Here is a 42,874-nt window from a genome sequence, read left to right as displayed (position 1 = left end):
TCGCCTCATCCGTAAGACGACCACACGGATATCGCGTAAACCGGATGTCTGGCAATACCGGTACAACGCTTTCGACCAGCTGACCGACGTCTACACGCCTGAGGGGCAGTGGTGGCACTACACCTACGACGCCCTGGGCCGCCGGACAACCAAGCGACAGCTGACAAGCGGTGGCGCTACCGTTCAGCGTATCGAGCTCATCTGGGAGGGAACTCGCCTTGTCGAGAACGCGTCTCTTACATCGATTAGTCGCTGGTCGTATCTCGACAGAACACACATTCCGCTCACGCAACAGACTTCCAGATCTGCAACGGAATCCGAATTCGAACTCTTCGTCACTGATCTGGTCGGAACTCCCGTTGAACTGATTAGTATCAACGCTCAGGTCACCGCTTGTGCAACCACGGACCTGTGGGGAGCAGTCGGTTGGCGCGGGGCATCACACACCCTATTGCGTTTCCCAGGTCAGCAGTACGACCCGGAATCCGGGCTACACTATAATCTGCACCGCGTCTACGATCCAGATTCAGGTCGCTACCTAACCCAGGATCCGATTGGACTGGCTCCCAGCCCCAATCCGAGTACTTATGTGCTCAATCCAATGACCTGGACCGATCCCCTAGGGTTGACGCCCTGCAGAAATGAAGACGGAAGTTACCAGGTCCGAAGCCCCAATCCGGCCTACCCTCCGGATCCCCGCCTTGATGAACTAATGAACAGGTCCTATCATCAGAATACGGATTGTTCGGAAATTGCAGAAATGATGCTCGAACGAGCAGATGGAGAAGGTAGGATAATCCGGTACGAGCCAGCCGATCGATTCGGTGCCGTCGGAACTCCGGAAAATCTCGGTCGCACGATCACTGACTATATCTACCATGAGGTATACACTGATGGTCGATATGTATATGACCCCGCATTTTCGAACACGCCGGTACCGCTCGGGGACTTTCATAGGATAATGAAGTCTCTGAACCCTGGAATCAGGTGGTAAAGATGCCTAACCTCCCGGAGAGGCCTTCGTCCAGAATCTTGAGAACCCTTGCAATATTGGGTCCAATAGAGTGGGCGAAGGTAGACGTTGGCTACGATTCCGGTAGCCGGCGTACACCTCCGTTCGTTGTCTGGCGGTATAGGGTTGAGCCAGGGTGGGTCAGCAAGGCTATCTCCGACGGAGTAGCTTCCTACAGTGGCAGGATAGAGTGGAGCGTCACCAAACCTGGGCGAAATTGGTTATTGGAGCCGCGCGAGATAGAAGCCGTCTACAAGGACAAGTTCGACCTTATCGGTAGAGATTTATTCGACAAGATTGGGGCCTCAGACCCGCACTTTTCGGAACTCGCAATTGAGGATTTCTCGGACCTATTCGAGCATCTCGCCAACGCTTGGCCGAGCTGGGAGTCTCGTCTGGGTTAATGCTCTAGAAATAGACAAGCAAATCGCACGGAGATACGCCGATGAGGACTGAGTTCAGGTGATATCGGTGACGGAAGCAGGCGGGCGCCGGCCGATCGATTTTGGAATTAAGGTCGACGGACTCCTGAAATGTCGAAGTTCCGAGGTTACGACGGACGAGTGGATTCCGTTGACACTCCAGTGGGGTGAACCCCTGAGTAGATGTCCGCTGTATTTCAGGATTTCCGGAACCAACGGCGGCGAGTTGGAGATCAAAGTCGATCCGGTAACAGGACGCCTAGCTGAGTGTGTCGTGATAGATGCCCCTCCAGTCGAGGAGCACCTTGGCGCCGGGACGATGCCTTGCAAACACGATTGTGTCCCCGTGATTGATCGAACACCGTGGGGCGCCGGCGCCACTGATTCGTTGGATGCGCGCCCAGTATTTCGAACTGCCAACCTCGCGATGTCGACATCGGAGACTCGAACGGACCTTGTGCTCGCTCGCGATCCTGAGGTGGAATGTAGCCAGTGCGGTGACATCGCGATCTATACGTCAGAGCAGGGTGAAATTGTGAGGATCGCGGTATTGGGTGCTCTCCCTGATCCCGGTGAGGATTTCTACCCGTCCGGGTATAAGTTGCGAATAAGGAAATCATCTTGAATTTCGTTCTACCGGACCATGACGATACGGGTCTCGTTGAGATCGTTGCACCCGGGGTTGAATGGGCTGTTTGGGCTGGTCTGGTAGACAGGTTGCTAGCGGACGGGTACTCGGTGACCCTGGAACAGGATGGCACGCCCATTGCGCCGACGATCGAAAGAGAGCTATTCGCAACGAGCTTCGATGCCGGGTACTGTCTGACGGTCGGGTTTCGACAGCAGGTGTGGTCGTCGGCGCTGTTCAGTGAGACATGCGTTGAGTTCCAAGGCGATAGTTCGATGATTAGTACCTCAGAAGACATCGATGCGGTGGTCAACTTCATGAGGTTGGTGCGTGATGTCGCTGGCGTGAAGGTGCTGTTGGTGCCTGAGACCATTTCCCTGTCGATTGCCAAGCCGTACTTCGTGGTTGATGTGGAGGACTGACTCATGCGGCCATCCACAACCAGAGTGGTTCGGTCGCAAGATGATTATCCAAGGTTTGGGAAAGCAACCTCGGGTGTAGTCCCAGATGAGTGAAAAGCGGGCGGATGCCAACGGCATGTCTTGGTCCACCGGCGAGGGCTTGCTCGAAGTGAGCGATCCCAAGGTCGTCGACAGAGCATTTGCTTGCGGGGAACCGCACGTCGGGATAGCTGTTGTCGGGCTGTCGCTGAACAATCCGGATCCTGATGAGGTTGCGCCAAGGATCGTTCGGGCAACCCTTTCGGTCGACAGGGAGACGCGTCGATTGGGATTTGTTGCGCTCGGCCATTTTGTGCGTATCAATCGCCGGATTACGCCAGAACTCGCGGGCGCACTTCGTGATTCCGCATCTGACGGTATTTCTGAGACTGCTCTAGACGATACGCTTTCGTATGTCCCTTTCCGGCGACTCCCGCCCTGGCTGAAGGTCAGGTTTGTCGCAGATAGGCTTGAGTGGATCTTCTCGGAGCGATGGAAGGGCTGAGATTCGTGCCGGATGTTCCATGATCCGATCGGCAGAAGGTCATCGGTGCCCAAGGGCCGATCGCGGAGAATGATAGTCGCGACTTCGACTGGCGAGGAGGGACCTGAAACCTGTGTGCAATATGGGAAGCGGTGGCATCGAGGTGACTAGTGGCGCTTGATCATGAAGATCGTGCGATTATCTATGGGTTGATAAACATGCCCGGTCGACCGGCTCGAGTGACGGAATCCGAGGTGCTCCAATACTTCAAAGTTGACGATGGGAAGAAGCTCGGACTCGACCTGGTTCGTGATGCAATCCTGCGGCGGGATTCTGACGACCTGAATGTGTCGATGGTGGTGTGCGCGAGTTTCGGGTACCACCATGAGCTGCTTCCGGTGTTCTTGCAGATTGCGTTGCAAGATTGGCATCGAGATCATGAGAATGTCGCGTTCCAACTTGGCATATTCGGGGATCCTCGGGCGGTCAGCGTCCTGCTGGAACTCGGCAGGTGGGTTCCCGGCTACCTCGAGTGGGATGACAATAGGGCGTTGGCTTCCAAGGCGATACATGCGCTCGCGCGGATTCCAGGGGAGGAGTCGGAAGAGGCGCTTCGCGCCCTACTCGATTCGGATGACGATGTAGTCCGGCGGCATGCTGAACGCCAGCTCGAGAAGCATAAGCGCAGGTGGAAGGATTCGGATGTGAGTTCTTCAAGCAACCCGCGTTGCCTCGATCTTGACCGATACCACGGCTGATGAGCGAGTACACGTGGGTCTTGTTCAGTGGTGAAGAGAAGCGTCGTATCGCGTCGCAAGGAATGGAGAGTCTTGCCAGTGAAAGGCTGTGTCCGCACTGCGGCAACCTCTCTCTGCGGTGGTATTGCCACGAATTGCGGCGGTATAGTGGGCGCGCTGTAATGATCGAGTGGTGTCCGAGATGTCGACGATTTGCGACCATGATGATCGAGACGCTTTCCAGGAAGTATCGACTATCGGACCCTCTCGATGGAACTACCTTGCAAGACATGATCGAAAAGAAGTCGCCGATTTCAACCTTATGGAAGCTCGACGATAAATGGAACCGAGGTCTTCTTCCTCAGAAGCTCAGTCCGAGAACAGATTGAACGATTGCTGTAGCGTCGGATGGTTGGAGGATTCTGATGCTGGCACCTCGCCGACTATCGTCCGCACGTGTCAGCCACCGCGCGACCCCTGATGGCTTGGTATCCGCGTACACGGGGAAGGAAGCGTTCAGTAGCGGTAGGCCGGGTCGGTGTCTTCGCGGTACTCCTCGAGGGTGCGGGTGAGGAGGTGGGTTAGGTGGGTGGTGAGGGCTTGGGGGGTGGTGGGGGTGGATTGGATGGAGGTGGTGGTGCGGATTCGGTAGCGGCCTTCGGGGTAGTCGATGATGTGGAAGTCGCGGGTGGGGGTGGGGCGGTTGTCGAAGGCGGGGCCGGGGTAGATGGCTATGTGGGTGACGGTGGTGCGGGGGCGTTCGAAGAAGCGGGTGATCTGGGCGTGGTGGGAGCGGGGGGAGTCGTCGGTGAAGGCGGTGAAGGGGGTGTGGTCGGGGGATTCGAGGTCGGCGCGGTTGACGTGGAAGGGGGCGGTGGTGCCGGGTGAGGCGGTGGGGAGGGCGGCGATGATGCGCTGGGGGATGGTGCGGGCGGGGAGGAAGTCCATGCGGATGGCGCCGCCGGAGTTGGGTTTGTCGGTGGGTTGCTGGGTGAGCAGGACCGCGGCGTTGCCGGAGACGGCGGCGTGGATGCGGACCATGGAGGTGGGGTCGGCGTCGGCGCGGGGCATGACCGGGGGTGTGGCGCCGGCGAATCCGGCGACTTCGATCCTGGCCTCGGGTTCGACCAGCACGCGCAGCGGGCCGTACATGTCTTCGTCGAAGAGGGATTGGATGCGGGTGGCGGCGGATTTGTAGGCGCGGTCGTAGGCGTCGGCGGTGGGTTCGGTGGGACGGTATTGCAGAGGGTAGGGCAGGATGTCGCGGCCGATGGCGTGCCAGAGCACGGTCAGTTCCAGCCCGGACATGGTCCAGGTGCGTTGGGTCATCGTTTCCATCCCGGGGTCATTCGCCTGATCAATGCCATTGCCTGGTCCCTGTGCTCGTCCGGTTCCGGACTCGCCGTCCCCTGCGCTCAGCGAACTCCGCGTGCCGAACTCCGAACGTGCCCGGCTCTGTGCTCGCCGAACGCTGCGCCCGTCCGGAGCTGAGCTCGGCGCGCACGGTCACGCGACATGCGGGGGCGCGACCGCGAATCGTCATCATCGCGGGCGTTATTCGCCCAGGACCGGCGGCACGGTCTTCGGCCGGTGTGCGGGATCGAGCCCGGTGAGTTCCTCGCCGTGCTCCTTGGTGACCAGCGCTTCGGCGATGGCGGACTTCTCCTTTTCCTTGTCGTCGTCGCCCTTGCCGCGCGCGGCGGGCGGCATCATGGGGCCCATCGCCATCGGACGGTTGCCACGGGCGGCGGCGGACGCGCCGGTTGCGGCGGCGGCCGCTGCGGGGTTGCCGCTGCCGGGTAGTGAGCGGCCGGGTCCACCGGAGACGATGCCGCCCGACCCGGAACCGAAACCGCCGGAGCCGGAACCGCCCGATCCGGAACCCGAGCCACCCGATCCGGCGCCGATACCACCGGTGCCGGAACCGCCTGGGGTGTAGCCGGTTCCGGGAATGCCGCCGGTGCCGAGGCCGGTGGTGGATGCCGGATTGGTGGAGGCGGGTGTGGTGCCGAGTCCTGTGGGGTTCGTGGCGGTTTGGCTCGACGGATCCGCCGAGGTGGTGCCCGGCTCGACGCCGGCGGTTGTGGTGTCTTCGGGTTCGCCGCCGCTGGTTTCGGGGGTTTCTTCCTCGCCGCCGCCGGAGATGTCCGGTGGTTCCACGCCACCGCGGCCGTCCGGTGGCCAGGGGCCGGGTGGGGTGACCGGCGGCACGGGGCCGGGTTGCTGGATGGGGTTGTAGGCCAGGGGGATTCGGGGTTGGCCGGTGTCGCCTTCGCGGATGCCGGGTTGGTAGACCCGTTCGAGGATGTAGTGGGTGGCGAGTTCGGCGGCGTTGGTGCGGTCTTCGTTCATCTTCCAGGTGGGGCCCGGCGTCCAGCTGGCGACCTTGCTGCCCCAGCCGCTGGTGTCCGGGCTCGGCTGGACGTTGGCCTTGGTCACCTCGACCGCCGACTTCACCAGCTCGACCTTGCCCGCCACGATCTTGGTGCCCGACACCAGGCTCTTGGCCTTCTCGACATAGTCGATGATCCCCTGAGCGGCCGCCTTCTTGGACTCGCCCTCCCAGGTGTCTTCCATCGCGGCAAGGATTTTCGGCCCGAAAGCGCTGAGCCCGGTCTCGAGCTTTTCCGCCCGCGCCTGCCAGGCCTGATGCAACGTGGTCATGGCGGCGACATCGACGGCCTGCGCTTTGCGATACAACTCGTCCAGATCCTCGCTGCGCACATTGCCGTACAAGCTGTCGGGAATACGCGGATCATGAAACTCACCGTCGAAATGATTGTCGGCGAGATCCTTGATACGGTTGCGCGCGGCAATGGATTCCGGGCTCTGATCGCCCAACGCGATACTCAAAGCGTTTTCGGCGGAATCCAATTCGTGGCCAGCGGTGACAACCGCGCCCAACGGGCCGGACAAGACGAGCTTACCGACATTGGAGACAATCGTGTCGAACGATGGAAGACCGAGCATCGCGCACCCCCCTGCGGATCAGACGCCGTTATAGCCTTGCGAATTCGTGGAATCCTGCTCTTGCAGGCGGTCGAGAGTTACTTGGATCGTATCACCCATGAGTGCCAATACCTTTAGGTGGTCTCGTAGGGCTGTCGCCAGGTCGCCGTCGCCTGCGGGGTCAAATGCCTTCAACCCGAGTAACCTGCCGAGTTCCTTGCCGCACTCGAAATCGCCGAGCCCGGTGACATTCGCCATCCGCTCTATGCCCGCTAGGCACTCAGTGTAGACGTTGATCTGGTCATCTATCGCCGTTCGGCAGCTTCGCGCCACCGCATCGTCCAAGTACAAGTTCCCTGACTTTGCTTGGTCGGCGAGGTATTGCCATCTCGAGATTTCAGCGTCAAGGCTCATCGGGCTATTCCTACTCTGCTGGAAACACGGGAACTACGAACTCGGATGCAGCCAGTGCGATTTCGCAGGGATCCCGATCGTCCGTGGTCAGTGGAGTTTTGTAGATAGAGACTTCAAATGTTTGCCCGTTGGACGGAAAGGCGATGTAGCACACGGAATTGTAGGCAGCGTCATGCGCTTTCCGGAACTGGATCCCTGAGCGTCCTGCTGCTGTTATGTCCGTAAAATCAGTATTATTCGGATCGGCTTTGATTTCGTCCACAGTGTGGATCGTCGACCAGATGCCCAGCGTGTAGTCCCAGCGGGATGGCTTGTTGTGCCACGAGCAGAGCTTCCACCCCTCCACGTTTTCTACGCCCGAGATTGTGGTGTCCTTAGTGGACGAATCCACCCCAACCTGGGCTAGCACATCCTCGCCGACTTGTGTGCACGGATCCCACAGTGCTTCGGTGGCGACAGCCTTATCTGTGGTCGAGACCGGGGTTGCGGTTCCCTCGTTGGTCGCATTGCACCCGGTCGCGGCCAGCAAGGTTCCCGCCAGCATCGCTACTGCCGCTGTCGTTCGTCGTCCCACCGCTGCTCCCGTCCAGCTGCCGATTTGTCCGCTCGTAGTCTAGGACGCAGCAGCGTGCCGATCGGTTCCACTCGATTCGAGCACAAGGCGGACGAGCCTACGGGCGCTGCGACCGGCACGGCCATCCAGCTGGTCCGACCGCTACCGAGTGGCGCTCGATAGCGGGCGGTTCTCACGCGATTCGCCCCGTTCAGGCCCACTCGCCAGGGACTAACGTGTCGAGCGTGCCGGGACGGGCTAGCGGTTGAAGGTGCCCCCTCTGAGTGCGCGTGCAAATGCATCCCACTCGCTTGCCGTGAACATCAACGCTGGTCCGGCGGGGTTCTTCGAGTCACGAACGCCCACGCCACTCGAGAGCCACGCCACCTCCACGCAATCGCTCTGACTGCCGCTGTAGCTGCTCTTGAACCACGACGCCCCGGATAGATCAGAGTTGGTCACGCTCGAGCTCCTTCGTCACCCGGCGAATCAGCTCCCGGGTTCGTACTTCGTCCAGCGATGCGCTACGGATAGCGGCCGCAAGCTCACTATAGAGGCGCACTTCGTCGGGCTTCTCGAGATAGACGTCCTGGGTCGGCCCTCCTTCGATGAAGACGACAGGTGGTTCGGGCGGCTCACCCTTGGTGGGCTGGTCGAACTCGAGGATGCTGAACGAACCGTGAGGCATTCCCCAGGTCAGCCCCGATCGGAAAGGATGTACTCGCAGGCTGACATTCGGCAATTTCGAGATCTCAGCCAAGTGGCGTAACTGCGCCGCCATCACCTTCGGGCTGCCGACGATCCGGTGGAGCGCCGACTCGTGCAGCAACACTTCCAGCTCGATCGGTCGCGATTTGCGAGTGACGATCACTTGGCGCTTGCGCCGATGCTCAACCCGGCGTTCGATGTCAGCGGGGTCTGTGAAGCCGGGGTAGGCGCCGATCACCGCACGCGCGTAGTCCCCGGTCTGCAACAGGCCAGGTATGTGCTCCTGATAGGTGATGAGGCGTTGGGCGGCAGCCTCGAGCCCGACGTACATGTTGAATGCCTCGGAGTACAAGCCTCCGTATGCGTGGTACCAACTCTGGGTCCTCGCCATTTCCGCAAGATCGACGGCCGCGCGCATCTCGTCAGGGCGTACGTCGTACAGCTCGCACAGCGCGCGCACGTCCTGCTTACGCACCTTCTGTGTCTGTCCGGCTTCGATGCGTTGCAGGGCCGAGGATGACAGGTCTACGAGTTTGGCCGCTTTGGCGATGGTCAGGCCGTTCGCGTCGCGTGAGTCTCGCAGAAATCGGCCGAGTTGGCGTCGGGGCAGAGTCGAGCTCGGTGTGGGTTCGTCGTCGTCGGTGATTGCCATGGTCTTCCCCCTTTGTCGCGTAATCGGATTGGATCGGTAACGCAATCGGGTCTGTTGTACAGCACAATCGGGTCGGGTCGTGGGCTTTCGGGTCAATTTGCTTCGGGTACCCGATTTCTCTGGTTCTTGCTGGTCAACGGTGGTGTCCTAGTCCCCAACGTTCGAGCAACACCGAAAGACCACGCATACGAATCCCCCAGACTCACAACAGCATCGGCGGGAGCGAGCTGATCGGCGAGGCGGTCGCCGATTGATCCCCTGACGTTGATTCGTTGCCGCGGACCGCTCGGACGCCTCAGATCTCGTCCATCGATCATGTTTCGGAGGGGCACATGTCAGATCCGCGCGTCGTGGAGGTCGGGCCGGGTGGCCGCAGACCGGCCGTTATCGGGTTTGTTCGTGAGGAGGTTTCCGGGCCGCATGCTGTCCGGCATGCGGCTGAGATACGCAGGTACGCCATGAAGTCGGGGTGGCGGTATGTGTATACGGTGCGGCCGCCGAGTGGGGATCCCGATCCGGTGGGGTATGCCCTCGGTATTGCCGCTGCGCTGGGTGTCGAGACCATTGTCGTGTTCGATCTCGCCCACACCGATTACACCCCGGCGCGGGTCTGCGACGAAGGGTACGACCTCGAAACCGTCTGCCCCGCAACCACTTGGACCCGAACCTCCACCACCAATGCCCCGCCTTCGGCCGAGGAGGCTGCACGAGTGGTGCATGAGACCGGCGACACGCCGTGCGGTCCGGCTTCATGTGCCACTCGCCGGGGTGCGGCGGCGTATCTGGCGGGGGCGGCGTGATGGCGGGGGAGGAGGTGCTTGCGGCGCCGGTGGTGTGTGGGGTCGCGGATGTGGAGTTGGCGCATCGGGTGATGCGGCGGCATCGGGAGTGCCGGGTCGAGCGGTGTGCGTGGAAGTGGGTCGCGTATTGCACGCTGGTGCATGTCGGGCGGCTCGCGCCGCAGTCGGTGAGTCCACGGGAGCGGGCTTATCGGCGGGGGATCGAGTTCGGGACTGCCGCTGCGGCGTCTGATGTCGGGTCGGGCGCGGGATCGGTCGGGCTGGATGCGGCGGTGGATGAGGGTGCGAGTGTTCGACAGTCGACCGCGATGACCGACCTCGCCACGTTGCGTCAGGTGCTCGATGGGCTCACCCGCTATGCCGGCGAAGGCCGGGAGGGGTGAGGGCGGTGGATTCCTGGCATGTGATGTCGAGTGTGGTTTCGGTGCTCGCGGGATGTGTGATCGCGGTGCTCATCATCGGGTGTTTGTGGCCGGAGGAACCGCCGCGGCGGGCGCACGCGCATCGCCGGGTCGCCCGGTCCGGTGCGCATCGTTCGCACCGCGTTGCACGCAGGCCTGTGGTGTTCGAGCAGGCCGATCAGGCGGGCTGGACGGCGTGGACGTGTGAGCTTCCGTTGGCGCCGTTGACCATCGATGACGCCCATCAAGCCATGCGTCATCACCGCGAACACGATTGCGCGCGCAAGCGTGCGGCGTTCACCGCGCTGGTCGCCGCCGGGCGCATCACACCGGATTCCTCGCGTCGATACCGGCGTCGGGAGGTGGCGTCGTGAACCATGTCGTGGTGATCGGTGGCGCGGGGTTTCTCGGCTCGCATCTGTGCCGGGCGCTGCTCCAGCGGGGCGATCGCGTCACCGCTGTCGATCCGGTCAGCGCCGAGCGGGCCGTAGCTATTCGGGACTTCGGCGCGCACCCGAACTTTGCCTTTCGCTGCGCGGATATCACGGTGCCGGGTGCGCTCGTCGGGCTCGGGGCGATCACTCACGTCGCCCATTTCGGCCATGGTGGCGGAGAATTCGGTGATCCGATCGAGGTGATCCGGGCGGCGTCGGCGGGCGCGATGGCGGCTTTGGATCTGGCTGTCGCGCATGGGGCGCGCATCGTCATCGCTTCCGGCGCGCACGGAGAGACTGATCGCCGGCGGCGTTTCACGAGCCGTCTCGACGCCGAATCCGTTCGCGGAGCCGCGGAACTTATCGCCGAAACGACCGCCCGCCACTACCCCGGAGCGCGGGTGGGCATCGCGCGGCTGTTCGAGGTCTACGGTCCGCACTCGAGGCCGGGCGCCGGTGTCGGCGCAACGCTCTGCGCTGCCGCTATGCGCGATCAGACCGTGTACCTGGACGACGAAGAGCGGTCGTTCGTCTACGTGACCGATGTGGTCGCCGCCCTGATCGCCCTGCTCGACCGCGAAATAGCGGGGCCGGTCGACATCGGCGGCCCGATGGTGACGCTCAGCGAGTTCGCGCGCACAGCCATAGCTCTCGCAGGGCGCGGCTGGGTGGAATGCATGCCTGCCCGCCGCAGCGACAGCGCGACCCGCCCGAGCAGATCCGAGGACCTCGCCTTGCGAATCGCCTCAGCGCCCAGCCCCCGGCGGCGACCAGACCTCGAACGAACCCAACAGCTGCTCAGGTGGGAGCCGACGACCTCCCTGCATGAGGGAGTACACCGAACACTCGACTGGATGCGTTCAGCGCTGCGAATAGAACTGGTCGGTGATCGGGCGCAGTGAACGTCGTTGCGGCTCGATGGTCACTGCCGCCTGTCGGCTTCCATTCGAAGCTAGTCCGCGGCCCATGAGACTGGGACAGAACGCGTTGGCAGGCTCGCGGTGCAGCATGCCTGTCGCCGGTTTGAGCCTAAACACCGCGGAACTCGATGTGCACGATTCGCGTGGTTTCGTCCCGTACGTCGACGGTGACTTCGCGAATCATCACGGTGCCGGACGACGAGGTGAACCATGCTTCCTGCCCATGTTCAATCCGGGGTGACGATTCCAGCGGGGGTCCGGCGATCGTATTGACTGTGAAGGGTGGTTGGCGGTGCCTGAGGACAGCGGGGAACCGAGAGCGCGCCAACATAAGATCGAGATCGGCTGGGGAGGTTTTCACGGCGATCTGGTACTTGCGGTCCCGGATGATTTCGCGTTTGACCAGCAGAACTTCAGCCATCTGCGGAAGTACCCATTCGCCGTATTCTGTAGCCTCACGCAGCAATTCGGGGCTAGTCGACTCTTCGACTTCCGCCACCATCATCCGATCGACGGTGTGATCGACAGCGCGATTACACCCATACAGTCCGGTGGAAACCAGTAGGCAGAGTCCGAGCATCCACGCAGCCCACCCTCTCCATTGCCTTCGTCGGATACTCTGTTCGCCGGATGGACGAATCGTCATCGAGGAGTTCCCGTCCCACTCGGCGCTGGGAGATTCAAATCGCCCACCGGCGGCAAATCTCCTTTGTAGTGTTTGATTGTAGAGGAGCCAATCATATCGAATTCTTTCGCCAGTCCGGCTGTGTGTAGGGCGCCAAGTTCGCGGTCAGTCCAGGTGAATCCAGCGATCTCGGTCTGCTTGTCGCCGTCCCAATTGTATCTGTCATACAGGTGGCATTGATAACGGAGGTCGATGCTGTACGATTCGCCGTCGCTGTTCAGTTTCTCGACTTTGACTGCGCCGCACGCAGTTGTTTCTACCGCGCCGATCGCCAGATACCAGTCCCGGTCTCGAAAGACATACTCTTTCCATGCTAATTGAAAAGACGCCGATATTGACTGGCCGGTGGTTACGCTGCCGATTCGCCTCGCGATATCCCAAACTCCTACAGTTATGAGGTTGTCGAAATGCAGCTTCAAGGCAGGCTCATCATGCATGATCCGATCTGGATCCAGCGTCCAGTCTGTGCCTGTGTTCGCAAGATAGTGTTCTAGATGGTCGGCGGCATTGGTTAATCCAGCGGCATCTGCTGCGGCGGTGGCAAAGATCATTTGGTCGAAGAACTGTAAATCGTCGTAACGAGCCCATAAAGGTTGGGATCCGTGCGCGCCCTGGCCCGGGTCAGGAGGCGGTGTTGGTGGCATCCCTGGAATATCGATCGACATCTACGCCCACATGTTTCGGGAAGAGGTAGTAGAGTAAGTAGCGCAGCTGTCAGAATAATGAGTCAATGCGATCCTCCCACCACATATTGTCTCCATATCCGAATTTTCGGGCGCCTAGGTCGATCGTGATCTTATCCGGAAGGTCGAACTCGGTGGAAATAAAAGTGGGAATCGACCTTCCGGGCACGTAATCCAGGGCGGCTGACAGCTTGTCAACCATCGTCTGAATCTGCCCCTGGCGCAGAGTTATTGATGATTCGAGTGCATTGAGAGCCGCCAGGAGTTCTGACTTATGCGGTTCTCTGATTGGATTATTAATATGTGGCGCCCATGCGCCAAGTGGAAAGGTTGCTCCATAGAGTGTCATTGGATGCAGCACCTTGTCGCAGATATCAGCAACCTGGTTGTATACCATTCGCTCGAGGTAAGCGCCACCGTTCTCGACAATCTTAGATACAGCATCGAAGTCGAGACTTCTTGCGCCGACTGCCTGTCCCAGATTGTTCGATCTTTCCGCGAAATTACGAGCCGCCTCCCCGGACCAGCTGTCCTGTAGCCAATTCGTACCATTGATCAGGTTCTCGGACGTGACGTAATCGTTTATCCCGAGTAATGCAATCCGCTTTCCTATCGGTTGCAGGGATTCCCAATCCGCTACCAACGGTGAGAGCAGGTCGACCGTCGGTCTTATTCCGATTGCTGCATTGAGGCGATCGTCGTAGACAGCGAGCAAGCCGATCGCAGTTTCAACGAGCTGCCGCAATGTGTACGGGTTGTCGGACACCCCAGGAAGGCTGGGAAGCTGCAACGCACTGAAACGACTGACTCCTTGACTCGCGGCGCTGGTGGATTGTGTGCCCGCAGGACTCAAATCAGACCCCGCATTAGATATATTCGCGGAGATCGCTTCGTCGGTCGATTCGAAACTTGCTGCTGTCGTCGTCAAACTAGTACAAAGATTGCCTATGGTGGTGATTTCGGCATCAAGTGCCGCACCGACTTCATTGCCAAATCTCTCTATCGATGCCTCGAGCGCCGCCATCAGCCCTGTGGACCCCGTGGGTAGTGCTACAGCTGGCAACAGGTGTGAGGTGTTCGAGATCGAGCACGATTTCAGTTCCGCAAGATCTGTGGCGAAGCCGGCCAGGACTGCCAGCTCCACCGATAGGTCAGCCAAACCAACTCCATGACAAACGACCTTCGGGACTGGCTGTTGCCCACTGCACCGTCACGCATGCGTTGTGAAGAATGAACACTACCCCCACCACCTTTCGGTGGGAGTCTAGTTCCCGAGTTGACCAAGTCAAGTGCGTGAGAGTGAGCTGCGGGAGACCTGTCCTCGGGTCGGCGAGATGACAGGAAGCTTCGGCTGGACGTGGGCCGACGGGCTTGGACACAGTGGGCCGCCGATCGGAACAGGGTCGGGGATATAGAAGAAGTTGGCCGAGCGTCCATTGGAGCAGGCAGCGGGCGACTGTGCAGCTGCCACCTACCGACGGGCCGCTGCGCCCGGCCATGCTCAAAGACTGACGCCGTCCGATCGGGGTAAGAGTATCCCGATCTCGAGCGCGTTGAGCCTCTAGAAGCGCGTCCGGTCAAGGAGAGTCGGTCCGGGCCACGGCGCGCACCGCATCGAGCACGGCTCGTCCCGCATCCACATCGCCTACCGCGATCCGCGCACTCCCATCCGCGTAGGCCTTGGCGGCGATCCCTGCCCGGCGCAATGCTGTCGCAATTCTCGGACCGGGCAGGTAGAGGAAGTTCGCAAAGCTCGGCGGAACGTTGATTCCTGCACAGCGCAACGCCTCCCGCAGCGATTCTCGCTCCTCGGTGATCCGGGCGACCCGCACCGCGAGTTCTGGTTCGGCCGCGTAGCAGGCGGTGACGGCGGCGGTCGCGAAGGTGGGGACACCGAAGGGGAGTTGGATGCGGCGGACTCGGGCGATCAGGGCGGTGTTGCCGAGGGCGTAGCCGATGCGCAGGCCCGCGAGGCCGTAGGCCTTGGAGAAGGTGCGCAGGATCAGCAGGTTCGGGTGGCGGGACAGGAGGGCGCGTGGGTCGATGCGGTCGGCGGCGGGGAGGAATTCGACGTAGGCCTCGTCGAGGATCACCGGGATGTGAGTGGGGACGGTGCGCAGGAATCGGCGCAGGTCGCGCTCGGGGATGAGGGTGCCGGTCGGGTTGTGCGGGCGGCACAGGATTATCAGGCGGGTGCGGGAAGTGATGGCACGAGACATGGCGCGCAGGTCTTGCTCGCCGGCCTTGTTGAGGGGTACGCCGACGACGTCGACGCCGACCATACCGGCCATGATCGGGTAGCCGTCGAAAGTCGGCATGCCGAGCACCATTTCGGAGCCGGAGCCGGAGCCGGAGCCGGAGCCGGAGCCGGAGCCGAAGCCCGAGCCCGACCCGGAGCCGGAACCGAAGCCCGACCTGGAGCCCTTGCCGGAGCCGATGCCCGAACCGGACCCGGAGCCAGACCCGAAGCCCGACCCGGAGCTGGAGTCGGACCGGGTCCCGAAGCCGGAGCCCCAGCCTGAGCCCGAGCCCGAACCCGAACCCGGCCCGGAGCCCCGCCCTGCGCCAGCGCCTGCCCCGGAGCCCGAGCCGGAGCCGGAGCCCGAGCCGGAGCCGGAGCCGGAGTCGGACCCGGGCCCGAAGCCGGAGCCCCAGCCCGAGCCCGAGCCCGAGCCCGAGCCCGAGCCCGAGCCGGACCCAGGCCCGGCAAGGGTGTGCAGGATCTGCATGGCAACGCCGGTGGCGCCGGAGCCGACCACCACCTGGTCCGGGCTGACGCCCAGCCGGTCGGCGATGACGGCGGGCAGGCGGGTCGGCAGGAACTCGGGATACCGGTTCGCTCGACCCACCTCGCGCTGAATCGCCACGCGTACAGAAGGCAGTGGCGGGAAAGGGTTCTCGCTCAGGGTGAGATCGAAACGAACCGGGGCGGGCGCGACCTGGAATCGCCGCGATGATCGGCTTCGGTCGGCCAGGTGGATGCTCACCGCCGCACCTCGCGCGTGCGGACGGGCGCGAACGGCCCTGTGCGAGCGGATACTGGCTGACACTGTGCACCGGAGGGCACTGCTCCCCAGCGTTCCGTGGCCCCGGCGTTGCCGTGCGGGACCGCGGATTCTCGCAGCGAAACGGTGCCGTCGACGCGGTGAAACTTCATCGCGCCGCACCCCACCGCACTGCCGCCGCGGCCGCGAAGTCGCCCGCATGCGCGAACGCCGACATCAGGACCACCGAACCATTGCGCAAGCGGCCCGCCCGGTTCTCCACATCCAATGTCACCGGAATGCCTGCGGCGAAAAGGTTTCCGCAGGAGTCGAATGTATCCGGATGACGTTCCGCCGGCAGCTCCAGCGCGTCATGCCAGTTACGCAGGAACAACCGGTTCGGCTGATTGGTGACGAAGGTGTCGATATCGCGGCCTTTCACCCCGATCCGATCGCACACCGCCAGCGCCACTTCCGGGACCAGCCGATTGCCGCGCGCGAACACCTTGGTGATCTTCGATTCGGTGAAACTCACACAGCCCTGGCCCTCGCCGGGCTCCCAGTATTTGCGGTCGCCATTGGTGGAGAAGTCCATATCGCCGGCGAATTCGGGGTAGGTGCGGCATTCGATATCCAGGATCGGGGCGCTGTCGTCGCGGACGAGCAGGCCGACGCCGCAGCCGTCGCCGGGGACGGGGGCCTGGGCGAGTTTGCGGATATCGGGCTGAGTGAATACCGGGCCCGCGCAATTCTGGGTGGCGGCGATGAGGGCGGTCCTGGCGTCGGTGGTGCGCAGAATGGTCTGCGCCAGCGACATCATGTGCACGAACGCCGCGCAACCGCCATTGTGCAGGTCGAAGACCCAGCCGGGCTTGGCATTCAGCCGCCGCGCCACCTCGGCACCGCAACCCATGACGGGGTTGTCGGGCAATTGGGTATGGGTGATCAGTACATCGACCCCGGACACGAAATCCGCGCCGTGCCGCTCGATCAGCGGCGCCACCGCCCGCTCGACCATATCGACCGCGGTTTCGTCACGTCCGACGTGATAGCGCGTTTTCGGCGAACGGAACATGACATTCTTCGCCATCCGATCCGACCGGGAGAACTGGGTGAAGTACTCCGTCCCGACCGGCTCACCGGGCAGATAACTCGCCACATCCACCAGGCTGACCTGCGTCGCTTCCGTCATCAGCTCATCCATTCCGGTTTGATCGGCAGGCCGTGGGCGGCCCGGTATTCGCAGATCGCCTTGAGGTTGTCCATCTCCAATTGGTGTCCGGCGGAGAACATCTCCCAGAAATCGCCGACCCACACCGGACGTTTCGGCGGCGCGGTCTCCGGATACGGATTCTCGTCGTAGAACGGATGTTTGCAATTGACCCACAGCACAACCGATCCCGGCTTGTTGAACACCACCTGCGCGTCGACGACCCGCATCAGATACACCATCCACAGGTGCTCGCCCTGATCCCAGGCGCAGTGATAGTCGACCGTCATGGCGTGCGGATCGGTGACGGTGCGGGTGTAGATCTTGGTCGCGTCACCGAGCCGGTCGTAGGCCAGCCACAGGCCGGGCTCATCGGTTTCGGTGAATCCGCGCAGGCTGTAGGTCCATTCCTCGAGCGACCTGGTGTCGGACAGGTATTCGAAGACCTCCCGCGGCGGCGCCGCAATGTAGGCATTGACGGGGCAGAAGTCGCCGTAGATCTGATCGTGCGGATACACCGACCGCAGCATGTCCATGATGATCGGCGTGGTGGCTTCCTTATCGGAATTCTCGATCCGCAGAATTCCGGGAATCACGTCGTCCCCGATATCACTGAGGGCGGGCAGGGCACTGGTGGTCACGGTGTACTCCTCAGGAAGGGCAGGAAGGGCGGGATTTCGTCGGGGTCGCAATCGATGGAGACGAACGAAGGGCCGGGGCCCGCGAGGCATTCGGTGAGCGCGTCAGGCAGCTCAGCCATCGAGTGCACGGCGCACGCGCGCAGCGACGGGAACATGGCCGCGACACCCTCGCCCAAGAAAGCAGGATGGAATCTGTTGAAGCTGTAGCGATCCCGGTACAGCAGCTGTTCACGGGTTACGCACATGGCGTGGGCGTTGTTGTTGAACACGATGAAGGTGACCGGCAGCGCGTACTCGACGGCGGTATGCAATTCCAGCCCGTGCATGTAGAACGAGCCGTCACCGGCGATCACCACGGTGCGGTGGCCGTCGGGGGAACGGGCGAACGCCGAGCCGATGCCCGCGCCGAACGCGTACCCCATGCCGCCCATTCCGAGCGCGACGACGAAGCGTCCGTCGCGCGGCACCCGCAGCTGATGCACCACGGCGGCGCCGGTATTGCCCGCGTCCACGAAGATGTCCGCGCCCTCGGGCAGCGCGGCCTGGATGGCGTCGACGATCTGGCGGTAGTGCAGGCCGGGGCCGTGCGATTCGGGCACCGGCATGGGCGTCAGTGTGCGGGCGGGTGCGGTGCGGGTGACCAGGGTGGTGCGGACCGCGGTCGCGACCGTCGTCGGTGCGGCGGCGCCGGTGGAGTCGGCGGAACCGGCGAGCTCGGTATCGGCGTGCCCGTCATGTCCGCCGCGCAGCCGCTCCAGGGTCATCCGCAACGCGACACCGACATCGGTGCAGGTCGCGTGGATCGCGGGCAGGTGCGGCATGGCCAACCCGATGCTGGCGATGGTGGTGCGGCCGAGCAGCTCATCGAGGCCGGTGCGCGCGGTGACCGGCATGGGGGTGCCGACCAGCAGGCACAGGGTGGCCTCGTCCAGGGCGTCGGCCAGCTCCCGATGGCCCATGGTGCCCGCGACACCGCAGAACGCCGGCGCGAAATTGTCGTAGGTGTCCTTGGCGTCGGGGGCGACGCCGACCATCGCATCGAGTTCGGCCACCACCTCGGCCAGTGCGGTGCGCGCATCGTCGCGGGCGACCTGATCGCCCGCGATCACCACCACCCGGCCCAGCTGACGGGCGGTTTCCACCGCGGTCAGCACCCGCTCGAGTTCGTCCTCGTCGAGCCAAGTGGCGCGGGGATCGGGACAGAACGGGCCGATGCCATCCATCTCGGCCTGCTGGACGTCCTTGGGAATCAACAGCACCGACGGCCCGCCGCGCCGGGCCGCACGCAACGCCCGCGCCAGCCGCTCGGGCAGTTCACCGGGTTGGGCCACGCGGGCGCAGTAGCGGCTGATCGAACTGAACAGCCGGACCGCGTCGATCGCGCCGGCCTGCCCGCTCGAATCCTGGAAGGCGCCGTGGCCCTCCAACATGGTCGGCGGCTGCCCGATCAACGCCAGCACGGGAACTCGCGAGGCATACGATTCGGCAAGTCCGGCAACGAGATTCATCGCGCCGCCGCCGGAGGTCGCGGCCACCACGCCGAGTCCGCCGGTGGAGCGGGCGTACCCGTCGGCCATGGTGGCGGCGGAGAATTCGTGTTTGGCGACCACGCCGGTCACCGCGCCGCCTGCGTCGAAGATGGCGTCGTAGAGGTCTTCGATATTGGCGCCGTCGACGCCGAAGATATGCCGCACATCGAGGTCCGGCATGGCGCGAACCAGATAGTCCACAACTCTGTCGGGCATCGCACCTCCTTCCAGCGCCGAGGGCAGTGCTGCGCGCCGCCTAGAAGGAGATACGGGGGCGCTCGCGTCCGGGTTCAGCCTGATCGGAGCCGGTTTTTCCGGAAGTCTTGCGTGTACGTATACATCTACGTATAGTCACTGTCATGCCCAACAAGACGATCTACGTTGCCGATGACGATCTCCCCCTGTTCCAGCGGGCCCAGGAGCTCGTCGGCGGCAATCTGTCGGGGGCCGTGGTCACTGCGCTGCGCCGGTTCATCGAACTGGAGGAGGGCAGGCAGGAAGGATTCGAGGAAATCGTGCTCCGGGTCGGGCACAACGGTGTCCGGCAGGTCCGGTTCGAAGGTTCACTGCTCGGTGAATGGCGGGATATGAACGACACCGCCATGGAGCACATCCGGGTCTTTCGAAGCCGCAAGGGAAAGTTCGTCCTGCACTCGCAGATTTCCAACTGGGACGAGTATCCCGACGTCGCCGTGAAGGACTGGACGAGTTGGAAGAGCTGGCGGCGCATGCTCGCCGGCCCGAGCGATGCGGATTGGGGTGATTTCACGCTGGAAATCGTGGACACGCTCGCGGAATTGAAGGGCAAGATGCCCGACAAGCTCTTCCAGCGGGTCGCCGACATCGCCGACCGTCCGCCCATCGAAGAGCTGGACATCTGAGGTAGCCGGGTAGGGCCGACGCCACCGCGTCGGCCGAACCGGCCCAACTGAACATCCACATCCGACACCGCCGCTCCCCGAGGGGAGCGGTGCGGAGAACTCATGCTGTCATTCGCATTGTTTTATGAGAAATTCCAGGAAGGAAAAGCCATGTCCACAGGTGGACGCGCACCGGCGATCTGGGTCTCCGGACTCCGAAAGTCCTACGGCGACAAGGTAGTTCTCGACGGCATCGACCTGAACGTGCCGGAAGGCACGATCTTCTCGCTGCTCGGCCCCAACGGCGCGGGCAAGACGACGACCGTCCAGATCCTCACCACCCTGATCGGCTGCGACGGCGGCGAAATCCAGGTCGGCGGGTACGACCTGGACACCGACCGCGACGCGGTGAAGGCGGCGATCGGCGTCACCGGACAGTTCTCCGCGGTCGACGAACTGCTCACCGGCCGGGAAAACCTGATGCTGATGGCCGACCTGCATCATCTGCCCCGGCGCGTCGGCAAATCGCTCGCCGCCGACCTGCTCGAACGCTTCGACCTCACCGAAGCCGCGGACAAGCCGGCCTCCACCTACTCCGGTGGCATGACCAGGCGCCTGGACCTGGCGATGACGCTGGTCGGCGACCCGCGCATCATCTTCCTCGACGAACCCACCACCGGCCTCGACCCACGCAGCCGGCGCTCGATGTGGGAGATCATCCGCGAACTCGTCGACAGCTACAGCGTCACCGTCTTCCTCACCACCCAATACCTCGAGGAAGCCGACCAGCTCGCCGACCGCATCGCGGTGCTCGACCACGGCACCATCGTCGCCGAAGGCACCGCGGCGGAACTGAAGCGGCTCGTACCCGGCGGCCACATCCGCCTGCTATTCGCCGAACGCGGCGATCTGGACGCGGCGGCCACGGCGTTCGGTTCCAGCGCCCGCCCCATCGAGGACGAACTCACCCTCGCGATCCCGAGCGACGGCGGAATCGGCTCGGTGCGCGCCGTGCTCGACCGGCTCGACGAATTCCACATTCCCGCCGAAGGACTGTCGGTCCACACCCCGAACCTGGACGACGTCTTCCTCACCCTCACCGGAAACCCCGTCGCTGACAAGGAGCCCGTGCGATGACCACCGCGACCATCCAGGCCTCGTCCCCGTCCGTCTTCGCCGATTCGCTGACCATGCTGCGGCGCAACCTGCTGCACGTGCGGCGCTACCCGAGCATGGCGTTCAGCATCCTGATCATGCCGACGGTGCTGCTGCTGGTGTTCAACTACGTCTTCGGCGGAGCGCTGGAAGCCGGGCTCGAACCCGGCACGAAGTACATCAACTATCTGGCGCCGGGCATGTTGCTGTTGCTGCCCGCGTACCTGACGGTGTCGGTGGCGGTCATGCTGGCCACCGACATCACCAAGGGCATCGTCAACCGGTTCCGGGTGATGGCCATCGCGCAGTCGGCCATGCTCACCGGGCATGTGGTCGGCACGCTGATCCAGGGCACCTTCGCTATGGCGGGCATGCTCGGGGTCGCGATGCTGATGGGCTTCCGGCCCGACGCCACACCGGTGGAATGGGTGGCCGTCATCGGACTGCTGATGCTGGTGGTGTTCGCCTTCACCTGGCTGGCCGTCGGCTTCGGGCTCGCCGCGCCGAACCCGGAAAGCGCGAGCAATATGCCCTTCCCGATCGTGATGATGCCGTTCCTCGGCAGCGGTCTCGTCCCCACCGACACCATGCCGACGGTGCTGCGCTGGTTCGCCGAATACCAGCCGTTCACCCCGATCACCGAAACCATCCGCGGACTGCTGATGGGCACCGAGATCGGCGTCAACGGGGTCGTCTCGCTGGCCTGGTGCGCGGGCATCGCCGGCGTCGGCTACCTGTGGTCGATGTCGCTGTTCAAGAAGCAGGCCAGCTGAGCCCTGCCCCTTCGATCCCCTGCCGCGGCGGGGGATCGTCGGCGTGTGCGGGGCAGGTGAAGCCGCGGGCCTCTCGCGTCGCAGCCGATGCCGGGCCGTCGACTCAGTTGCGTTCGAGCTCGATCGGATGAGTCGCCAGCAGCGACAACGGCAGGGGCTGCCTGCGCAGGACCTCGGCCCACAGATCGGTGCGGCGGGAGGTGATCGGATCACTCGGCAGCGCCGAGAGCACGATCCAATCGTCCTGCTCCAGTTCGCCCTCGAGCTGCCCGAACGTCCAGCCCGCGTACCCGGCGAAGATACGAACACCCTCCACCAGCGGGGCGATCCGGGTGGGATCGCTGTCCAGATCGATCAACACCACCCGGCCGTCGATCCGGCGCAGACCCGCCACACCCTCGATGGACGCGCCGACCCGCAGCGTGCCGAGGCATAGCGCGGCATCGCGTTTGACCGGACCGCCGACGAACAGGGTGCGCGGCGCGGCCGCCACCTCGGCCCACTGCGGCAGCACATCATGGACGGCCGTATCGCTCGGGCGGTTGATCACCACGCCGAGGCTGCCGGCGTCGTTGTGTTCGATGATGTAGATGACGGTGCGCCGGAAAGTGGGTTCCACGAGTTCGGTCGAGGACACCAGCAGGGTGCCCGCGCGGACTACTTGCTCACCACGGTGAAAACTTCGCCTGCCGTGCTCACCGCCACCGCCGCGAGTTTTCCGATCATCCGGGTCTTCTGCGCGTGCCACACCGTCATCATCGCAGCTATCGCGCCGTCGCGCCGCTTGTCTTCGCGTTCCGTGTCGCGGCGAACACGCGCGAGCTCGGTGACAAGATCAACATGGGCGTTGACCGGGACGAGCGGCGTCGTAGAGTCGGCGGCATGCAACCGCCCGAGGTCGTCCTCGAAAACAGCGATGCCGTGTACGACTACTACCGCTCGCATCAGCAGCGGCGGTTCCAGGCGCGCGCGGCATACGCCCTGCTCGGACGGCGTTTCCGGCCGCGGATCAGCTATGCCGCCGGCGCCAGGGCGCGGATCGCGGAACTGATCCGTTCCCGCAAACCGCTGCTGATCGCGATCAATCACCTGTCCCAGCTCGACCCCTACACCGTCGCCGCGGCCGCCTGGCGCAGCGAACTGCGACCCATCATCGGCCGGGTGCGGGTGCTGGCCAAAGACGAGCTGTTCCTCGAACGCGATCAACGCCGCAAGATCGACATGATGGGCGGCATTCCCGTCTTCCGTGGCCGCGACCACGGACTGCGCGCGGTGAACGCGGCGGGCCAGCGGATGATGGACATCTGTGCCGAACGCATGCACGACGGCGACTGCCTCGCGGTCTTCCCCGAAGGCACCTGCAACGACGTCGACCCCACCAAGGTGCAGCCCGTCGGCAGCGGCATCGGGCATATCGCCTTCCGCACCATGAAGCTGGGCACGGACCCCGCGCTGCTCAGCATCGGCCTCAGCTACGGGCCTCGCCCCGATCCGGCGGTGGAGCCGACCAAAGAGGAGGCGAAGTCGGCCAGCTTCTACTTCGGGGTGCCGATCGTGGACCTGCCCGCCCGGCCCGGCGAGATCGCGCGGTTGGTGAAGACGGATCTTCAGCAGGCGCTGGACGGGGCCGTCGCGGCGTACTGAGCGCGCGGCCGATCGCAGCCCGCGTCGGCCGCTGATCTCAGCTGGGTTGCGCCTGGATACTCTCGGCGAACCGCGGCGCGCCCCGGGCTCAGGCCCATTTCGGGCAGCGCACCGGCCGCGCGATGAAGAACACGCCGGGCGGGATGGTGCCGGGGGAAGACGCTGTGCGCTCGGCCGGGCTGTCTACTGCGGGAGCCCGAGGCGCCCGCGGGCCCAGTGCGGCACCATCGGCAGGTACTCCGGGCGGGTCTCCACGAAGTGGCGCACCATCGGGCACATCGGCAGGGCGCCGAGATGGTCGGCGCGGGTCTGGTTCAGCGAGGTCTCGACGAGCATGCGGCCGTAGCCCTGGCCCTCGTACTGGGAGTAGATCTCGGTGTGCACGAAAGCACGTTCGGCATTGGTGTCCTGGTACTCCGCGTACCCGGCGATCGCGCCGTCGACGTAGATCTCGAAGCGTTCCAGTGCGGTGTTGTTGCGGACCTCTGTCGACATGGCTCGAAGCTACTCCACCGGCGGGCCGCGGACACATCGCATCGCGTGGTCGTATCGGTGGCCGGGACGCGGGTCGCGCGCCGGGGTGCGGCAGACGGCGCGGCATTGGACAATCTCAGGATGGAGTCGGTGCCGACCGTCGTACTCGCCCCGGACAAATTCAAAGGATCGCTGTCCGCTGCCGAGGTGGCATCGGCGCTGGCCACAGGCATCGCGCGGGTGTGCCCGGACGCGCGGGTGGTGCGGGTGCCGGTGGCCGACGGCGGGGACGGGACCGTCGACGCGTTCGTCTCGGCGGGGTGGACGCGGGTCACCCTGCCCGCCCCCGGGCCGACCGGCGAGACGGTGGAAGCCTCCTATGCGGTGCGCGGCGACACCGCGGTGATCGAACTCGCCGCGGTCGTCGGTCTGGCGAAGCTTCCCGATGGACGCCCGGATCCGTTGCACGCCAGCACGTTCGGGCTCGGCGTCGTCATCGCGCACGCGCTGTCAGTGGGTGCCGAACGGATCGTGCTCGGACTCGGCGGTAGCGCGTCGACCGACGGCGGGGCGGGCATGCTGACGGCGCTCGGGGCGCGCATCTACGGCCCGGGCGGGCACGAAGTGCCAAGGGGCGGTGCGGCTTTGCGGGATGCGAAGCGGTTGGACCTGAGAGGATTGCATCCCGGCCTGGCGGAGGCGACGTTCGTCATCGCCAGTGATGTGGACAATCCGCTGCTCGGGCCCTCGGGTGCCGTCGCGGTGTATTCCGCGCAGAAGGGCGCGGGACCCGAGGACCAGGCGGTTCTCGAAGCGGCACTCCAGAATTGGGCCGCACTGGTCGGCGAAACGCATGCCGGTCGTCCTGGTGCGGGTGCGGCGGGCGGTACCGGCTTCGGTGCGATGGCCGCGCTCGGGGCGCAGATGCGCAGTGGCATCGAGGTGGTGCTCGAACTGCTCGACTTCGGGGCGGTGCTGGAATCGGCCAGCGTTGTCATCACCGGCGAAGGGTGCCTGGACCGGCAGACCCTGCACGGGAAAGCGCCGATGGGAGTCTGCGCTGCCGCGCGATCGGCGGGCGTGCCCGTCATCGCCGTCGCCGGACGCATCGACCTCGCGCCGGACGAGCTCACCGCGGAAGGCTTCATGGCCGGCTACGCCCTGGCCGATGTGGAACCCGATCCGGGCCGATCGATGGCCGAGGCCGCACCGCTACTCGAACAGGTCGGGGAGCGGATCGCCGCCGAACGGCTGGGTGAGCGGAAGCTGTCATAGAGCGCAGGCAACGATGTCGGCGACCCGGCGCTCTCGGGGACCGCGCACCCCGGGTGTGCCGAAACCGGCCGGTTCCGGTGGCATCGGCGCGAACTGATCGTTCAACGGTCCCCCGGGTGCGGTCGTGGCCGAGCCGTTGTCGAACCGATCAGCTCGCCGACATCAACTTCGGCAGCAGCTCGTGGCGATGCCGATCGCCCCACTCCTCCAGCGGGCGAAGCGCGGCCGCGAGCTCGGCGCCCACCGGCGTGAGCGAGTACTCGACGCGGGGCGGGATCTCCGGGAACACCTCGCGATGCACGACGCCGGAGGTCTCCAGATGGCGCAGGTTCTCGGTGAGCACCTTCTCGCTGACGCCGCCGAGCAGGCGGCGGATCTCGCCGAAACGGCGCGGACCGTCGGCCAGCACCCACATCAGGTGCAGCCGCCATTTCCCGCCGACGACGTCGATCGCCACGCTCATACCACACGCATCGTGATCCGCGTCACTGCCGATCGTCACTGGATCCTCCTGACCTCGATACGGACCTCGACGTAAGCAACCGTACCCGCACGTGCGGTCTTGTCGCGCCTACCTGCACAGACGAACCATAGAGACCGGCGCCGACAGAAACCGTATCGACTTTCGAAGGATCAGCATATGTCTCAGCAGAGCAGCACGGCCTCGGTCTCGGTCATCGGTCTCGGGCCGATGGGTCAGGCCATGGTGCGGGCCTTCTTGAAGGCGGGCACCGAGGTCACGGTGTGGAACCGCAGCAGCGCCAAGGTCGACGCCATGGTGGAACTGGGTGCCAAGCGGGCGAACACCGTCGCCGAGGCGCTCGACGCCAACGAGGTGACCGTGGTGAGCCTGACCCACTACGACGCCATGTACGACGTGCTCGGCCAGGCCACCGACCATCTCGCGGGCAAGGTGATCGCGAACCTGTCCTCGGATTCGCCGGAGAAGGCGCGCAAGGGTGCGCAGTGGGTGCGTTCGCACGGCGCCGAATTCATCTCCGGCGGCGTGATGTCGGCCGGCGACAATATCGAGCACCCGGCCTCCTACATCTTCTACAGCGGTCCGAGCGAGGTGTTCGAAGCGCACGTCGAGCTGCTGCGCCCGCTCAGCCCGCCGGAGTACCTCGGCACCGATGACGGTCTCGCGCAGGTCTTCTACCAGGCCCTGCTCATCGTCTTCCATCCGTGGATGCTCGCCTACGATCAGGCGCTGGCCGTCATCGCCCGCTCCGGCCAGGACGTCGGCCAGTTCCTGCCGTTCGCCCAGCGCGCCGCCGGCGCCTACCCCTTCTTCATGGAGGAGTACGCGAACCAGGCCAAGCAGGGCGGCTGGGGCGATCTGTCGGCCTTCAAGATGATGGACGCCGGCGCCCAGCACATCATCGACGCCAGCGAAGAAGTCGGCGTCGACGCCACCATCTCCCATGTGGCCCAGGGCATCTGGCGCAAGGCGATCGCGGCGACCGAGGAAGCGGGCAAGCCGGTGTCGGTGTTCGAGCTGTTCGGTGGGACGAAGTCCTGATCGGGCGGGCGCGTGAATCGGACGAGCCGGAACGCCGATGGTGGCGTTCCGGCTGTCCGCTGCCGCGCAGCGTGAGATCAGGCCGATTCCGAGGACGACCCGAGCCGGGGGAAGGGGGTGGTGGAGAAGACGACCTCCACCGCCACCTCGAAATACTGGGCGATCCGCAAGGCCAGATGCAGGCTCGGGCTGTACTCGCCGCGCTCCAGATATCCGATGGTCTGGTAGTGCACGCCGAGCGCTTCCGCGAGCTCGCGCCGGGAGATGCCGCGCTCGGCGCGCAGCATCGCGATCCGGTTGTAGATGACCTCAGTAGGCACGCTGCAACGCTTTCTCCCGCCGTTCGGCCATCGCCGCACCCGACTCGCGGCGCGCCATCCGGCGCATCACGATCGGTGCGATGAGCAGTGCGGCAGCCGACCAGACGCCGAGCACCGCAGCCGTTTCCAGATGACGCCAGGAGCCTTCGAGCTCGACCGCCCGCGCGCCATCGGGCAGCAACGCCGAACGCATACCGAGGCCGAGCCAGTACATCGGGAACACCTGTCCGACCACCTGCAACCAGCCGGGCAGCCCGGTGATCGGATAGAAGATGCCGGAGATGGCGACCAGCCCCATCAGCGGCATGGTGAAGAAGAACAGGCCGCGGGGATCGTCGAAGATCGAGCCGATGATCGCGCCGAGCGAGGAGATGGCGAGCAGGCCGAGCGCAAGGACCCACGCCAGCGTCAGCCAGGACCCGACGCTGTCGAGCGACACACCTCCCACGATCACCATGCCCACGCCCAGCAGGATAGCCACCTGCGCGAGCACCGATCCGGCGTTGGCGCCGAGCTTGCCGATCAAGTAGCCGATCATGCCGTTCGGCGTGGCCTTGGCGCGCAGCAGCGTGCCGTCCTCGCGGTCGAGCACCAGGTACTGGGCGATGCCGTAGAGGCCGTTGAACGCGACGACCGAGCCGATCACCCCCGGCAACGCCAGCGCGCCCAGCTTCAGGTCGGTGTCCTGGAATGTGCTGTTGCGCATGAAGAACAGGGCGGTCAGCAGCAGGATCGGGCTGAGCAGGATGCCGCCGAGGTCCTCGCCGTTGGTGAACAGCATTCGCAGTTCGATGCGCGCCCGGCGGAATCCGGCCCGGATCGCGACGGTAGTCGGGTTCATCGCACGACCTCCTCGATGGCGTGGATCTCGGCATCGGTCGTGCCGTTCTCGTAATGACGGACCAGCGACATATAGGTCTCCTCGAGTGAGGCGCGCCGCACCTCGAGTTCCCCGATGTCCTCGCCGAACTGCTGGAACAGCTCGTAGACGAATTTGGTCGACTCGGTGGTGGTGTGCACGAAACGCTGGCCGTCTCTGGTCCAGCGCACCTCGGCGTCGACCGAGACCCGGCGGGAGAGTTCGTCGGCGGAACCGTCGGCGATGATGCGGCCACCGGCCAGGATCAGGATGCGATCGGCCAGTTTCTCGGCCTCGTCCAGATCGTGGGTGGTGAGCAGGATGGTGGTCTGCTGCTCATCGGCCAAACGATGGATCAGGTCGTGGAATTCGCGCCGGGCTTCCGGATCGAAACCGGCGGTCGGCTCGTCCAGGAACAGCACCTCGGGCTTGCCGACCACGCCGATCGCCACGTCCAGCCTGCGACGTTGCCCGCCGGACAAGGTCGCGATCTTGGCGCCGGCCTGCTCGGTGAGGCCGACCAGGTCGATGAGTTCATCGGTGTCCCAGGGCTTTTGGCTGCCCCCGGTGCTGTACGGGCCGTAGAACGTGCCCAGATAGGACAGCAGTTCTCGCAGGCGCCACTTCTTGTGGTCGCGCCACGATTGCAGCACCACGCCGATCCGCGACCGCCAGGCCTCGTCGCCGTGCGCCGGATTCACCCCCAGCACTTCGACTCTGCCCGCCGAGGGCACGCGGAATCCCTCGAGGATTTCGATGGTGGTGGTCTTGCCCGCCCCGTTGGGGCCGAGCATGACCAGCACTTCGCCGTGTCGCGCCTGGAAAGAGACGCCGTCGAGGACGTCCTTGGTTCCGTAGCGCATGCGCAGCTGCTCCACGTCGAGCACTACGCCGTCACCCACAGTCATGGTTTCCCTCCCTGTCGTGGGTTGATGATGACTCGTAGCATACGTACTACATTCCGCCGTGGCAATGCTCGCTAGTTGCCCGTTGACATGCAGCCGATTGGTTGCCTATTCTGAGTTCATGCAGCCAAACGGCTGCGTATCACGAGAGAACGGCGATGGACGAGGTATTCAAAGCACTGGCCGACCCCAGCCGCAGACGGCTACTCGACAGCCTCCAGGCCCGTAACGGCCAGAGCCTGCGCGAACTGTGTGCCGAGCTGGACATGGCCCGCCAATCGGTGAGCAAACACCTGGCGGTACTCGAGGCCGCCAACCTGGTCACCACCCGGCGCAGCGGCCGCGAAAAACTGCACTACCTCAACGCCGAACCCATCAACGCCATCGCCGACCGCTGGATCAACCGCTACCACCGCGCGCGGGTCACCGCCCTCGCCGACCTGAAATCCGCATTGGAGACCAGCCCGATGAGCGACACCGAATTCGTCTACACCACCTACATCAAGACCACCCCGGAAAAACTCTGGCAGGCCCTCATCGACCCCGCCTTCACCAGCCGCTACTGGGGCGCCACCTTCGACACCGACTGGCAGCAGGGCTCGGAAATGGTGTGGAAACAAGGCAATTGGGTCGGCAAAGACGCCGAACAAGTCGTCCTCGAATCCGATCCACCCCGCCGCCTGTCCTACACCTGGCACACCATCGGCCCCGAATTCGCCGCCGAATTCGGCATGGACGCAGACGAACTCGCCGAATGGTCCGCCGAACCCCGCTCCAAGGTCACCTTCGAGATCGAACCGCAGGGCGAGATCGTGAAACTGACCGTCGTCCACGACGGCTTCCCACCCGGCAGCCGGGTCCTCGAAGGAGTTCAGGGCGGCTGGCCGTCGATTCTCTCCAACCTCAAAACCCTGCTGGAAACCGGAGAGGTGCTGCCCGAGCCGGCCGACAGCTGATCAACCGGCGAGGGGGAGCACGTCGGCCAGGTGCGGCCCGCCTATCTGGTCGCCCCCGCGCCGATTTCCCCGTCAGCCGCGCCGGTCCCGGACCGGCACGCGGGTTCGACGCTACAGCTGCTGTCGCAGGTATCCGGATGCCGGCAGGACGCTTCGAATCCTTTTCCGGTCGGCGACGCTCTTATCGTTGTGATAGTTGACATGAGACCGATGAGCACGCCGGACATCGGCGTGGTCGCGCGACTCGCGGATGCCGCGGCAGAGCAGCGAGGGGAGGCCCGGAGTGGAACGCGGATGGGCCGGTGAACAGCTCGTGGCGGCGGCGCAGCGGGGCGACCGGGAGGCGATCGCCGCGATCGTCGACGGGGCGCATCCGCACGTGCGGCGCTTCGCCCAGCATTTATGTGCGTCGTCGGCCGACGCGGAAGACGCTGCGCAAGAAGCGCTGATCATCTTGTATCGCAAGATCGGGACATTGCGTGCGGCCACGGCGATCGCGTCGTGGATGTTCCGGATCGTGCGCAACGAATGCCTGCGGCGGGCCCGGCGGGTGCTCGACCGCGAGCACGGCGACGCGGTGACCGTCGAGACGGTTCTCTCCGCCGAGGACGAAGTGCTGCGCAGGCTCGATGCCGAACAGCTGGCCCGCGCCATCGCCGAGCTGCCTCCGCTACAGCGCAGGGTTCTGATCATGCGCGATGTGCTCGGACACCCGGGACGGGAGACGGCGGACGCGCTCGGCCTGAGCACGGCGGCGATGAAGTCGCAGCTGCATCGTGCGCGTGCCGCGGTTCGGCTCGGCCTCGCCGACACGCTGTAGTCAGCTGCGGGTCTGGGCCCGTCGCCCCTTGCCCCGAACGTCATAGCTGCCGCCGAACGCCATTGCCGCCGCGGAATGTGATTGCTGCCGCCGTGCGTCACTGCTGCCGCGGATTGTCACTGGTGCCGCGGAATGTGCCTGGTGTCGCCGAACCTCTCTACTTCCGTCGAATGTCTCTACCTCCGTCGAACCCGAGGAATCATCATGCTTACACCTGGATCACCCCTGCCTGCCCTGGAACTCGAAGACACCGCCGGGCAGCCGTGGCGCCTGTCGAAGAATCTCGGCGCGAACGGCGCTCTGCTGTACTTCACGCGCTCGACCTCCTGCCCGATCTGCAACCGGCATGTTCGCGATCTGGTCACGCGCCGAAGCGAATTCGAGGCCGCGGGCCTTCGTGTCCATATCGCCGTGCCCGAAGACCGCCACCGTGCCTTGGCCTGGAAAGCCCGGCACGGCATCCCCTTCACGGTGCTGGTCGGCTCGACCGGGACGCCGCACGCGTCGATCGGCCTGACCCGCACGGTATTCGGCACGATGCAGCAGTCGGGCAGCCTGCTCGTCGACGCCGACGGCATCATCCGCCACGCCCACGGCGCCACCATGCCCGTCAGCAGTTACGACAAGAAAGGCATCGCGGCGGCCATCGATGCGATGCGCAGCCGGGCCGGCACATAGCCGCACATCGGGTGTTCTCGGCCCGCGCCGCCCATGGCCGCGTGGCCGACGAGCAGCCCTGCTCGGGCTCCTCGCCGGACGTGGGCCGAGGCGGTGTGCGGCCGTGATGTGCGGGACTCACTCCACGCGCCGCGGGAGGCTTTCCGGCAGAGTCCAGCCGCGCCAATGCGCGACCAGGCACAGGCCCGCGCCGACGGTGGTCGCGCAGATCATGCCCGCGGTGGTCTGGCCGGCGGCGGCGAGGGTGACCATGACGATGCTCGCTGCCAGCGCGGCGGTGGCGTAGAGGGTGTTGCCGCCGAAGATGCGTGGGGTCCGGCGCAGCACGATGTCGCGGACCATGCCACCGCCGACCGCGGTGATGGTGCCGAGCAGGACCGCCGGCAGCCAGCCCAGGCCTACGGCCAGGGTTTTCTGGGCGCCGGTAGCGGCCCAGCAGCCGAGGGCGGCGGCGTCGACGAACAGGAAGGTGCGGTCCCAGAGTTTGCCCTCGATGAGCAGCACGAACGCGATCAACGCGCCGGCGAGCGCGGTCACCAGGTAGGCGTAGTTGGTGAGCGCGATGGGGGTTCCGCGCTGGAGCAGGGTGTCGCGGATCAGGCCGCCGCCGAGCCCGGACAGGATCGCCAAGGTCACGAAGCCGATCGGGTCGAACCGCTCGGCCCGCGCCAGCACCCCGCCCAAGATCGCGTTCGCGAGTACGCCGCTCAAATCGAGCACGAAAAACAGATCGGAAAGATCAGCCGCCGCCACCCGACCATCGTCCACCAGCGCCACGCTCGCGGCGAACGGATGACACGCCGACCCGGCGGCCGACTCGATGTTCTGCCGGTTTGTGGCAATGGAGGCATTGCGACGCACCGGTCCGGGGCTCGATGGCTGCGAGCGCCGCTGGATCGCCAGGTCGCATGTAGCGGCATTGCGGCCTACTGGCCCGGGCTCGACGGGGCCCAGCGCACCGCCGTTGCTGGATCGCCACGTCGCACGGGGGCAGTGCGCCGCACTGCCGTCGGGCTCGGCGGCTGCTCCGGCTGAGTGTGGCAATGCGGGGCGAAATAGAGAGCACTGCTCTTGACGTCCGGGTGCACGGTATGAGACTGTTGTTCTCAACAGAGAGCAACGCTCACAAAGGAGACGGATATGACCGGCACGAACGCGGCGACCCGATACATCGGCCCCGGGCGGGGTGAGGCGACGATGAATCGGATCATGAACACCCTGCCCAAGCTGGGCATCAGCATCATGGGCTCGCGGCTGCTGGCCGTGCGCGGCCGCAAGAGCGGGCAGTGGCGCAGCACGCTGGTCAATGTCATGGACATCGACGGGGCGCGCTACCTGGTCGCGCCGCGCGGGCACACCCAGTGGGTGCGGAATCTGCGCGTCGCCGGCGAGGGTGAGCTGCGGCTGGGCCGCAAGGTCGAGGCGTTCACCGCGAGCGAGATCGACGACGCCGACAAGGTGCCGCTGCTGCGCGCCTACCTGAAGCGCTGGGGCTGGGAGGTTGGGCGGTTCTTCGAGGGCGTCACCAAGGACGCCACCGATGAAGAGCTCGCCGCGATCGCGCCGGGCTTCCCCGTCTTCCGCATCGCTTGATCGGCAACGCCGCCTGCTCGGCAGCCGACCGTCAGCGACACCTGTTCGGCAACGAGCGCGTTCGGCGATCACCGAGCTCGGTCCGAACCTCCGGCACTCGGGCGGGGGATCTGAGGACGAGCATCACTCGGACGGCACCGGCCTTGCAGGAATCACACCCGGCCGGCGACGCATGATGGGCCGCGCGCCCGATCGGCGCCATGGCCGATCACCGGCGCGGGTGAGTCAGCGGCGTAGGTGAGTCAGTGCCGCACCGCATCGGCGGTCGAACGCCGCACCAGGAATTCGATCGCCGCCGCGTATCCGAACACGCCCATCCCGGCGATCACCGCGGTGGCGATGGGCGAGATGAACGAGTGGTGCCGGAACTCTTCGCGGGCATGCACATTGCTCACGTGCACCTCCACGATCGGCACCTCCGGAATCACCAGGGCGTCGCGCAACGCGACCGAGGTATGGGTGAGCCCGCCGGGATTGATGACGATGCCCGATACCGTCCCGCGGGCCTCATGGATCCGATCGATCAGCGCGCCCTCGGAATTCGACTGGAAGGCCCGCACCTCGCGGCCGAGTCCCGCGGCTGTGCGCGTGCACAATTCGACGACGTCGGCGAGGGTCTCGGAACCGTAGATCTCCGGCTGGCGTACGCCGAGCATATTCAGGTTGGGACCGTTGAGCACCAGGATCGGCAGGTTCGTCGCGGCGGTGTCGGGCATGCCGGCAACCTTACCGATCCGGGCCGCGCCGCCCCTCGCGATTGGGCGCCGAGGGGATGGGGTATCTAATGTGAAACGCCGAGTTCGTTGGTATCTGCACGCCGCGTCGGCTCGGTCGGTACGGTAGCTGCGCCGGTTGTCTTCGGGCCATCGGACGACGTTGGTGATCGGCTTCGGAGACGGGAGGGATCGGGCACAATTGACACCGTTGTGTACGGGTCGCTCTCCCGGCTCGGGGGGCGCCGCAAACAGGGATTTTTCAGGTACGGTGGTCTTGTTACTGGAGTGACAAGAGTGAAGAGTGGGCGACATGGATGTGTGGGGATCCCGCCGCTTTCGCTTCCGGGGCGCACTGGCCCTCACGGGGGTGGCGGCTCTGGTATTCGCGATGGGATCGTGTGGTCTGGGTGAACAGACGAACGAAGCCGAGGCTGTCGTCGAACGGTTCACCGAGCTGCTCGACGAGCATGACTACGCGGCCGCCGCGGAGCTGACGTCCTACCCCACCGCGGCCTCGGCAACCCTGAAGCAAATGTTCGAGGGCCTGGAATCGGGCGAAGTCGACTACGAGAAAACCCAATTCATCGAACTCGATCCGGCCTCGGGTTTGTTCAGCATGGACGTCGACTGGAGCTTCGGCGAGAAGAAGAACTGGTCCTACAGCATCGAAGGCTCGATCCGTAAGCTCGCCATCGGCTGGCGGATCTCCTGGGACCCGGCGATCGTGATGCCGCAGCTGAGCCACACCCGCGACGTCAAGCTGGTGCGCACCACCCCGAAACCGCCACCGCGCGTGGTCGATATCGTCGGCGAACCGTTGATGGCCGAGCAGAACATCAACGTCATCAAACTGGATCCGGCGCGCATGCCCGATCCGGTCGCCTCGACGAACGCGCTCGCCGCCGCGATCGAACCGGTCGCCTCGCTCATCACCGGGCCGTATCTGATGCAGCAGCTGGCGTCGTCGCAGGGCAAGCCGATCGTCGCGGTGAGCCTGCGCGACGGCGACTTCAATATCCTAGAGCCGCTGATGGCGCCCATTCCCGGTGTGGTGATGGAAAAGCAGCCGCGAGTCATCTCCGTCGACCGGCGGGTGCGTTCTCCCATGCTGGACGCCCTGGCCGAGGTCTGGGAAGACAGCCAGCAGGAGCACTCGGGCTGGGCCGTCCAGTTGTTCGAGAAGGACGGCCGATTCGTCACCCAGCTGGCCGGTGAACAGGGCCCGGCCGGGCCGGATATCGCCGCGACCATGGACCAGAAGTTGCAGCGCGCCGCCCTGGACGCCGTGGTCAGCGTCGCGAGTCCGGCATCGCTGGTGGCGATTCAGCCCTCCACCGGTGCGGTGGTCGCGGTGGCCCAGAACGGTTACGCCAGCGAGCACGGGCCGGTGGCGTTCACCGGGCTGTACCCGATCGGCGCGAACATCGAGCTGTTCCGCAATCTCGTCGCCGTCGACAAGGGCAAGGCGCCCGCGGACGTTTCGGTGCAGGAGGCCGCGGAGGCGGCGACCAAGCTCGGCGTCGGCGTCGATTTCCGGGTACCGGGGCTGGACGAGGTCACCGGACGGCTGGCGATCTCGGGCCGCAGCGCCGAGCAGGTCCGGCAGGGCGCCGGGGCGGACGCGGTCCTGGCCAGCCCGTTCGGTATGGCCATCGCCGCCGCGACCATCGCGCGCGGCTCGGTGCCGCCGCCGATGATCGAGCGCGGGCGGCCCAGCGAAACCGATGCTCCGCTGGAGCCGTTGGCCGCGCCGGTCACCGATCGGCTGCGCACCATGATGCGTGACGGCATGAACGATCCGCGGATGGCGGAGCTGCGGATGTACGGCGGGGTCACCGGTTTCGTCGCCGAAGCGGGTGAGGACGGCTGGTTGATCGCCACGCTGGGTGATCTGGCCTTCGCGGTTCACATCGATAACATCGACGGCGGTGACGCGGCCGTGCGGATGGCGGCCCGGATGTTTCGCTCGTTCACCACGCCCGACCCGTGAACCTGACCAGGGCATTCAGCGCCCGGGCCGCGCGGGCCGCGGCGGGAGACTCGAACCGGATCAGTTGATCGCGGTCCAGGCGGCGCGCCAGCCGAGCAGGAACAACGCGAGCACACCCGAAGCCACCAGCATGAAGCTGAATGCGGTGCCCTGCCCGCTGATCGAACGCAACAGCATGCCGCCCGCGAGGGTGCCGAGCCAGACCAGCACCCCGGTCGGCCACAGCGAGCTGCCGTCGAAACGGGCGCCCTCGCCGTACATCCGGCTCGCCGCGACCACCGCCACCGCCCAGCCGACCGCCAACCCGATCGCGAACGGCCAGACCGTCCGCAACAATCCGGCGAGCACCGCCTCGTCGTGACTTTGCCGTCCGATCGCGCAGAACAGGACCACCAGCAGGGCATCGACCACCAACGGCAGGAAAATCCTCACCCGGCCAGCTTAGTGTTCGTTTCAATCAATCCCCGGCCACGCCACGGCTACCCGGTGCGGCGCTGCTCGAATTCCTTTTCGTATTCCACCTCGTCGGCCTGCTTGGTGCGGAAACCGAAAGCGAAAACGATCCAGCCGATGATCGCCACCAGAATGAAACTCACCAGGCGATAGACGAATGCGGCGGCCACGGCCTGCGCAGCGGGCAACCCGGCGGCGGCGGTGAGACCGTAGATCAAGGTCGCGTCCACGTAGACGATGCCGCCGGGCGCGAACGGAATCGAACCGACGGCTTTACCCGCGGCGAAAGCGATCAGCAGGCCCGCCCATTTCGGATCGGCGCCGACGGCGTAACAGGCGGCGCCGAGACAGGCGACGTCGGCGATTCGGTGCACGACAGCCCATCCGGCCACCCAGGCTCCGTCACGGGTGCCGAGGTCGACCGATTCCAGCTGCTCGAGCATGTCGGTGACCTTGGACATTCCGTGATCCGGCGGCTGTTTGCGCACCCGATTCACCAGTGCGAGCGCCTTGCGCACGACCGTTTCGATCACACCGGGATTGCGGGAGACGTAATTGCCCGCCCACACCAGCGCGACGACGGCCAGCACGGTCACGATGAGCTTGACCGGCCCCACCCGGTTACCGACCAGCAGCGCGCCACCGAACCCGAGCAGCGCGAGCCCCGCCGCAGCGACCACGCCGGAAAACACCAGCTGCCAGGACGCGACCACCGGGCTCGCACCCCAGCGCCGGGTCTGCCGGTAGGTGAACGCGGTGGAGAAGACCTGCCCGGCGGGCAGCGTCACCGACATCGCCGTCGCGCTATAGACGACGGCTACCGATCTACGCTGGCCGACCCGCACCCCGCCCGCGCCGAGCAACTGCTTCTGCACCCGGCCGAATCCGCTCATCGACATCGCCTGGAACGCGATGCACAGCGCTACCCAGCCCCAATGGATTTCGGTGAGAGTGCGCCACGATTCGTGCAGACGCGGCCAGAGATAGATGGCTTCGCCGATCAATAATGCGAGCAACGCCACACCGGCGACCCATTTCAGCCACCGGAAATTCCGCCGGACCGGCGCGGCAGCTGCCACAGGCGAGACAGAATCGCCTGATGGAGCGCCGTTGGCCGTCACGCGGTCAGCCTAACGAACGCACCTGTTCTTCGTCTGCATCGCCGGTGGCCTCGGCGCCGTTCTTGGGCCAGGCCAATCTGGTTTTTCTGCGCCGCCCACGCAGCTGTACCTCGTCGCCGGTCACCCAAAACTCTTGCTCACTTTCATCGGCGAAATACAGCGCGGAGCCCGAGGCCAGCACCCGGCCGGGCTGGTCTTTGGCCAGCTCGGTCAGCCGCGAGGCCTCGTTGACCGGATCTCCGATGACGGTGTATTCGAAACGATTGGCTGCGCCGATATTTCCCGCGACGGCCAGACCGGCCGATACGCCGATACCGATATCGAGGCCGTGCACCTCGCGCAGCGCCTCCCGCAATTCCCTGGCCGCGGCCAGGGCGGCGGCGGGTGCGTCCGGACGGTCCAGCGGCGCACCGAAGATCGCCAGGGCGGCGTCACCGACGAACTTGTTGACGAAGCCGTGGTGCCGGTCGATGACGTCGACCACCACCCGGAAGAACTCGTTGAGCAGGCTCACCACCTCGGTGGGCGGGCGCTCGGCGGCGGTCGCGGTGGAGCCGACCATATCCACGAACAGCACCGCGACGAAGCGGGTCTCACCGCCGAGTTCGGTGCCGTAGTCGAGCGCGCGCTGGGCCACCTCGGCCCCGACGTGCTGGCCGAACAGCTCCTGGAGCTGCTGCCGTTTGGCGGCCTCCTCCATCATCCGGTTGAAGCCGACCTGCAACAGCCCGATCTCACTGCCGTCGAACACCTCGACCTGCACATCGCGCGCGCCGGCCTGGACCCGGTCGATGGCCTGGCTGAGCTGGCGCACCGGGTCGGAGATGCTGGAGGCGGTGAGCATCGACAGCGCCAGCGCCTGCATGATCACCACACCGCACAGCAGCAGGATCGACACCGCGAGCGACTGCGCCGAGAACTTGATGTCGGAGGAGATCTGGGTGACGCACAGCAGCACGATCGCGATGGTCGGCGCGAACGTGCCCATGCCCCAGGTCATCGCCATGCGGGTGCCGACACCGGGGGTGAGGGTGTGGTCGAAGGTGCCGGCGGTGAGCGCTTCGGCGGCCACCGGGCGCAGGATGCGTTCACCGAGCATGTAGGTGAAGCCGAACACGATGGTCGCGGCCATGCATTCGGTGACGATCACCGCACCGGCCAACTCGGGCGTGTCGACGATGATCAGCGAGGCCAGCACCGCGCCGCCGACGATCCACAACGCCAGATGCAGGATCGACTGCCGCAGCGGCGCGTGCAGGGCGGCCATCTGCTCCTGCCTGCTCGGCGGGCCGCCGCGCACCTGCCACCGCATCACCGGCCGCAGCATCCACGCCGAGGCGACCACGCTGAGCAGGCCGCCGATCACGAAGACCAGCGCCGGGATCAGCAGGCCCACCTGGCGCGGTCCGGCGGCCTCACCTTCGGGTATGGGCAGTCCGTACTGGATGAACGCCCAGACCAGCACCGCGCCGAAGGCGTTGGCCAACAGCATCGACGTCAGGTACAGCGGCCAGCGCGTATGCATGGTCTGTTTGACCGCTTCCAAGGGCGCTGACACGATCACCAATCTAGCGTTTCGAACATCTATCCTCTGCGCGGCGGTGTTGCGCCGATAAGCTCGGCAAGGTGACCGAGCCGAAGTCAGGTTCCGCGGGATCGACGCCGGAGACGGCGGCACAGCGGGAGGGGAGAGCGTCGGCGGCGGCCGACGCGGTGCATCCGATCGTGCGGGTGAGCGCGGAGTGGGCGTGGCGATTACTCGTCATCTTCGCGCTGGTCGCCGTGCTGGCCATGGTGGTGCAGCGATTGGCGACGGTGGTGATTCCGCTGGCCATCGCGCTGCTGGCGGCCGCGCTGCTGGCGCCGCTGGTGGACTGGATGCAACGGCTGGGGATCGCCCGTTGGGTCGGGGTGTTCGTGGTGCTGGTCGGCTCGCTCGGACTGGTCGCCGGGATTCTGACCTTCGTGGTGGAGCAGTTCGTCGAGGGCGTGCCGCAGCTGACCGATCAGTTCACCAACAGCATCAAAGAGGTGCAGGACTGGCTGATCAACGGGCCGATCCACCTCAGCGAAGACCAGATCCGCAGTGCCGGCGACACCGCGGTCAAGGCCATCCAGTCCAATCAGGACGAGCTGACCAGCGGGGCCCTCACCACCGCGACGGTGATCGGCCACATCCTCACCGGCACGTTCCTGACCCTGTTCATCCTCATCTTCTTCCTCTACAGCGGCGATCAGATCTGGCATTTCGTCACCCGGATCGTCCCGACGCCGCACCGCAGGCGCGTGCGCACCGCCGGTGAGCTGGGCTTCGGTTCGCTGGTCGGGTTCGTCCGGGCGACGGTCGCGGTGGCCGCGGTGGATGCCATCGGTATCGGCGCCGGCCTGGCGATTCTCGGGGTGCCGCTGGCACTGCCGCTGGCCTCGCTGGTGTTCGTCGGCGCGTTCATCCCGATCATCGGCGCGTTCCTGGCCGGGTTCGTCGCGGTGTTCATCGCGCTGGTGACCAAGGGCCTGGTGACGGCGCTGATCGTGCTCGGCATCATCATCGCGGTGATGCAGCTCGAGGGGCATGTGTTGCAGCCACTGCTGCTGGGGCGGGCGGTGAGCATCCATCCGCTGGCGGTGGTGCTGGCGATCACCGCGGGCGTGGTGCTCGGCGGGATCGCGGGCGGTCTGCTCGCGGTGCCGTTCGTCGCGGTGATGAACACCGCGATCCGGTCGCTGCTGGCCGAGGACCCGGAGGAGCTGTTCGAGGAGCTGCATACCGACGACGGCCGGTTGTATTCGGCGGCACCGGATGTGCCCGAGCCGGGGCGGTTCGATGTGGGGGCGATGCTGGCCGGGGCGCAGCGGAAGCTCGGCGCGGGGAAGGTAGGGGCCGACAAGGCGGGCAGTGCCGCAACCGAATCGACCGCGGCGAGATCTGGTGAGCCGGGCGGGGCCGGTGCCGAACGGGCGGGGACAGGCGAGTCTGTCGCGGGCGAACGTGGGGCGGATGAGCCAGGGGCGGCTGACCACGATGTCCGGCCGGACGAGCGCGGCGACGCTCGGCGCAAAGACACCGCCGATGACGCCGGGACCAGCGATGATGCGACCCCGGACGACTGAGCTGGACCCGGCCGACACCGCCACGGCGCCGCTGTGGCGGGCCGCGCAGGCCTTCCGGCTGGTGACGCTGCTGTACGCGGTGGGCCAGCAGGTCGCCTCGGTGCCGTACTACCACAACCAGCGATTGAGCTGGGTGCTGATCGCGAGCATGGCGGTGTGGTCGGGCATCTCGGCCATCATGTTGTCGCAGTGGCATTTCCCCGAAGCGATCCGGCTGCGCGGCTGGGTGGTGCTCGGCGACCATGTGGTGGTGATCGCGCTGATGGCCTCGACCCGGCTGGTCGCCGACTACGACTGGTACCACGGCCATCAGACCCTGCCGACGACACTGTGGGCAACCAACGCCGTGATCTCGGCGGCGATCCTGCGCGGGCCCCTGTTCGGTGTGGGTTCGAGCATGCTCATCGCCGCCGCCAGCATCACCGTGCGCGACCAGTGGGGCCAGGATGTGTGGACCGATGCGACCGCGCCAGTGCTGGTGTCGGTCGGGCTGGCGCTCGGGCTCGCCGCCAATACCGCGCGCACCGCGCAACGCCAGCTCGAGCGGGCCGTGCGGTTGACGGCGGCGACCGAAGAACGCGAACGACTCGCCCGCCAGGTGCACGACGGCGTGCTGCAAGTGCTCAGCTACATCAAACGCCGCGGCACCGAAATCGGCGGACCCACCGCCGAACTCGCGCAGCGGGCCGGCGAACAGGAAGTGGCGCTGCGGGTGCTCATCTCCGAGCAGGGTGCCCGCGTGGATGACGGTGGGGCGGAGGTCGATCTGCGGCCGCTGCTCACCGAACACGCCACGCCGAACGTCTTCGTGTCGACGCCGGGCGATCCGGTGCCGGTGGGGCGCTGGGCCGCCACCGAGATCGCGGCCGCCGTCGCCACCGCGCTGTCGAACGTCGGGCTGCACGCCGGGCCGGACGCGAAAGCCTATGTGCTGCTGGAAGACACCGGCGACGCGGTGATCGTCAGCGTGCGCGACGACGGCGTCGGCATCGCACCCGGACGGCTGGCCGAGGCCGAACGCGAAGGGCGGATGGGTGTTTCGCGCTCCATCGTCGGCCGGATCGAGGCGCTCGGCGGGACAGCGGAACTGCTGACCGAGGAGACCGGCGGCGTCGGCTTCGGCACCGAATGGGAATTCCGGGTGCCGCGTGGCTGAGCGAGAGGGAGGTATCCGATGAGCGAAGACGCGATCACCGTGATGGTGGTGGACGACCACCCGATGTGGCGCGACGGCGTCTCCCGCGACCTGACCGAATCCGGATTCGAGGTCGTGGCCACCGCCGACGGTGTGGGCGCCGCGACCAGACGGGCCGCCGCCGTGCGCCCCGCCGTGGTGCTGATGGATATGCAGCTACCCGACGGCAACGGCGCGCAGGCCACCGCCGAGGTGCTGCGGGTCTCGCCGGACAGCCGGGTGCTGGTGCTGTCGGCGTCGGCCGAACGTGACGATGTGCTCGACGCCATCAAGGCCGGCGCCACCGGGTACCTGGTCAAGAGCGCGTCCTCGGCGGAACTGCGCGACGCCGTGCGCGCCACCGCCGCAGGTCAAGCGGTGTTCACGCCCGGACTCGCCGGGCTGGTGCTCGGTGAGTACCGCCGCATCGCCACCGCACCCGCCGACCCGGCCACCCCGCCGCGGCCCGCGCTCACCGAACGCGAAACCGAGGTGCTGCGGATGGTGGCGAAGGGGTTGTCGGCCAAGCAGATCGCGTCCAGGCTCGGGTTATCGCATCGCACGGTGGAGAACCATGTGCAGGCGACGCTGCGGAAGTTGCAGCTGGCGAACCGGGTCGAGTTGACCAGGTACGCGATCGAGCAGGGGCTCGAGTAGGGCGGGATGCCGGGCGGCGAGCGCGGAGCCGGGGTTCTGATGCCGCGCTCGTACGACTTCCGGAGGATGCGGCGCCAAGCGGAATCGGGGATCGCCCCGATGCCGGAGCGGGCGCTTACTCGGTAACCTCGGACTCATGGGCGGCCCCGATTCGGTTTCATCAGGCATCGGCTCCGGCGGGCCGGTGGGCGATCGGGACCTACGGGTCTCCGACGCCGAACGGGAACACGTGGGTGAGCTGCTGCAACGCGCCGTCGGGCTGGGGATGCTGTCGCTGGGGGAGTTCACCGAGCGGATGGACACCGCCCTGGCCGCCAAGACCCGCGGCGAACTGAACTCCGTGCTCATCGACCTGCCCGGCGTCCGGCTGGTCGGGCAGCCCGCCGCACCGTCGACCGCCTTCGTGAACGCGCCACGCCCGCTGAGCGAACCGCCGGCGCCGCACCTGGCCGCGATGCCGCACCTGGCCCCGATGTCACCACATCCGGGAAACGTCATCCGCAGCCGGTTCTCCACCCTCAGCCGACGCGGT

Annotated in this window: 48 protein-coding genes (1 of these 48 only partly in view); 23 read left to right on the top strand and 25 right to left on the bottom strand. The window is 65.5% G+C overall.

Annotated features, from left to right (window positions below):
* The 4 genes from FEK34_RS31210 to FEK34_RS24370 form a co-directional block, all read left to right on the top strand.
* The coding region (locus tag FEK34_RS31210; protein ID WP_138451368.1) for an RHS repeat-associated core domain-containing protein at positions 1-994 on the top strand (994 nt) is incomplete at its 5' end.
* Positions 995-2,055: 1,061 nt separating this feature from the next.
* The gene (locus FEK34_RS24380; RefSeq protein ID WP_138451366.1) at positions 2,056-2,484 is read left to right on the top strand and encodes a hypothetical protein; all 429 of its coding nucleotides are present in this window, start codon (positions 2,056-2,058) and stop codon (positions 2,482-2,484) included.
* Between the two features lie 85 nt (positions 2,485-2,569).
* Positions 2,570-3,007, top strand: a complete 438-nt coding sequence (locus FEK34_RS24375) for a hypothetical protein (protein ID WP_138451364.1) — start codon at positions 2,570-2,572, stop codon at positions 3,005-3,007.
* Between the two features lie 149 nt (positions 3,008-3,156).
* Positions 3,157-3,744, top strand: coding sequence for a HEAT repeat domain-containing protein (locus FEK34_RS24370; RefSeq protein WP_138451362.1), 588 nt, complete (start codon positions 3,157-3,159; stop codon positions 3,742-3,744).
* Between the two features lie 495 nt (positions 3,745-4,239).
* Here FEK34_RS24370 and FEK34_RS24365 read toward each other — a convergent pair whose 3' ends face one another.
* From FEK34_RS24365 to FEK34_RS24340, 6 genes are all read right to left on the bottom strand, one after another.
* On the bottom strand, positions 4,240-5,052 hold the full coding sequence (locus FEK34_RS24365; RefSeq protein ID WP_171048364.1) for an ESX secretion-associated protein EspG: 813 nt from the start codon (positions 5,050-5,052) through the stop codon (positions 4,240-4,242).
* Positions 5,053-5,277: 225 nt separating this feature from the next.
* Entirely contained in the window at positions 5,278-6,576 is a 1,299-nt protein-coding gene (locus tag FEK34_RS30165; protein ID WP_171048363.1) for a hypothetical protein, read from the bottom strand.
* Positions 6,577-6,711: 135 nt separating this feature from the next.
* Positions 6,712-7,086 carry a hypothetical protein gene (locus tag FEK34_RS24355; protein WP_014353582.1) on the bottom strand — a complete coding sequence of 125 codons (375 nt, stop codon included), beginning with the start codon at positions 7,084-7,086 and terminating at the stop codon, positions 6,712-6,714.
* 10 nt (positions 7,087-7,096) lie between these two features.
* A complete protein-coding gene (locus tag FEK34_RS24350; RefSeq protein WP_138451357.1) occupies positions 7,097-7,660 on the bottom strand; it encodes a DUF3558 domain-containing protein in 564 nt (187 codons plus the stop codon).
* 237 nt (positions 7,661-7,897) lie between these two features.
* On the bottom strand, positions 7,898-8,101 hold the full coding sequence (locus tag FEK34_RS24345; RefSeq protein WP_138451354.1) for a DUF397 domain-containing protein: 204 nt from the start codon (positions 8,099-8,101) through the stop codon (positions 7,898-7,900).
* Positions 8,088-8,999: a helix-turn-helix domain-containing protein gene (locus FEK34_RS24340; RefSeq protein ID WP_138451352.1), complete on the bottom strand. Its 912-nt coding sequence runs from the start codon at positions 8,997-8,999 to the stop codon at positions 8,088-8,090. The genes FEK34_RS24345 and FEK34_RS24340 overlap by 14 nt, the downstream gene beginning before the upstream one ends.
* 518 nt (positions 9,000-9,517) lie before the next feature.
* Between FEK34_RS24340 and FEK34_RS24335 the strand changes: the two genes are divergently transcribed.
* From FEK34_RS24335 to FEK34_RS24325, 4 genes are read left to right on the top strand one after another with little or no spacing between them, the layout of a single operon-like run.
* A complete protein-coding gene (locus FEK34_RS24335) occupies positions 9,518-9,799 on the top strand; it encodes a hypothetical protein (RefSeq protein WP_138451350.1) in 282 nt (93 codons plus the stop codon).
* Positions 9,799-10,182, top strand: coding sequence for a hypothetical protein (locus FEK34_RS24330; protein WP_138451348.1), 384 nt, complete (start codon positions 9,799-9,801; stop codon positions 10,180-10,182). Before FEK34_RS24335 ends, FEK34_RS24330 begins: the two co-directional genes overlap by 1 nt.
* Before the next feature lie 5 nt (positions 10,183-10,187).
* Entirely contained in the window at positions 10,188-10,574 is a 387-nt protein-coding gene (locus tag FEK34_RS30160; RefSeq protein WP_171048362.1) for a hypothetical protein, read from the top strand.
* Complete coding sequence (locus FEK34_RS24325; protein ID WP_171048361.1) at positions 10,571-11,536, top strand: NAD-dependent epimerase/dehydratase family protein; 966 nt, start codon at positions 10,571-10,573, stop codon at positions 11,534-11,536. The genes FEK34_RS30160 and FEK34_RS24325 overlap by 4 nt, the downstream gene beginning before the upstream one ends.
* Before the next feature lie 127 nt (positions 11,537-11,663).
* Here the strand turns inward: FEK34_RS24325 and FEK34_RS24320 are convergent, their stop codons facing one another.
* The 7 genes from FEK34_RS24320 to FEK34_RS24290 form a co-directional block, all read right to left on the bottom strand.
* Complete coding sequence (locus tag FEK34_RS24320) at positions 11,664-12,059, bottom strand: hypothetical protein (RefSeq protein ID WP_138451344.1); 396 nt, start codon at positions 12,057-12,059, stop codon at positions 11,664-11,666.
* A 137-nt stretch (positions 12,060-12,196) separates the two neighbouring features.
* Positions 12,197-12,904: a hypothetical protein gene (locus FEK34_RS24315; RefSeq protein ID WP_138451342.1), complete on the bottom strand. Its 708-nt coding sequence runs from the start codon at positions 12,902-12,904 to the stop codon at positions 12,197-12,199.
* Between the two features lie 49 nt (positions 12,905-12,953).
* Positions 12,954-14,081 (bottom strand): hypothetical protein, encoded by a 1,128-nt coding sequence (locus FEK34_RS24310; protein WP_138451340.1) that lies wholly within the window; start codon positions 14,079-14,081, stop codon positions 12,954-12,956.
* Between the two features lie 418 nt (positions 14,082-14,499).
* Complete coding sequence (locus FEK34_RS24305) at positions 14,500-15,789, bottom strand: aminotransferase class I/II-fold pyridoxal phosphate-dependent enzyme (RefSeq protein WP_138451338.1); 1,290 nt, start codon at positions 15,787-15,789, stop codon at positions 14,500-14,502.
* A 286-nt stretch (positions 15,790-16,075) separates the two neighbouring features.
* Positions 16,076-17,098 carry a 3-oxoacyl-ACP synthase III family protein gene (locus tag FEK34_RS24300; RefSeq protein WP_138451336.1) on the bottom strand — a complete coding sequence of 341 codons (1,023 nt, stop codon included), beginning with the start codon at positions 17,096-17,098 and terminating at the stop codon, positions 16,076-16,078.
* The gene (locus FEK34_RS24295; RefSeq protein WP_014353573.1) at positions 17,098-17,757 is read right to left on the bottom strand and encodes an SRPBCC family protein; all 660 of its coding nucleotides are present in this window, start codon (positions 17,755-17,757) and stop codon (positions 17,098-17,100) included. The genes FEK34_RS24300 and FEK34_RS24295 overlap by 1 nt, the downstream gene beginning before the upstream one ends.
* Positions 17,754-19,502 carry a thiamine pyrophosphate-binding protein gene (locus FEK34_RS24290; protein ID WP_138451334.1) on the bottom strand — a complete coding sequence of 583 codons (1,749 nt, stop codon included), beginning with the start codon at positions 19,500-19,502 and terminating at the stop codon, positions 17,754-17,756. Before FEK34_RS24290 ends, FEK34_RS24295 begins: the two co-directional genes overlap by 4 nt.
* Positions 19,503-19,645: 143 nt before the next feature.
* Here FEK34_RS24290 and FEK34_RS24285 point away from each other — a divergent pair, with 143 nt between their 5' ends.
* The 3 genes from FEK34_RS24285 to FEK34_RS24275 all read left to right on the top strand — a co-directional run bounded on the left by FEK34_RS24285 (position 19,646) and on the right by FEK34_RS24275 (position 22,074).
* Positions 19,646-20,167, top strand: coding sequence for an EXLDI protein (locus FEK34_RS24285; protein WP_138451332.1), 522 nt, complete (start codon positions 19,646-19,648; stop codon positions 20,165-20,167).
* A gap of 150 nt (positions 20,168-20,317) precedes the next feature.
* Complete coding sequence (locus tag FEK34_RS24280) at positions 20,318-21,283, top strand: ATP-binding cassette domain-containing protein (RefSeq protein ID WP_138451330.1); 966 nt, start codon at positions 20,318-20,320, stop codon at positions 21,281-21,283.
* Complete coding sequence (locus FEK34_RS24275; RefSeq protein ID WP_138451328.1) at positions 21,280-22,074, top strand: ABC transporter permease; 795 nt, start codon at positions 21,280-21,282, stop codon at positions 22,072-22,074. Before FEK34_RS24280 ends, FEK34_RS24275 begins: the two co-directional genes overlap by 4 nt.
* Positions 22,075-22,177: 103 nt before the next feature.
* Here the strand turns inward: FEK34_RS24275 and FEK34_RS24270 are convergent, their stop codons facing one another.
* Together FEK34_RS24270 and FEK34_RS30155 are read right to left on the bottom strand one after the other, a co-directional pair.
* Complete coding sequence (locus FEK34_RS24270; protein ID WP_048833766.1) at positions 22,178-22,822, bottom strand: YqgE/AlgH family protein; 645 nt, start codon at positions 22,820-22,822, stop codon at positions 22,178-22,180.
* The gene (locus FEK34_RS30155; protein WP_162471525.1) at positions 22,732-22,962 is read right to left on the bottom strand and encodes a hypothetical protein; all 231 of its coding nucleotides are present in this window, start codon (positions 22,960-22,962) and stop codon (positions 22,732-22,734) included. Before FEK34_RS30155 ends, FEK34_RS24270 begins: the two co-directional genes overlap by 91 nt.
* On the opposite strand from FEK34_RS30155, the gene FEK34_RS24265 reads away from it, so the two are divergent.
* Complete coding sequence (locus tag FEK34_RS24265; protein ID WP_138451326.1) at positions 22,957-23,718, top strand: lysophospholipid acyltransferase family protein; 762 nt, start codon at positions 22,957-22,959, stop codon at positions 23,716-23,718. The two genes, FEK34_RS30155 and FEK34_RS24265, sit on opposite strands and share 6 nt — an antisense overlap.
* 183 nt (positions 23,719-23,901) lie before the next feature.
* On the opposite strand, the gene FEK34_RS24260 is transcribed toward FEK34_RS24265, so the two are convergent.
* The gene (locus FEK34_RS24260) at positions 23,902-24,213 is read right to left on the bottom strand and encodes a GNAT family N-acetyltransferase (RefSeq protein WP_014353566.1); all 312 of its coding nucleotides are present in this window, start codon (positions 24,211-24,213) and stop codon (positions 23,902-23,904) included.
* Between the two features lie 120 nt (positions 24,214-24,333).
* Here FEK34_RS24260 and FEK34_RS24255 point away from each other — a divergent pair, with 120 nt between their 5' ends.
* Positions 24,334-25,467, top strand: coding sequence for a glycerate kinase (locus FEK34_RS24255; protein WP_138451324.1), 1,134 nt, complete (start codon positions 24,334-24,336; stop codon positions 25,465-25,467).
* Between the two features lie 148 nt (positions 25,468-25,615).
* On the opposite strand, the gene FEK34_RS24250 is transcribed toward FEK34_RS24255, so the two are convergent.
* Positions 25,616-25,930, bottom strand: coding sequence for a winged helix-turn-helix transcriptional regulator (locus tag FEK34_RS24250; protein WP_086008289.1), 315 nt, complete (start codon positions 25,928-25,930; stop codon positions 25,616-25,618).
* A gap of 99 nt (positions 25,931-26,029) precedes the next feature.
* On the opposite strand from FEK34_RS24250, the gene FEK34_RS24245 reads away from it, so the two are divergent.
* A complete protein-coding gene (locus tag FEK34_RS24245) occupies positions 26,030-26,989 on the top strand; it encodes an NAD(P)-dependent oxidoreductase (RefSeq protein WP_283206616.1) in 960 nt (319 codons plus the stop codon).
* Positions 26,990-27,066: 77 nt separating this feature from the next.
* Here the strand turns inward: FEK34_RS24245 and FEK34_RS24240 are convergent, their stop codons facing one another.
* Genes FEK34_RS24240 through FEK34_RS24230 form a run of 3 tightly spaced genes read right to left on the bottom strand, consistent with a single transcriptional unit; the run spans position 27,067 to position 29,076 of the window.
* Complete coding sequence (locus tag FEK34_RS24240) at positions 27,067-27,309, bottom strand: helix-turn-helix transcriptional regulator (protein ID WP_048833765.1); 243 nt, start codon at positions 27,307-27,309, stop codon at positions 27,067-27,069.
* A complete protein-coding gene (locus tag FEK34_RS24235; protein ID WP_138451320.1) occupies positions 27,299-28,150 on the bottom strand; it encodes an ABC transporter permease in 852 nt (283 codons plus the stop codon). Before FEK34_RS24235 ends, FEK34_RS24240 begins: the two co-directional genes overlap by 11 nt.
* The gene (locus FEK34_RS24230; RefSeq protein ID WP_138451318.1) at positions 28,147-29,076 is read right to left on the bottom strand and encodes an ABC transporter ATP-binding protein; all 930 of its coding nucleotides are present in this window, start codon (positions 29,074-29,076) and stop codon (positions 28,147-28,149) included. The genes FEK34_RS24235 and FEK34_RS24230 overlap by 4 nt, the downstream gene beginning before the upstream one ends.
* Positions 29,077-29,231: 155 nt before the next feature.
* Here FEK34_RS24230 and FEK34_RS24225 point away from each other — a divergent pair, with 155 nt between their 5' ends.
* The 3 genes from FEK34_RS24225 to FEK34_RS24215 all read left to right on the top strand — a co-directional run bounded on the left by FEK34_RS24225 (position 29,232) and on the right by FEK34_RS24215 (position 31,527).
* Entirely contained in the window at positions 29,232-30,029 is a 798-nt protein-coding gene (locus tag FEK34_RS24225) for an ArsR/SmtB family transcription factor (protein WP_138451316.1), read from the top strand.
* 283 nt (positions 30,030-30,312) lie between these two features.
* Positions 30,313-30,849, top strand: coding sequence for an RNA polymerase sigma factor (locus FEK34_RS24220; protein ID WP_249359560.1), 537 nt, complete (start codon positions 30,313-30,315; stop codon positions 30,847-30,849).
* Positions 30,850-30,990: 141 nt separating this feature from the next.
* Positions 30,991-31,527 (top strand): peroxiredoxin family protein, encoded by a 537-nt coding sequence (locus FEK34_RS24215; protein ID WP_212748816.1) that lies wholly within the window; start codon positions 30,991-30,993, stop codon positions 31,525-31,527.
* A 117-nt stretch (positions 31,528-31,644) separates the two neighbouring features.
* Here the strand turns inward: FEK34_RS24215 and FEK34_RS24210 are convergent, their stop codons facing one another.
* Positions 31,645-32,295, bottom strand: a complete 651-nt coding sequence (locus tag FEK34_RS24210; RefSeq protein WP_249359558.1) for a trimeric intracellular cation channel family protein — start codon at positions 32,293-32,295, stop codon at positions 31,645-31,647.
* A gap of 372 nt (positions 32,296-32,667) precedes the next feature.
* Between FEK34_RS24210 and FEK34_RS24205 the strand changes: the two genes are divergently transcribed.
* A complete protein-coding gene (locus FEK34_RS24205) occupies positions 32,668-33,120 on the top strand; it encodes a nitroreductase family deazaflavin-dependent oxidoreductase (protein ID WP_138451312.1) in 453 nt (150 codons plus the stop codon).
* A gap of 242 nt (positions 33,121-33,362) precedes the next feature.
* Here FEK34_RS24205 and aroQ read toward each other — a convergent pair whose 3' ends face one another.
* On the bottom strand, positions 33,363-33,836 hold the full coding sequence (aroQ, locus tag FEK34_RS24200; RefSeq protein WP_138451310.1) for a type II 3-dehydroquinate dehydratase: 474 nt from the start codon (positions 33,834-33,836) through the stop codon (positions 33,363-33,365).
* Between the two features lie 310 nt (positions 33,837-34,146).
* On the opposite strand from aroQ, the gene FEK34_RS24195 reads away from it, so the two are divergent.
* Positions 34,147-35,826: an NTF2-like N-terminal transpeptidase domain-containing protein gene (locus tag FEK34_RS24195; protein ID WP_249359556.1), complete on the top strand. Its 1,680-nt coding sequence runs from the start codon at positions 34,147-34,149 to the stop codon at positions 35,824-35,826.
* Positions 35,827-35,886: 60 nt separating this feature from the next.
* Here the strand turns inward: FEK34_RS24195 and FEK34_RS24190 are convergent, their stop codons facing one another.
* The 3 genes from FEK34_RS24190 to FEK34_RS24180 are packed head-to-tail and all read right to left on the bottom strand — an operon-like array spanning position 35,887 to position 38,925.
* On the bottom strand, positions 35,887-36,258 hold the full coding sequence (locus FEK34_RS24190; protein WP_138451306.1) for a DUF3054 domain-containing protein: 372 nt from the start codon (positions 36,256-36,258) through the stop codon (positions 35,887-35,889).
* Positions 36,259-36,305: 47 nt separating this feature from the next.
* Positions 36,306-37,400, bottom strand: coding sequence for a lysylphosphatidylglycerol synthase transmembrane domain-containing protein (locus FEK34_RS24185; RefSeq protein ID WP_138451304.1), 1,095 nt, complete (start codon positions 37,398-37,400; stop codon positions 36,306-36,308).
* 4 nt (positions 37,401-37,404) lie between these two features.
* On the bottom strand, positions 37,405-38,925 hold the full coding sequence (locus tag FEK34_RS24180) for an adenylate/guanylate cyclase domain-containing protein (protein WP_171048370.1): 1,521 nt from the start codon (positions 38,923-38,925) through the stop codon (positions 37,405-37,407).
* 101 nt (positions 38,926-39,026) lie between these two features.
* Here FEK34_RS24180 and FEK34_RS24175 point away from each other — a divergent pair, with 101 nt between their 5' ends.
* The 4 genes from FEK34_RS24175 to FEK34_RS24160 form a co-directional block, all read left to right on the top strand.
* A complete protein-coding gene (locus FEK34_RS24175; protein ID WP_432760983.1) occupies positions 39,027-40,511 on the top strand; it encodes an AI-2E family transporter in 1,485 nt (494 codons plus the stop codon).
* Positions 40,492-41,667 carry a MacS family sensor histidine kinase gene (gene macS / locus FEK34_RS24170; protein WP_171048369.1) on the top strand — a complete coding sequence of 392 codons (1,176 nt, stop codon included), beginning with the start codon at positions 40,492-40,494 and terminating at the stop codon, positions 41,665-41,667. The genes FEK34_RS24175 and macS overlap by 20 nt, the downstream gene beginning before the upstream one ends.
* 18 nt (positions 41,668-41,685) lie before the next feature.
* Complete coding sequence (locus FEK34_RS24165) at positions 41,686-42,342, top strand: response regulator (RefSeq protein ID WP_138451302.1); 657 nt, start codon at positions 41,686-41,688, stop codon at positions 42,340-42,342.
* A gap of 184 nt (positions 42,343-42,526) precedes the next feature.
* Positions 42,527-42,874, top strand: the 5' portion of a protein-coding gene (locus FEK34_RS24160) for a DUF1707 SHOCT-like domain-containing protein (RefSeq protein ID WP_138451416.1). It continues 321 nt past the right edge of the window; the window shows 348 of its 669 coding nt (coding positions 1-348); it begins with the start codon at positions 42,527-42,529; its stop codon lies beyond the right edge, outside the window.

The sequence above is a fragment of the Nocardia cyriacigeorgica genome (genome assembly GCF_005863245.1).
GTDB classification, from domain to species: domain Bacteria; phylum Actinomycetota; class Actinomycetes; order Mycobacteriales; family Mycobacteriaceae; genus Nocardia; species Nocardia cyriacigeorgica_C.
Note: the sequence above shows the minus strand (reverse complement) of the source record. Positions and strands in the feature narration are given on the sequence as shown.

Coding starts and splice junctions, on each gene's coding strand:
- FEK34_RS24315 (WP_138451342.1), bottom strand. CDS start 12,904: ATGTCGATCGATATTCCAGGGATGCCACCAACACCGCCTCCTGACCCG.
- macS (WP_171048369.1), top strand. CDS start 40,492: ATGCGACCCCGGACGACTGAGCTGGACCCGGCCGACACCGCCACGGCG.
- FEK34_RS24330 (WP_138451348.1), top strand. CDS start 9,799: ATGGCGGGGGAGGAGGTGCTTGCGGCGCCGGTGGTGTGTGGGGTCGCG.
- FEK34_RS24255 (WP_138451324.1), top strand. CDS start 24,334: ATGGAGTCGGTGCCGACCGTCGTACTCGCCCCGGACAAATTCAAAGGA.
- FEK34_RS24180 (WP_171048370.1), bottom strand. CDS start 38,925: ATGCATACGCGCTGGCCGCTGTACCTGACGTCGATGCTGTTGGCCAAC.
- FEK34_RS24225 (WP_138451316.1), top strand. CDS start 29,232: ATGGACGAGGTATTCAAAGCACTGGCCGACCCCAGCCGCAGACGGCTA.
- FEK34_RS24340 (WP_138451352.1), bottom strand. CDS start 8,999: ATGGCAATCACCGACGACGACGAACCCACACCGAGCTCGACTCTGCCC.
- FEK34_RS24195 (WP_249359556.1), top strand. CDS start 34,147: ATGGATGTGTGGGGATCCCGCCGCTTTCGCTTCCGGGGCGCACTGGCC.
- FEK34_RS24230 (WP_138451318.1), bottom strand. CDS start 29,076: ATGACTGTGGGTGACGGCGTAGTGCTCGACGTGGAGCAGCTGCGCATG.
- FEK34_RS24250 (WP_086008289.1), bottom strand. CDS start 25,930: ATGAGCGTGGCGATCGACGTCGTCGGCGGGAAATGGCGGCTGCACCTG.
- FEK34_RS24320 (WP_138451344.1), bottom strand. CDS start 12,059: ATGATGGTGGCGGAAGTCGAAGAGTCGACTAGCCCCGAATTGCTGCGT.
- FEK34_RS24300 (WP_138451336.1), bottom strand. CDS start 17,098: ATGACGGAAGCGACGCAGGTCAGCCTGGTGGATGTGGCGAGTTATCTG.
- FEK34_RS24375 (WP_138451364.1), top strand. CDS start 2,570: ATGAGTGAAAAGCGGGCGGATGCCAACGGCATGTCTTGGTCCACCGGC.
- aroQ (WP_138451310.1), bottom strand. CDS start 33,836: ATGCCCGACACCGCCGCGACGAACCTGCCGATCCTGGTGCTCAACGGT.
- FEK34_RS24290 (WP_138451334.1), bottom strand. CDS start 19,502: ATGCCCGACAGAGTTGTGGACTATCTGGTTCGCGCCATGCCGGACCTC.
- FEK34_RS24275 (WP_138451328.1), top strand. CDS start 21,280: ATGACCACCGCGACCATCCAGGCCTCGTCCCCGTCCGTCTTCGCCGAT.
- FEK34_RS24235 (WP_138451320.1), bottom strand. CDS start 28,150: ATGAACCCGACTACCGTCGCGATCCGGGCCGGATTCCGCCGGGCGCGC.
- FEK34_RS24165 (WP_138451302.1), top strand. CDS start 41,686: ATGAGCGAAGACGCGATCACCGTGATGGTGGTGGACGACCACCCGATG.
- FEK34_RS24265 (WP_138451326.1), top strand. CDS start 22,957: ATGCAACCGCCCGAGGTCGTCCTCGAAAACAGCGATGCCGTGTACGAC.
- FEK34_RS24260 (WP_014353566.1), bottom strand. CDS start 24,213: ATGTCGACAGAGGTCCGCAACAACACCGCACTGGAACGCTTCGAGATC.
- FEK34_RS24355 (WP_014353582.1), bottom strand. CDS start 7,086: ATGAGCCTTGACGCTGAAATCTCGAGATGGCAATACCTCGCCGACCAA.
- FEK34_RS24205 (WP_138451312.1), top strand. CDS start 32,668: ATGACCGGCACGAACGCGGCGACCCGATACATCGGCCCCGGGCGGGGT.
- FEK34_RS24285 (WP_138451332.1), top strand. CDS start 19,646: ATGCCCAACAAGACGATCTACGTTGCCGATGACGATCTCCCCCTGTTC.
- FEK34_RS24365 (WP_171048364.1), bottom strand. CDS start 5,052: ATGACCCAACGCACCTGGACCATGTCCGGGCTGGAACTGACCGTGCTC.
- FEK34_RS24280 (WP_138451330.1), top strand. CDS start 20,318: ATGTCCACAGGTGGACGCGCACCGGCGATCTGGGTCTCCGGACTCCGA.